Origin of the sequence: Bradyrhizobium iriomotense (assembly GCF_018129405.1) — a bacterium.
In the GTDB taxonomy this organism is placed as follows: Bacteria; Pseudomonadota; Alphaproteobacteria; order Rhizobiales; family Xanthobacteraceae; genus Bradyrhizobium; species Bradyrhizobium iriomotense_B.
The window spans coordinates 110,774-166,195 of the sequence record NZ_JAFCLP010000006.1 but is presented as its reverse complement, the minus strand read 5'-3'; the positions used below and the strand labels follow the sequence as shown (position 1 = coordinate 166,195).

The window sequence follows — 55,422 nt, the reverse complement described above, 5'->3', positions numbered from 1 at the left end:
GCCGATCTCATCAGGCGCGCAGTCGCGGATCAGGCGGCCTTCGGCGTCGAGTTGCACGATGCGCACGCGCGCGTAAGGCATGGGAAGGCCGACCGAACCGAGCCGGATCGGCCGCCCCGGATAGGCGAGCGTGTGCACGCTCGAGGTCTCGGTCATGCCGTAGACCTCGACCACCGGCAGCTTAAGCTTGTCCTGGATCGCCGAGCCCACGGCAACGGGGATCGCCGAACCGCCACCGGCGGCATATTTCAGGCTGGAAATGTCCGCATTGCCGGGCGGCACCGCGAGCGCAGCGGCCAGCACCGTCGGCACGCTCGACAGAGCTTCGGGCTTGAAGCGCTCGACCAATCCCCAGATGTTCTTCACTGAATTCGGATTGCGCCAGCCGCTCGGCGACAGCACGACCAGCGAGCCGCCGCTCGACAGCATCAGCAGCACCTGCGTCAGCGATCCCCCGACATGAAATAGCGGCATGCCGAACAGCAAATTAGAGCCGGGCTTCGACTTGAGCAGCAGACTGAGCGCCCAGGCCTGGTAGACCTGGTTGGCGTGGGTGTGCCGCACCAGTTTTGGCGTGCCGGTGGTGCCGCCGGTGTGGAAATAGGCGGCGATGTCGGCACCCGAAATCTTGCGCCCGCTGACGAGCCGATCCGACGGCTGCTGCTTGATCAGGTCGTTGAACGCAAAGATGCCCTTGTCCGGATCGCCGCCGCCGAACACCTGCACGATCGCCTTGAGGTGCTTCAGCTGCGGGCGGATCTGCTCGACCTTCTGCCAGATGTCGGTGCCGGGCATCGGCCCGAGCGCCACCAGGATCTTGGTGTTCGCAGCCTCCAGGATCTCCGCGATCTGGTGCGGCTCCAGCAGCGGATTGACGGGATTGGCGATGCCGGCGGCTTCCGCACCGAACAGCGTCACGAAGGCATCGGGCACCAGCGGCAGCATGAAGCTGATGACATCGCCCTTCTCCGCGCCGAGCGCGTGAAACATGTTGGCAGCTTGCGTGACGCGCGCGATGAAGTCGCGGTAGGTGACCACGACCGGCGTATCGGACGGATCGGCATTCTGCAGGAACTGGATCGCCGCGCCGTCGGGATTGCGCGCCGCCCCGAGCTTGATGGCGTCATAAGTGCTCTCGGCCGCGACGCGGTCCGCGTAAGGGACCTGCTCGAAGGCCCGGACCTCGTCGTCGGTCAAAAGGTCCGGATAGTCATTGCCGATCAGCCGATCGAGCGCATGGATGCCCGCCATGGAATTTCGTCCTCCCTCAGATGTCCCCGCCCCCTTGTCTTTTGACATTTTGGTTTGGCGAGACCCGACCGATGGCCGGCCGAGCGGGAACACAATGAGGGATGATTTGGCGTTCGTCCATTGCCGAAGGCGACGGACCGCTCGCGGCAGTGCGCCGTCGGAGCCGTTGACCCAAAGCGCGATGAGATTGCGACGAATCGTCATCGCGCTTAGGTTATTGTTTGAGCATGATCTTTTCAGAAAACCGCTTCACACTTTTCCGGATCATGCTCTAGGAGCGATCCGGCGCCCAGCCGACCGCGTTGAAATCGGCAGGCACAGGCATCACCTCTGGCTCCGCGGTGGCCTTGCGCATGACTGCGTCGGCACGATTTGCCGCCATGATCTCGATCGGCACGCCCGCCTTGCTCACGGCAAGTATGCCAGTCAATTCCGGCGGCGCGGCCATCACGTAGCTGTCCGCAGCATCGACCAGCCGAAGCACGTCATCGCGAATGAAGGTCGCCGACCATTCGGGCGGCAGCCCTTTCACCGCGACGAATTCGTCGGCCGGGATCGACAGCGCATGTCGGCGTATCTCGTCGATGGTTCGACGCGGGGAGAAGTTGGGCGGCTTGCCAGCCGCGGCCAGAACGAGGGGTCCCAGGGGACAATAGTCGCGGCCGATCGCGACGAGGTCGGCAATATCGCGTGCTTTCGAGCGACCGGCTGCGGCCAGCACCTTATTGACGGCGAGGTCCGCCTGATGGAGCCGGGCTCCCCAGTCTTCGTCCCTCACGAGTGGAAAGAACCGAAGCCGCGTCTCGGCGAACCACTGAATGATCGTCGTTTCGGCATCACGCGAGATCGTGGCATCGACGCAGCCATAGATGATGAAGTCGCGATGCGTCTTGAAGCCGGCACTATCGAGAACGGCGAGATCGGCCTTTGCGCTCTCGGTCACCTCTTCGTCCGTATCGTGGAAGATGTCGATGTCGTCGGATCGTCGCTCCCAGTCCTTGTTGAGCATCAGGCCGCCGGCAAGATAGCTGCTGTCCGAGCGATTCTTGGCGAGAAGTCTCAGAATGTCGCTCTGCAGTTTGCTGAGAGCCATCTCAGTTCTCCGTGGCGTTGACGCGGTCGAGTATCTTCCTGCCCATCGCAAAAGCTCGCGCATCGCCGCGCTCGATCATGGCGCGCGCCGCGACCGCGGCGCGAGACCGCAGATCGGGAAGACGATCGAGATCGACATTGTCGAGAATGCGCGGCCCGTAGAGACGGAGTGCATTGTCGAGCAGCGATTGCAGCTCTTTGGTCAGCCGGTGCTTCGCGCGCATGCGCGAGGCGAGCGCCAAGACTTCATTGCGTGCGGCCGGCGGAATCAGGACTTCGACGCGCACGAGGTCGGCCGCACCACCCTGGCTGCGATATTTCCTGACGCGCTTGTTCGCTGGGATCACCGGCCACCTCGCTCCGCGGACCATTTAGATATCATACGTATCCCGGTTACGCAAATTCGTATCCCGGTTACAGAAATAAGATATTGTTATATTTATATTTTCTCTGAGCATAATCGAAAGAAGTGAACCTCCTTGCGCGACAGGCGGACCAATTCGCAGCGGCTTCGCCGGACGCCATGCCGCAAGACGCGAGGACACCATGACCACGCCCCTGCGAGACCGCATCACGCCGCTGATCCGTGCGGTCGCCGTGACATCGGTGATTTTGGCATCGGCGACCGCCCTGCCCCGCGCCGCGCTCGCCGCGGACAGCCAGCTCGAGAAGATGCGCGCCAAGATCGCGGCCTTCATCGGCGACAAGATGGAGAAGCTGGGCGGATCGCGCATCGTCTACAAAGTGGACGCCGCTGGCTTGCGCGAGAGCGCCGTCACGGACCTCCGCGATGACGTCTACAAGACTCTGCGCGAGGGCAAGATCGCCTTCTCAGGCCTTGCGATCCGCGACGGTGGCGTCGAGGTGAAGGTTGCGGACGCCAAGGGGCGCGAGGAGCTGAAGCGCAAGCTCGCGGCGGCTGCAGAGGGAGTACCCGCGCATGCGCTCACCGTGACCGACGGCGGCGACGGGCTGGTCAGGCTCAAGCCGACTGACGCCGCATCCGCGGCAGGGCTGCACGACCTCGTCGAGGATTCGATCGCCATGATCGAGCAGCGCCTCAAGGATGCCGGCATCAAGCTCGCTAGCGCCCAGCCTGACGGCACCGACCGCATCCGCATCTTCATCCCGGGGATGATGGAGCCCGAGCGCGTCACCGCGATCTTCGCCACGAAGGTCAAGGTCAGCTTCCGCCTGATCGACATCTCGATGCCGGCGGAGCAGGCGCAGTCCGGCACACCGCCCGCGGGCACGGAAGTCCTGCTCGGCTTCAAGGACAAGCGCCCTTATCTCGTTGCCAGGGACAGCGTGCTCGACGGCAACGACATCAGCTATGCGGGCCCGGGGTTCGCGAGCAGCACGAACGAACCGATTGCCTCGTTCCGCTTCAACGGACGCGGCGCGCGGCGATTCGCCCACGTCACCGCCGAAAACGTCGGAAGGCCCTTCGCCATCGTGCTCGACGACAAGGTAGTTTCCGCCCCCGTGATCCGCGAGCCCATCACCGGCGGCTCCGGCCAGATCTCCGGCAATTTCACCCTGGAGGAAGCAAGCAGCGTCGCCATGTTGCTGCGCGCCGGGTCCCTGCCGGGACACCTTGGCCTGATCGAACAGCAGGTGATCCAGCCCGCCGCCAAGCCCTGAGGCGGTGACCGTCCCGTTTCCCTCATCAGGGCCGCCCAAATCCGTCCACGACGCCAAAGCTGCACCCCGCGCCCCCGAATCACGGGCGCTTCACGGGTCATACGCACAACCAACGGGCAATTGCCGAAACGCCCGATCAGGCTAAAATTTGCCTCTTGCGGCATGACGGCCGAAGGCTTCATTCAAGCGGTCGTCATTCGATTTCGGCTATACGAATACCGAGCAGGACTGAAGGCCTTACGCGGGGTTAGTACCATGCCGTCCGGCAGTGCAGACATTTCCTCGATCCTCGACCGCATTCTCGAGGCGGCCACGGACAACCTCAGGATCGCCAAGATCCTGGTCCAGATGGGCCTCGATCCCGACAACGTCACTTACGACGCGATCTTCAATCGGCTGCTGGAGATCTTTGTCCACAACATCACGTTCGCCAATTTGTTCGCCGCGGTCGGCGCCGGCTTCTTCGTCGCCACCCTCCTGATGCGGACGATGGTGCCCCTGCGGGTGGCCAACATGATCGGCTGCGCGTTCTTCGCCGCTTTCGGCGCACTCACCGCCAACGTCTCGACGTTCCTGCTCTATCTTCTGCTGCTTCCGATCAACGCCCTGCGCCTGCGGCAGATGCTCAAGCTGGTCAAGAAGGCGCGCCATGCCGCCGAGGGCGACATGTCGATCGAGTGGCTCAAGCCGTTCATGACCGAGCGCAAATATCGCCGCGGCGACACGCTGTTCAAGCTGGGCGACCCGGCCAAGGAGATGCTCCTGACGGTCACCGGCAAATTCCTGGTCAAGGAGATCAACGTCGAGATCCTGCCGGGCGCGCTGATGGGCGAGCTCGGCTTCCTGACGCCGGACAACCGCCGCACCGGAACGATCGAATGCATCGAGGACGGACAGGTGCTGACGATCACCTATGACCGGCTGCTCGAGATCTACTTCCAGGATCCGCAGTTCGGCTATTACTTCCTGGTGCTGACCAGCCAGCGCCTCCTGCAGAACATCGATCGCCTGCAGAAGCAGCTCAACGCGGCGCGGACGCCGACCACCAACAGGATCGCGTAAACCGGGCGGCCGAATGCGCTTCGGCCACCCGGCCATGGCTCAGAGCTTCGAGCCGCCGTCGACACGGATGGTGTCGCCAGCGATCCAGCGCGCGTCGGGAGAGGCGAGGAAGGCGATGGCATTCGCGATGTCGTCGGGCTCGGCAATCCGCTTCATGGCCTGCATGCCGAGCGTATAGTCCCGCCCCGCATCGGTCTTGGTGAAGGATGACATCTCGGTCCCCACCACGCCCGGCGCCACCGCGTTGACCCGCACGCCGCGCGCACCGAGCGCCGCCGCAAAATGCTTCACCAGCGTGTCGATCGCGCCCTTAGTCGCCGCATAGGCCGGCAGCGTTCCGACCACCGCATGGGCCGCGAGCGAAGAGACCAGCACGACGCTGCTGCCCTCATGCAGAATCGGCAGCAATTGCTGCACCAGGAAGAATGGTGCACGGACGTTGACGGCAAACAGCCGGTCGAAATCCTCAATCGTCGTCTCCTCGATCACGGCCGCCTTGGCGATGCCGGCATTGGCAACCAGGATGTCGAGCCGATCGCCGACGATGCCGCGCACGCGTGTCGCCAGTTGATGCGGGCCATCAGGCGCGCCGAGGTCGGCCCCGATGGCATCGGCCCGCCCGCCGTTCTTGCGGATCTCGGCGACGACGGCTTCCGCCTCCTTGGCGGCCTGGCCGTAATGCACCAGCACCTGCGCACCGCGCTTCGCGAGCGCCAGCGCCGAGGCGCGGCCGATGCCGCGCGAGGCACCGGTGACGAGCGCAGTCTTTCCCTTGAGATCGGTCATGGTCATTCTCCTTCGCCGGGCGAAGGCACCCCATTCCCTGCCAATCAGGTATGGTGTCGGCGCGGCGCCCTTTGCTGGAGTGCTATTTGGTGCAGGCTGGCGGCTTTGAAAAAGACTTTGTAAGCTCCGGGGCATACCCAGGAGGTATGCTTCATGGAGTTGCGCCATCTCCGCTATTTCATCGCCGTGGCCGAGGAAGGCAGCCTGACGGTCGCCGCCGAGAAGCGGCTGCACACCGCGCAGCCTTCGCTCAGCCGTCAGATCCGCGATCTCGAATACGAGGTCGGCGTCCCGCTCTTTGCACGCAGCGTGCACGGTGTCGAACTGACGACCGCGGGGAAGGCCTTCCTTGATCACGCGCGCCTTGCACTGACGCAGGCCGATGCAGCGATCGAAGCGGCGCGGCGCGCCGGCCGCCCCGAGAAATCACGCTTTGCGCTCGGCTTCCTCACCGGTCAGGAGATCGACTGGCTGCCGGAGGCGATGCGCGTGCTGCGCGACGAACTGCCGAACATCGACGTCACAGTGACGAGCGATTTTTCGCCGGTGCTGGCCGAGGGCCTGACACGCGGAAATCTCGACCTCGCCTTCATGCGGCGCGAGGCGAACTCCACGGATCTCGTCTACAAGACCGTGATCGAGGAGGCGCTGGTCGCAGTGCTCCCGAGCGACCATCGCCTTGCCAAGTTCGACTGCATCGACCTCGCCAAGCTGGAGGGAACGCCCTTCGTCAACGTCTCCAACACCGCTCCCGAGCTCCTCAAGATCATCAACGGCTATGTTCGCGCAAGCGGCCTGCCGATCGCGACGGCGCACGACGCCGACAACATCGCGATGGCGGTGTCGATGGTGGCCTCAACCCGCGGCTTCGCGCTGCTACCGGGTTACGTCAAGAACTTCCTGCCGTGGTCCGTCGTCAGCCGTCCGCTCAAGGGCAAGGCGCCGACGATCGATCTCGTCGTCGGCTATCACAAAACGAATGCCTCACCGATTCTCGCGAAATTCGTCTCGAGGCTGAGCGACTTGATCGAGCGCGCGACCAAACATATGGCGCACTGACCTCGCCATGGCGGCTCAGCTCAAGAGCAGCGCCATGCCGGGATCGCCCTTCTCCATCGCCCGGCGGTAGGCGGGACGCGCACCAATGCGCCCGAGATATTTGACCATGTTCGGACAGCGCTGGAGATCGTAAGGCTGGAAGTAGCGCATCGTGGTGAGCGAGAAGCCCATCATGATGTCGGCGGTGGTGAAGGCCTTCCCCGCGAGATACTCGGCATCGCGAACGCGCGCATCGACCAGATCGAAGGCGCGGTCGACGCGCGTCCTGATCGCCGCCAGCATCGGATTGTCCTCGGCGAGCTTGAGGCGGTTCAGGATCATCAGCCGGCCCATGCCGGCCTGCAGCGTGCCGTTGGCGAAGTGAAACCAGTACAGGAACTGCGCGAAATCAGGATCGTCCGGGCCGAGCACGAGACGGCCGTTGCCGTGCTTCGCCATGATGTAGTCGACGATGGCACCGGATTCGGCGAGCACGAGATCGCCATCGGTGATGACGGGCGCCGCCCCGATCGGGTGCAGCGCCTTGTAGTCGGGCGGCGCCAGCATGGTGACGGGATCGCGGGTATAGCGCCGCAGCGCGTAGGGGATTTCCAGCTCTTCGCACAGCCAGACGATGCGCTCGGACTGCGACTTGCCGAGATGATGGACGGTGAGCATGAGGCCTCCTGCGACCGCAAACTGGAGCACTGTGGCGCCGCGTCATACTTCGTGATGGCGGGCTTCCCGGAATTTTGCGGAGATGCCCCGGCACATTCAACCCCTCCAGATCGGCCCCAGGCAGCTCCGCCGCAAAATCGCCCTAAAAACCGAATGGTAACCATGGCGGGCTAGGGTAGTGACGTGACCAATTCCCCGACGATCCTGGTATTCGATTCCGGCCTTGGCGGGCTCACGGTGCTCCGTGAGGTCGTGGCCGCGCGCCCGGACGCGCACTACGTCTACGTCGCCGACGATGCCTTCTTCCCCTACGGCCATCACAGCGAGGACGAGATCATCGCCCGCGTCGTGCCGCTGATGGGTGAACTGATCGGCACCCATGATCCCGACCTCGCCGTCATCGCCTGCAACACGGCCTCCACCCTGGTCCTATCGCACCTGCGCGCCGCTTATTCCCTGCCCTTCGTCGGCACGGTGCCGGCGATCAAGCCGGCCTGCGCGCAGTCGAAGACCCGCCGCGTCTCGGTGCTCGGCACCAAGGGCACCGTGAAGCGCGAATACACCAAGGCGCTGATCCGCGATTTCGCACAGGGATGCGAGGTAACGCTGGTCGGCTCGCCCGAGCTTGCCTCGCTGGCCGAAGCCGAGCTCAGTGGCCATCCCATCAGTGACGACGCCATCCGCGCCGAGCTCGCGCCCTGCTTCGTCGGCGATGCCGGGGACGCGAGTGCCCGCACCGACACCGTGGTGCTGGCCTGCACGCATTACCCGCTGCTGCTCGACCGGTTGACCAAGCTCGCGCCCTGGCCGGTCGACTGGATCGACCCGGCACCGGCGATCGCCCGCCGCGTCTCGGACCTGCTGGGTGCGTCTACCTGCGCCATCGCGCAGTCCGGCGCCGAGATGATCTTCACCTCGAACCGCGCGCATGGCCTCAGCGCCACGCTGACGCCGTTCTTCGGCGGGCGCGCGCTGGCCTGACTTTCCGCATCGACGATGCGCTGCTAGGCTCCGCCGTCATCATCTCTGCGCAGGTCATCACATGTCGGTCCCCGCAAAGCCGTTCAATCGCCTCCGCCAATTGTGGAGCGAGGGCCGCCCCGCGTTCGGTGCGATCGCGACCATCCCGAGCGTGCAGCTGGTGCAGATCATGGCGCGCTCGCTGGACTGGATCATCGTCGATCTCGAGCACGGACCGATCGGGCTCACCGAAGCGCATGCGATGATCGCCGCGACGACGGGTACGCCGTGCACGCCCTTGGTGCGGATCGCGGCGAACGAGCCGTGGCTTGCGAAAGCGCCGATGGACATCGGCGCCTTCGGCATCAATTTTCCGATGATCACCAATCGCGCCGATGCCGAGAAGGCGGTACGCAGCGTGCGTTATCCGCCGCGCGGCGACCGTCTCTGGGGTCCATTCCACGCGCCGTTCCGCTGGGGCCAGTCGATGCCTGAATACATGGCCTCTGCCGACGACGAGATGATCTGCATGGTCACCATCGAGCATGTCGAGGCCGTCAACCGCATCGACGAGATCATGGCAACACCCGGCATCGACGTCGCGGTGATCGGCCCCGGCGATCTCGCAACGTCCATCAACAAGCGCGGCCAGATGGACGACCCGGAGCTATTGGCGCTGGTCGCGCGCGCCGAGGCGGGCATCCTCAAAAGCGGCGTGCCGATCGGCGGCGTGGCCCGTACCGCCGACCAGGCCAATGCCCTGATCGACCGCGGCTACCGCGCGATCGCGCTCGGCTTCGACTGGTCGCTGTTCCAGCGCGGCATCATGGCGGCGTTCGACGGGATCAGGCGCTGAGCAGCCGATTACCACCTTGCCGGGAACTGGCGCGCTGCTAGGGTCGGCGCGGCGCCCTGATGCGGCGAACCGACCGGCCCCAAGCGGGTTGGTTCGTGCTAGAGCAGGCAGCGAGCGGGAACCCGCTCGCTGCCCATATTTTCATCCGCGGGAACCGAAAAGAGCGATGCGCGGGACGCCCAAGACCATTTCGCTGCCGCGCCGCCTGATCTGCGACCTCATGCGCGCGTCGATGGACGTGCCGTTCGTCTCGCTCTCCCGTACGCTCGATATTCGCGCCCTGCTGGAGGCCCGCGCAGGTACGATGGCACCGGCCGGCTGGGCCGCGATGTTCGTCAAGGCTTTCGCCATCGTCGCCAGGGACGAGCCGGTCCTGCGCACTGTCTACGCCAAATGGCCCTGGCCCTCGCTCTATGAGCTGCCCATCAGCGTGGCGTCGGTGGCGATCGCCCGGGTCGAGGCCGGCGAGGAATGCGTGCTGCCGCAGCGAATCGCAGCCCCGGAGGCCCTGCCGCTGGTCCAGGTCGACGCCGAGATCCGCCGCGCCAAGACGGCCCCGATCGAGGACGTCCCGATGTTCCGCAAGATCATGCGAGCGACCCGCCTGCCGCTGCCGCTACGGCGGCTGTCCTGGGCCGTGGGGCTGAATTTCGGCCGGCAGCGCGGCAATTGGTTCGGCAGCTTTGCGGTGAGCTCGGTGGCCGCCTATGGCGGCGGCGAGCTCCACCCGATCACGCCGGGCCCCTTCATCATCAGCTATGGGCTGGTCGCCCCCGACCAGACCATCCATGTCGTAATCCGCTGGGATCACCGGGTCACCGACGCGGCCCCCATGGCCCGGGTCCTGACCCGGCTGGAACAGGTCCTGAACACTGAAATCGCTGCCGAATTGCGGGCGGCTGGGCCAAAGCCGATCCGGGCAGTCAGGACCTGATTCCGGGGCCATTCGCATTGACAGCGAACCCCAAACTCCCCTAAAAGCCGCCTGCTCGCGGGCCGATTTCGGCCCGCGAAGCGTTTCGCGACCCGTGGTCCTGTCCCTTAAGCTTTGGGGATCGGACCTGTCGGTGCCGGGCCTGCCCCGTCACACAGGAGGGCGCGTTTCCTCAAACCATGCAACCGAAGAGGACGCGATGACTAAGCGCAGTGAGGCGAAGTACAAGATCGATCGCCGTATGGGCCAGAACATCTGGGGCCGCCCGAAGAGCCCCGTGAACCGCCGCGAGTATGGCCCCGGCCAGCATGGCCAGCGCCGCAAAGGCAAGCTCTCCGACTTCGGCGTGCAGCTCCGCGCCAAGCAGAAGCTGAAGGGCTACTACGCCAACATTTCCGAGCGCCAGTTCCACGGCATCTATGTCGAGGCGAGCCGCCTCAAGGGTGACACCGGCGAGAACCTGATCGGCCTGCTGGAGCGCCGTCTCGACGCGGTCGTGTACCGCGCCAAGTTCGTCTCCACGATCTTCGCCGCGCGCCAGTTCATCAACCACGGCCACATCAAGGTGAACGGCCGCAAGGTCAACATCTCGAGCTATCAGCTCAAGGTCGGCGACGTGATCGAGGTCAAGGAAGCCTCCAAGCAACTCGCCCACGTGCTCGAAGCCAGCCAGCTTCCCGAGCGCGACACCCCCGACTATCTCGAAGTCGACCACGGCAAGATGACCGCGAAGTACACGCGCATCCCCGGCCTCTCCGACGTGCCGTTCCCGGTGCAGATGGAGCCGCATCTGGTCGTCGAATTCTATTCGCGCTGATAGGCTCGGCAGAACGACATTCAAAGGCCCCGGTTTCCGGGGCCTTTTTGTTTGAGCCGGCCATTCCCATGTGCCGATCCACTTGTGCTATGATCGCGCGGTGGAGCTGATCATGACGCGTCTTCTCGGCGAACCTCTGAACAAGGTGGATGATCGGCCTCCTCTCCAACTAACAACAACAGAAGAGGCCGAATTGGCAGAAGCAGAGGCTGAAATCGCCCGCGGCGAATTAGCCACTGCCGATGAAGTTCGCGCCATGTGGAAAAAGCACGGTCTGTGATGCTCTACACCCCTCCCCCGATCGATCCCAAGGCGCCGCCGGTGCGCATCAATCTGTTGTCGGACACGCAGACCAAGCCGACGTCTGGGATGCGCGAGGCGATGGCGCGGGCGGAGGTCGGTGACGAACAGGTCGGCGACGATCCGACCGTGAACGCGCTGTGCGAGCGCGTTGCGGATTTGCTCGGCAAGGAAGCTGCCGTCTACATGCCGTCGGGCACGATGTGCAATGTGACTGCGACGCTGGTGCATTGCCGTCCCGGCGACGAGATTTTGGCGCATGAGACCGCGCACATCATCGCCCGCGAAGGCGGCGCGCATGCCGCGATCGGCGGCTTCCAGGTCACGCAGCTGAAAGGGCCCGACGGCCAGTTCACGCCGGAGACGTTTCGGAAAGCCCTGCATCCGCGCACGCGCTACCAGCCGCCGCAGACCGTCGTCAGCGTCGAGCAGACCGCCAATATCGGCGGCGGCACGATCTGGAAGAAGGCGGCGCTCGACGAGATCGTCGCGATCGCGAAACAACACGGCCTCGTCACCCACATGGACGGCGCGCGCCTGCTCAACGCCACCGTCGCCAGCGGCATTTCTCCACGCGACATGACCGCGGGCTGGGATTCGGCCTGGATCGACTTCTCCAAGGGACTGGGCGCGCCGATCGGCGGCGTGCTCGCAGGCACGCGCGCCTTCATCGACGCGGTCTGGCAGTGGAAGCAGCGCCTCGGCGGCTCGATGCGGCAGGCCGGCATCTGTGCCGCCGCCTGCATCTATGCGCTCGACCATCACGTCGATCGCCTCGCCGACGACCACGCGAATGCACGCGCGCTCGCCCGCGGGCTGTCGCAGATCTCCGGCATCGAGGTGCAGGAGCCCGAGACCAATCTCGTGTTCTTCAAGCCCGACGGCGCCGGCATTCCCGGCGACAAGATGGTCGCTGCGCTGCGCCAGCGCGGCGTGACGCTGGCGATGATGGACGGCCGCATCCGCGCCTGCACCCATCTCGACGTCAATGCGGCCCAAGTCGAGGAGACGATCGGATACGTCCGCGAGATCGTGCGCGGGGCGTAAGATACGGTCTCGTAGCCCGGGTGAGCGCAGCGATACCCGGGACCTATCTCGCAAAGATCCCGGATGTCGCTTCGCTCATCCGGGCTACGAAGCGCGCCCGCGCTCACCGCCCCATCGCCTGATAGATCAGCGTCTTCAGCGCCAATTGAATCCGGCCGCGCTGCGAGGGGGTCTGCACCATGAAGATCCCGAACAAGTCATCTTCGGGATCGATGAAGAAGAACGTGCCGCCGACCCCGTCCCAGCGGTATTCGCCCAGCGGCCATGACGTCCCTGAAGGCACCGAGGTACGCACCGCGAAGCCGAGGCCGAAGCCGGAGTTGCCGCCCGGATAATAGTTCTGATCGCGCGCGATTCTGGTCTCCGGGCCGCAATGATCCGACGCCATCAGTGCGATGGTCTCGGGCTTGAGATAGCGCCGACCTTCATAGGTGCCGCCGTTGAGCAGCATCTGCACGAAGCGGGCGTAGTCGCCGATCGTGCCGACCATGCCGGCGCCGCCCGATTCCCATTTCACCGGACGTCTGATGTCGCGGACCGGCGTCGTTGGATTGATGTTGCGGTCGTCCGGCATCGGCTCGGCAATGCGCGGAAATTTGGCGGGATAGGTGACGTAGAACGCCGTCTCGCTCATGCCGAGCGGATCGAGCAGCCGCTCCCTTTCGAACTGGAGCAGCGTCTTGCCCGAGATCACTTCGATGACGCGACCGAGCACGTCGGTGGAGAAGCCGTAGTCCCACAGCGTGCCCGGCTGCTCGGCAAGCGGCAGCGTGGTGAGCTTCGCGACGAAGTCGGCGTTGGAAAGATCGCTGTTGAAGAGGTTGGCCGCTGCGTAGAGCTCGCGCACCGGCCCGCCGCCGGAAAAGCCGTAAGGCAGCCCGGAAGTGTGGCGCAGAAGATCCTCGATCGTGACCGGCCGCGCCTGCGGCGCCAGCGCAATCTTGCTGCCCCCAGCCTTCGCCTCGACGCCGACCTTCATGCCGGCAAAGGCCGGAATGAATTTTGCGACGGGATCGTCGAGCGAAAGCTTGCCCTCCTCGACCAGCATCATCACCATGACCGAGGTGACGGGCTTGGACATCGAATAGAGGCGGAAGATCGTGTCCGCACTCATCGGTATCCCGGTCGCGACGTCGCGAACGCCAAAATTTTCGTAATAGACCGACCTGCCGTGCTGCTGGAGCAGCAGGATGGCCCCGGGAATCTTGCCGGTCGCAACCTCGTTCCTGATGTAGTCGGAGACCTTCGCCAGTCCCTCCGGCGAGAAGCTCCGTGCGGGGCGTTCCTCCGCGCCTGCCTTCGCACCGATCGCGGCAAACAGAATAACGAGCGCCGCGATCAGCGCGCGGCGCCCGCCCATGTCAGTTCTCCATGGCTTCATAGACCAGCAGCTTCAGCGTCCGCTGCACGCGCTGGCGCTCGGTCGGGGTCTGCTCCAGCAGGACGAAGAACATGTCCTGCTTGGGGTCGATCACGAAATAGCAGCCGGAGGCGCCGTCCCATTTCAGTTCACCGAGATCGCCGGGCGGCGGCGGTTTTGCGTTGCCGGGGTCGGTGCGGACCGCAAGCCCGAGGCCGAAGCCGAAACCGTCGCCGGGGAAGTAGAAATAATCGCGGTCGACGCCGGAGCCCGGGCCGATCTGATCGGTCACCATCAGCTTGAACGTCTCGGGCTTGAGGATGGTCTTGCCGTCAAGACTGCCGCCATTGAGCAGCATCTGCGCAAAGCGCCTGTAGTCCGCCATGGTCGTGACCATGCCGCCGCTGGCGAACATGATCTTCTTGACCGCCGTCGGATCGTTGATGCGGCCGACGCGGAAATCGGCGTCATTCGGCACCGGCTGTGCCAGCAGCTTCTGCTTCTCGGGATCGGTGACGAAGAAGCCGGTGTCGACCATGCCGAGCGGAGTGAGCAGCTTCTCCTGCATGATATCAATCAGCGGCTTGCCAGCCGCGATCTCCATTACGCGCGCCAGGATGTCGGTGGAATGGCCGTATTGCCAGAGCGCGCCCGGCTGGTTGTGCAGGGGCAGCTTTGCGATGCGCTCGGCAAACTCGGCGAGGTCGAAATCGCCGGCATAAAGATTGGCCTCGCGATAGGCCTTGCGCACCAGGCTGTCGCCATAGAAGCCATAGGTGATGCCGGAGGTGTGACGCATCAGGTCGAGCACTGTGATCGGCCGCGTGGGCGGCACGAGCTCGAGCGACTTGGTGCCGTCCTCGGCCTTCTTCTCGACGCCGACCTTCACATTGGCGAAGGACGGAATGTATTTCGAGACGGGATCATCCAGCTTGATCTTGCCGTCCTCGATCAACTGCACCGCGACGACGGACGTGATCGCCTTGGTCATCGAGAACAGGCGGAAGATGGTCTTGTCCGTGATCGGCGCCTTGCTGACCACGTCCTGTACGCCGAAGGCTTCGTGGTAGACCGGCTTGCCGTGCTGCTGGATCAGCACGGTTGCGCCGGCGATCTTGCCGGTCGCGACCTCGTTCTTGAAGAAGTCACTGATCCTCAAGAGCTTGTCCTGGTTGAAATGCGCGCCGGCCGGAATCTCGTAGGTGCCCTCCGCCCGCGCCAGCGACATCACGCCGAGCGATAACAATGCGCCATAGACAAATGGGCGCAGTCCAAAATGAAAATTCATATCCCCTCCCCGGAACATGGTCCGGCGGAGTGTACTGACCGCGTCATCAGGCACAAGGGCTGCCGTACCGCGCCAGCGCCCCGGCATGGAGTTTGGCGCTAGGCTCGGCGAAGCAGCAGAACACCACGCGGGCAACGGACGGGGCGGCGGCGAGCCCTTCGATCGTCGTGCGCACCGCGATTTCGGCGGCCCGGTCGGCAGGAAAGCGATAAATGCCGGTGGAAATCGCTGGGAATGCCACCGAGGTCAGTTCGTGCTTGCCGCACAGCTCCATTGAACGGCGATAGCAGGAGGCAAGCAGATCGTCCTCGCCGAGGGTCCCGCCGTTCCAGACCGGCCCGGCGGTGTGGATCACATGGGCGGCCTTGAGCCGATAGCCCTTGGTGATCTTGGCATCGCCGGTCTTGCAGCCGTGGAGCATCTGGCATTCAGCGAGAAGCTCGGGCCCGGCCGCGCGATGGATCGCGCCATCCACGCCGCCCCCGCCAAGGAGCGACGTGTTGGCTGCGTTGACGATGGCGTCAACGCTCAGTGTGGTGATGTCGGCGACGAGGACGTCGAGCTCCGCGCCGCCAATCCGGCGCGACAGCACGGTCACGCCTTTAGGCCGCGACGACGACGCCCTTCTCGGAGAAGAGCTGCTGCAATTCGCCGGCCTGGAACATCTCGCGGACGATGTCGCAGCCGCCGATGAATTCGCCCTTTACATAGAGCTGCGGGATGGTCGGCCAGTTCGAGTATTCCTTGATGCCGTTACGCAGCTCGGCGGATTCGAGAACGTTGAGGCCCTTATAGCCGACACCGATATGGTCGAGGATCTGGACGACCTGGCCGGAGAAACCGCACTGCGGAAATTGCGGCGTCCCCTTCATGAACAGAACCACGTCGTTCGACTTCACTTCATTGTCGATGAATTCCGCGATGCTCATATCCGTGTCCTTCTGGGGCAGAGCCCTCACCAATTGCTTCGGGCCGGCTCAGCCGATTTAACCCGATACCTGCCTATATATGTAGCCCAAACCGTTGTGCATCCAAAGTAAAATGGCGGCGAACGGTCGCTGTCCCGGCCCTTGTCCCGGGCTTCTCCTGGCCTTCTCCTGGCCTCGGGCGGCCGGCCCCGGCAGCGCCGGTCCATTGCATGATGACACGAATATCATCGCCGGGGAGGACTTTCATACCGTAACGGAGCCCCTATCTAGGACGAACCTTGGTTTTGGAACCCGGCAACGCCAACAACGTTCTCTTGTCCTGTCTGGAGAAAAACGTGACGAAACCAGCCTCCGCTACGGCCGCCCCCGCGCTTTCGTCACCATCCTCCGACCAGGGCAGCCTCGCCCGGCGGCTGGAAGAGGCGTTTCTCGCGGTTCGCAACGAGACCGAAAACCGGGCCGCACCGCTGTCGCCCGAGGACCAGCAGATCCAATCCATGCCCGATGCGAGCCCTGCGAAATGGCACCGGGCCCACACCACCTGGTTCTGGGAGCAATTCTTGCTCGGCGAGCACGCTCCTGGCTACCGACCCTTTCACCCCGATTTCGCATTCCTGTTCAATTCCTATTACGTCAGTGCCGGCCCGCGTCATGCCCGCAACCATCGCGGCGACATCACCCGTCCCAGCGCGGACGAGGTCGGCGCCTATCGCAGACATGTCGATGCTGCCGTCGTCAAATTCTTTCGCGAAGCGAGCGATGACAAGCTCCTGGCCCTGGCGCCGCTGGTCGAGGTCGGGCTCAATCATGAGCAGCAGCATCAGGAATTGATGTTCACCGACATCCTGCACGCCTTCGCGCAGAATCCGGTCTATCCGGCCTACGATCCGGCCTGGCGCTTCCCGGCGGCGACGCGTACCGGCGACGACTGGCTGACGCTCAACGAAGGCATCCACACCGTCGGCCATGTCGATGACAGCTTCCATTTCGACAACGAGAAGCCCGCCCATCGCGCGCTCGTCGGCCCTGTCAAGGTCGCCCGCAATCTCGTCACCAATGGCGAATGGCTCGCCTTCATGCGCGACGGCGGTTACCGGACCGCAACGCTGTGGCTGATGGACGGCTTTGCCGCGGCCAGCAAGGAAGACTGGCAGGCCCCGGGTTATTGGCGCGAGGTCAACGGCGCATGGCAGGTGATGACGCTCGCGGGCCTCAAGCCGGTCGATCCCGACGCGCCGGTCTGCCATGTCAGCTATTACGAGGCGGATGCGTTCGCGCGCTGGGCCGGCAAGCATCTCCCGACCGAGATTGAATGGGAGGTCGCGGCCCGCACCAGGCAGCTCAATGACGCATTCGGCATCGTCTGGCAGTGGACCCGCAGCTCCTACTCGCCCTACCCCGGCTATCGCGCCATCGAAGGCGCGCTCGGCGAGTACAACGGCAAGTTCATGGTCAACCAATTGGTTCTGCGCGGCTCCTCGCTTGCAACTCCGGAGGACCACAGCCGTATCACTTATCGCAACTTCTTCTATCCGCACCACCGCTGGCAGTTCACGGGACTGCGGCTCGCCGACTACGACTAATTCTCATCCGACGACAAATGCGCGCCGGACAGCGCGTTCAGGAGAGTATCATGAATGTGCACGCCAGCGCTTTGGCCGAAGCCCATCTCCCCGACGAGCAGACCACCGCCTTCGCCCGTGAGGCCATCGAGGACCTCTCGCAGCAGCCGAAGAAGCTGTCGCCGAAATATTTCTACGATGCGACGGGATCGGAGCTGTTCGAGGCCATCACGCGCCTGCCGGAATATTACCCGACGCGCACCGAGCTATCGATCCTGAAGGAGCGCGGCAGCGAGATCGACAAGATCATTCCCGAACATGCGGCGCTGGTCGAGTTCGGGGCGGGCGCGACCACGAAGGTTCGCCTGCTGCTGGGCCACTGCAAGTTCGCGGCCTATGTACCCGTCGACATCTCCGGCGATTTCCTGGCGGCGCAGGCGAACGGCCTGAAGCGGGATTTCCCCTCGCTCGGCATCTATCCGGTCGCGGCCGATTTCACCACGCCGTTCGAACTGCCCAGGGCGGTCGCATCGATGCCCAAGGTCGGATTCTTCCCCGGCTCGACCATCGGCAATTTCGAGCCGCATGAGGCGCAGGCTTTCCTGAAGAGCGCCCGTGCGATTCTGGGCCGGGGTGCGCAGATGATCATCGGCGCCGACCTCGAGAAGGACGAGCGCGTGCTGCACGACGCCTATAACGATTCCGCCGGCGTCACTGCGCGCTTCAACCTCAATGTGCTGGTGCGGATCAACCGCGAGCTCGGCGGCAATTTCGACCTGTCCGCCTTCACCCATCGCGCGATCTACAATCGCGAGCGGCACCGCATCGAGATGCACCTGATCAGCAGGAAGAGCCAGACCGTGCGCCTGCTCGGCACCAGATTCTCGTTCAAGCCGGGCGAAAGCATCCATACCGAGAACAGCTACAAATACAGCATCGACCGCTTCGCCGCACTGGCGCAGGGCGCCGGCTGGCAGGTGCGTGAGAGCTGGACCGACGCGGCGAAGATGTTCTCGGTGCATGCGCTGGAGGTCGCGGAGTAATCCCCACCGCTTCCCGCTATTTGAGAGCATTTCCCTGCGGCGCATCCTTCGAGACGCCCGCTTTAGGCGGGCTCCTCAGGATGAGGGCGGAGCGTGCGGCAGCAGCGGTTTCAACGGGCACCAATGCCGATTAGCCTCATCCTGAGAAGACCGCGAAGCCGTCGTCTCGAAGGACGAGGCGTGCGCTCAGACCGCTCCAGAAGGCGATTTGCGATGCCGTTGGACCGGCGGCGGCTCAGCGCTCACCGGCCTCCTCGCTCTTCGATCCCAGCGACACCGACTCCCACACCGCCACCACGATCAAGATCACACTCGTCGCGACCGAGAGCCAGAGCGGCGAGAGGTCGGCCGCGAACCACCACAGCGCCAGCAACAGGATGATGCCGATGCCGTGCGAGAGCTGGAGGAAGCCGCGGATCGCATGCTTGAACAGGATGGTGCCGACCAGGAACACCAGGGGTCCGCCGATCGTGCTCACGATGGTGCGGAGATCGGAATGGCCGGTCGGATGCTTCAGCACCAGCTCGTCCGAGACCGCGGTCAGGATGATGCCGGCAACGATCGGCATGTGCAGATAGGTGTAGGCGAGCCGCGCCAGCCGGCCGGATTCGGTGGATTTCGAGATGCGCTCGGAGCCGGCCTCCGCGCCCTTGTGGAAATAGACCCACCACATCGCAATGCTGCCGACCAGCGCCGAGACGAAGGCCACGATATTCGCGGCCGTCCACTCCAGTTCGGCAAAGGTCGCGCCGTTGACCACGACGGCCTCGCCCAGCGCGATGATAACGAAGAGGGAGCACCGCTCGGCCATGTGGTTGCCTTCGACCGCCCAGGCCTCGACCGACGAGAAGCCCAGCTTCGGAATCCAGAAGCGCGCCGCCGGCGAGACATACTCCCAAGCGACCGCCGCGATCCACAGCCACAGCCGGGTCTCTCCCTCGGAAAGACCACCCGCGATCCACAACACCGCCGAGATCGAGAGCCACGTCAGGATGCGGATCGCGTTGTGCCGCACTGCCGTGCGATGGCGCGGGGTCGCGAACAGCCAGAACGCGGTGCGCCCGACCTGCATGGCTGCGTATGCGATGGCGAACCACAGGCCCCGCCCCTCGAAGGCGGTCGGGATGGTCGTCGACAGCACGAGGCCGCCGAGCATCATCAGGAAGATCAGGATGCGGACCGGCGTCAGATCCGGATTGAGCCAGTTGGTGACCCACGCGGTATAGACCCACACCCACCACACCGCGAGGAACAGCACCGTGACGTGCACTGCGCCAAGCGGCGTGAAATGGTGCAGCAGCGTGTGCGACACCTGCGTGACGGCAAAGACGAAGACGAGGTCGAAGAACAGCTCGGCGTTGGTGACGCGGCTGGGCTGGTTCGGCAGGATGACGCGAAACATCGCGCCGCGCGAATTCTCGGCAGCCATCGTCGTTCCCCGGCGCGTTCGGATCAGGCGCTCGTCAGGTCAGGTGCCCGGCACCCCGGTTTGCAGCGCCAGCGCATGCAGGACGCCGCCCATCTGGCCACGCAGGGACTGATAGACGATCTGGTGCTGCTGGACGCGGGACTTGCCGCGGAAGGATTCCGAGATCACGGTCGCGGCATAGTGATCGCCGTCGCCGGCGAGGTCACGGATGGTCACCTCGGCATCGGGGATCGCTGCCTTGATCATCGCCTCGATATCGTGGGCGTCCATGGGCATTCGGGTCTAGCTCCTTATCTCGGCTGCAAAGCAGCCTCGTCATCGAATCGCTCGCCGGGGTCCCCGGGGCCGGCGGGCCAAACTTAGCGTGAACAGCCTTCTACGTCACGCTTTCCGGCACTATATCCCTGATCGCATCGGGACAAAGGCACGACAAAGTGCCGCGCGCGGCAGATTGATCGGAAAGGCGTGAAATCATGAAGCTTCCAGGGCCGGACCACCCCATCACCATCACCAAAAACCCCCGGCGCGTCCGCGTCACGGCGGGCAACATCGTGATCGCCGAGACCAGCAAGGCGCTGACCCTGAAGGAGGCTAAATATCCGGCGGTGCAATATGTACCCCGCGATGACGCCAACATGGCGCTGCTGGAGCGCACCGACCGTATCACCCATTGCCCCTACAAGGGGGACGCGAGCTACTTCAGCGTCAAGGCCGACGGCGAGACGCTCGACAACGCGATCTGGACCTACGAGACGCCCTTCCCCGCCATGACCGAGATTACCGGCCATCTCGCCTTCTATCCGGACAAGGTGAAGATCGAGGAAGTGGGTTAGGTTCACGGCGTTCTGACGCCGGGGCGACCATCAGGTCGCCTCCCCTCACTCCCCACAGGGCACAAGATGCCGAAGGCCGCAAGACTGATCGGGGTCTCGTTGCTGGGACTGGCCGGCGTCGTCGTCGTGCTGGCCACAGCCGGGCTGGGTTTTCGCGCCTATCGCCAGCATCTTGCTGCCGAAACTCTCGCGATCCGCTCACCCAAGGGCGTGCAGGAGGGAGAGTTCGTCGACGTCGGCGGCATCAAGCAATGGATTCAAATCCGCGGCGAGGATCGGGATAACCCGGTCCTGCTGTTCGTCCACGGCGGGCCCGGAGGCTCTACCTTGGCGATCTCTTCGGGTTGGCGGCCTTGGGAAAAGCATTTCACCATCGTGCAATGGGACCAGCGCGGCGCCGGCCGGACCTATGGCGCCGCTGGAGACGCGCTCGCGCCAACCATGACACTCGAGCGGATGACGCAGGATGGCGTCGAGCTGGTCGAGTACCTGCGAACCCATCTGCACAAGGACAAGATTGTCCTGGTTGGGCATTCCTGGGGCTCGTTCCTGGGCATTCACATGGTGAAGCAGCGCCCGGATCTGTTTTATGCCTATGTCGGCACGGGACAAGTGGTCGGCAGGGTGACGTTCGAGAAGCAATTCGAGATCACGATCGCGCATCTGCAAGCGTTGGCGCAGTCCGCCGGTAACAGCGAGGCCCAGGCGGAATTGGGGCCAATCGTCGCGCGACCTCTGATCAATCCACAAAATCGACTGGTTGCGGACAAATGGAGCAGAGCGCTGGGGCTCCCCTCCATCGAGAGCGTCCAGTTGGCGGGTCCCATCCCGCCCCCGTTCATGCCGGATTTCTCGCTGCTGGACTGGTACAACTGGCGCAAAGGCATGGCCTTCTCAGCGAAATATCTACGCGGACGAGAGGGCCCCATGTTCAAGCGCGACGTCGCCTCGCTGGGGCTCGCGTTTCCGATCCCGGTAATCTTCATCGAGGGCGATGCGGACTACAACACACCGGCTGGGCCGGCCGAACAACTCTTCAATCAAATCACGGCCCCGCGTAAGGAATTTGTCTGGGTGCGCGGCGGGAGCCATTTCATTCCGTTCGATCGTCCCGACGAGTTCTTGGCGGCGCTGGTCACCCACGTGAGACCGCTCGCAGGCAATTGAGGGCCGGAGGCCCGCTACGCCCTGAAGATCGTCAGCCCCAGGATCAGCAGCACCAGGAAGATCACCACGAAGACGTAGAACAGGAAGCGGGCGATGTCGGCGGAGGCGGCCGAAATGCCGGTGAAGCCGAGCACGCCGGCCACGATCGAGACGAGTAGGAAAATCAGCGCCCATTTCAGGATCGTCATCACCGGCTCCGTCATTGGGCCGCTCCTCGCGGCCCTCGCGCCCTTTTTCGCGAACGCTAACCTCGATGAGCGGAACTGGTTCCTAACCGTGTCAGGCCTCAAGTAACGGTTGAAACGACCTTGCTGAATCCGGTTCCCGGGGGCACAGTCCAGCCGGGACAGGAGCGCGGGGCGACCATGACGACGATGTCACATACAGCGACGATCGGCCCGGAGGCGCATGCCGCGCCGAAGAGCAAGGCGCGCAATTTTGCGATTGATCGCGCCCGCACCTTCCTGACGCTGGTGGTGCTCCTGCATCACGCCGTCATTCCCTACACCTATTTCGGTCATACCGATCCGAAGTACTTCTTCGGCTTCGACATGATCGTGCTCGCCACCGACAGTTTCTTCATGGCGATGTTCTTTTTCCTGTCGGGCCTGTTCGCCTGGTCTGGTATCGCCCGGAAGGGGCCGCTGAACTATTTGCAGGATCGCCTGCTTCGGCTCGCGCTGCCCTTCGTGATCTGCGCGTTCACGGTCATTCCGCTCGCCTATTACGCCATCTCCCTGCGGCACCATCCCGAGATCGGCTTTTCAGAGTACTATTGGAATATGATCACAAAGGGCCCGTGGCCGAGCGGGCCGATCTGGTTTCTCTGGGTCTTGTTCGGCTTCGACCTGGTTGCCTGCCTGCTGCACCGGCTGTCGCCCAATCTGCTCGATCCGATCAACCGCCTCTCGCTGCACGGCCGCCGCCGGCCCGAGGTGTTCTTCGCGGTCATGCTCGCCGTCACGGCAGCGTTCTATGTTCCCGGGCTGATGCGTTATGGACCAAGCAACTGGTTCGAGTTCGGGCCGTTCTCGGTGCAGCACGGACGCGTGATGCTCTATGCGAGCTACTTCTTTTTCGGTGCCGGCATCGGCGTTGCGAACATGGATCGCGGATTGCTCGCGGCGGACGGCCGGATGGCCAAGGTCAGCTGGGACTGGATGGTCATGGCGATCGTTCCGTATTGCCTGTTGTGGACGCTGATCTTCATCAAGCGCGAAATACTGGGAAATCCGTCGCCGTTGCCGAACTGGTATGAGGGGCTCTATGCCCTCTGCTTCGCTGTCTTCAGCGTGGCCATCATGTTTCTGATCCTGGCCTTTTTCCAGAGGTTCAAGCAATCAGGTTCAGCCAAGCTACTCGATCCGATGCAGAGCGACGCGTACGGCATGTTCCTGGTGCACTATCCGATCGCACTTTGGCTGCAATACTGGCTGTTCGATTATGATCTGCCGGCGATCGTCAAGGCCACGATCGGGTTTGTACTGACAGTCGCGGCGAGCTGGGCGTTGACGCGAGCGTTGCGGCAGATCCCGGGCGCGACGAAGGTGCTTTGAGGAAGCGGCACCGGCCTCCACTCGTCATTGCGAGCGCAGCGAAGCAATCCAGCTCGCGTAGCCCGGATGAGCGTAGCGATATCCGGGACCCCTGCCCAACCAAGACCCGGATGTCGCTTCGCTCATCCGGGCTACGGGTCTGAGATTGCGGCGCGTCTTACGCCGCCTTCCCGCCCATATATTCCGGCAGCCAGCGCTCGAACGACTTGCGCAAGCTGTCGATCGTAACAGGTGCCTCGCCGGCGATCGCAATCGCATCGCCACCGGTGGTGCCGATCCGCACGCAGGGCACCTCGCAGCCGCGCATCTTGGCGAGCACGCGGCCGGCTTCGGTTTCCGGCACGGTGACGAGATAGCGCGCCTGATCCTCGCCGAACCAGTAGGCCTGCGAGACGAGCGACGTCGGCGCCGCCAGCAGCTTCGCGCCGATGCCGCTCGCGATCGCCATCTCGGCGAGCGCGATCAGCAGGCCGCCATCGGAGAGGTCGTGCACGGCGGTCGCGGTGCCCGCATGGATCATCCCGCGCACGCAATCGCCGTTGCGTTTCTCGGCCGCGAGATCGACCGGCGGCGGCGCGCCCTCCTCGCGGCCGCAGATGTCGCGAAGGTAGACGGACTGGCCGAGCCAGCCATGGGTCTCGCCGACCAGGAGGATCGCCTCGTCCTCGGCCTTGAAGGCGAGCGACGCCGACTTGGTGAAATCGTCGAGCAGGCCGACGCCGCCGATGGAGGGTGTGGGGAGGATCGCGCGGCCGTTGGTCTCGTTGTAGAGCGAGACGTTGCCTGAGACGACCGGGAAGTCGAGCGTGCGGCAGGCTTCCGAGATGCCGTTCAGGCAGCCGACGAACTGGCCCATGATCTCGGGACGCTCGGGGTTGCCGAAATTGAGATTGTCGGTGATCGCGAGCGGCTTGCCGCCGACCGCGGTGATGTTGCGCCAGGCTTCCGCCACCGCCTGCTTGCCGCCCTCGAACGGATCGGCCTCGCAATAGCGCGGCGTGACGTCGACGGTCAGCGCCAGGCCCTTCGGTCCGTCCTGCACGCGCACCACGGCGGCATCGCCGCCGGGACGCTGCATGGTGTTGCCGAGGATGACGTGGTCGTACTGCTCCCACACCCAGCGCTTAGAGCACATGTCGGGCGTGCCGATCAGCTTCTCCAGCGCAGCGCCGAGGCCCATCGGCGCGACCACGTCGCGCGCGTGCACAACCGGCAGCGCGGCGGACGGGACATGCGGGCGATCATACACAGGCGCCTCGTCGCCGAGCTCCTTGATCGGAAGGTCAGCCATCACGTCGCCGCCGTGCTTGACGACGAAGCGCTTGCTCGGCGTGGTGTAGCCGACAATCGCAAAATCGAGCCCCCACTTCGTGAAGATCTCCTCGGCTTCCTTTTCCTTCTCGGGCTTGAGCACCATGAGCATGCGCTCCTGGCTCTCCGAGAGCATCATCTCGTAGGCGCTCATGCCGGTCTCGCGGGTCGGCACCGCGTCGAGATCGAGGTCGACGCCGAGATCGCCCTTGGCGCCCATCTCGACCGCCGAGCAGGTCAGCCCCGCCGCGCCCATGTCCTGGATCGCGATGACGCAGCCCTTCTCCATGATCTCGAGGCAGGCTTCCAGCAGCAGCTTTTCGGCAAAGGGATCGCCGACCTGCACGGTCGGGCGCTTCTCCTCGGACTTGTCGTCGAATTCGGCCGAGGCCATCGAGGCGCCGTGGATGCCGTCGCGCCCGGTCTTGGAGCCGAGATAGACGATCGGCATGTTCACGCCGGAGGCGGCCGCATAGAAGATCTTGTCGGCGTCGGCGAGGCCCACGGCCATGGCGTTGACGAGGATGTTGCCGTCATAGCGGGTGTGGAAGCGCACCTGGCCGCCGACAGTCGGCACGCCGAAGGAATTGCCGTAGCCGCCGACGCCGGCGACGACGCCGGAGACGAGGTGCCGCGTCTTGGCATGCTCGGGCGCACCGAAGCTCAGCGCGTTCAGGCACGCGATCGGCCGGGCGCCCATGGTGAAGACGTCGCGCAAGATGCCGCCGACGCCGGTGGTCGCGCCCTGGTAGGGCTCGATGTAGCTCGGGTGGTTGTGGCTCTCCATCTTGAAGACCACGGCCTGGCCGTCGCCGATGTCGATCACGCCGGCATTCTCGCCGGGGCCCTGGATCACCCAGGGGGCCTTGGTCGGCAGGCCGCGCAGATGGATGCGCGAGGACTTGTACGAGCAATGCTCGTTCCACATCGCCGAGAAGATGCCGAGCTCGGTGAAGGTCGGCTCCCGCCCGATCAGCTTCAGGATGCGCTCATACTCGTCGGGCTTGAGCCCGTGGGCGGCAACCAGTTCGGGGGTGATCTTGGGTTCATTCTTCATGGATTCGGGGCTTTCGGCGGCGTTTGGCCGTTCTTAGGAACATCGGGGGCCTTGGAAAAGCCCTTTATGGCGCATTTTCCCGCTGTCCCACGTTTTGCGCCGGAGGCCCCGCGGGAACGGGAATTGCACGGCGCTGACGGATCGGATTTAAGGGCAAAGCACCCGTAATTGAAGGCCCATTTCCTTGCACGAATTGACCAAAATGGCCGCTTCCCCCCGCCCCGAGATGCATGTCGCCACCGAGGGCGAATTTGCGGGCTGGCAGACCTGGATCCGCGACAGCTTTGAGAACCATATCGGCCCCTTCTGGCACCGCCTGGAGGCGGATGGCAACGTCCGCTGCGCCTTCCGGGTCGAAAAGAAGCACCTGAACGGCTCGGGGAACGTCCATGGCGGCTGCTTCATGGCCTTCGCCGATTACAGCCTGTTCGCGATCGGCCGCCATGCCCTGAACGGCAAAGGCGTGACCGTCAATTTCGGCTGCGAATTCCTCGACGCGGGACATGAGGGCGAGCTGATCGAGTGCACCGGCGAGGTTACCCGCGCCGGCAAGTCGCTGATCTTCCTGCGCGGGCAGATGACCGCCGGTGAGCGCCTTCTGTTCACCTTCTCCGGGACGATCAAGCGGGCGAAGTGGAAGTCGCTCCCTCAGCCAAACGCATAGCTCGGCGCCTTCCCTTTTGCCGCCCTCTCGCCCAGACTTGCGGCAAGCGCGTTCGCGCCGGGGAGCAGAATCAAGGTGCCGCAGAGCACATCGCCAAGGAGCCGCACAGCGGCCTCCGTCGCATCGCCGCCACCATCCATGCCCGCCACCGGCGCGCGCAACTGGCGCGACTATGCGCTGCTGTTCGCCCTCGCCTGCTGCTGGAGCTCGACTTATCCGCTGGCCAAGCTGGCGCTGGACACGATCCCGCCCATCACCTTCATCTCGGCGCGCTCGCTGATCGCCGCCGCCTTCCTGTTCGCGATCCTGTGGATGCGCGGCACCAAAATTCCCACCGACGCGAAAGCCTGGAAGCTGTTCGCGACCCAGCAGCTGATCAACTCGACCTTCCCGTTCCTGATCATCACCTGGTCGCAGCAATATGTGCCGGCCTCGAACACGGTGGTGCTGGCCTCGACCACGCCGATCTTCGCCTTCCTCATCACCTCGCTGATCACCCGGCACGAGCCGGCGACGCTGCTGAAGCTCGCGGGAGCTATCCTCGGCCTTGCCGGCACCGTCGCCATCGTCGGCCTCGATGCGCTGCGCGGCTTCGAGAGCGAGATCGTGGCGGAGATCGCGATCCTGCTCGCCACCATCTCCTTTGCCTGCGCGACGATCTTCGGCCTCAGGTTGTCCGAGTACGACCCGATGGTCGTGGCGGCCGGCTCGCTGCTGTTCGGCGGTCTCGTCTTGCTGCCGCCCTCGCTGATCATCGACCAGCCCTGGACGCTGCATCCGACGCCGACGGCGATCGTCGCCACCATCGTCATGGGCATCGTCTCCAGTGCATTGGGCCTGATGCTGTTCTATGTCTGCCTCGGCCGGCTCGGCACGCTGACCACCAACGCGCAAGGGTACTTGCGCATCCCGATCGGCGTCGGCTTGTCGGTGCTGCTGCTCGGCGAAAGCGTGCCGTCGAATCTGGCGCTGGGTCTATTGCTGGTGATGGCTGGCGTCGCCGCGATGACGGTGCCGGCGGAGAAGCTGAAGCTGCGCTGACGCAGCGCAACGCTGCGATGGCGCGGCGGCTACTGCTTGGCGTCGTCCGCCAGCATCTTCCGGTATTTCTCGACGTCGCGCGTCACGAGCTGCTGCAGCAGCTCCGGCGTATGCTCGTTGTCATCGGGGGCGACGGTGGAGAGGTCGGCAAAACGCTTCTTCACCGCGTCGGTCTCGACCGCGGTGCGCGCCGCTGCGTTCAGCTTGGCGATCACGGCCGGCGGCGTGCCCTTCGGCGCGAACAGGCCGTTCCAGCCCTGCGCCTCGAACTCCGGCAGGCCGGCTTCAGCCGACGTCGGCAGCTCCGGCAGCGTCGCAAGCCGCACGGTCGAGCCGACCACGAGACCCCTCACCAGCTTCTCGTTGATCGACTGCGAGACGGAAGCGGCGGCATCGCAGACGCCGTCGATCTGGCTGCCGACGGCGTCGGTGAGCGCGGGGGCTGCGCCGCGATAGCCGACCAGCGTCGCATCGACCCCGGCGGCGGTGACGAAGCTCTTGCAGATCAGATAGTTCGACGAGCCGACGCCGGCATGGCCGAGATTGATCTTGCCCGGATTGGCCTTGGCATAGGCGATGAACTCTTTCAGGTCCTTGGCCGGAAAATCCTTGCGCACGGCGATGATGCCGAACGTCTTCGCCACCATCGCGATCGGCACGAAGGAATCAGGCGTGAACGGCAGTTTTGGATAGATCGTGTAGGTCGCGGCATTGGTGCCGGCATTGCCGATCGCAATGGTGTAGCCGTCAGGCTCGGCGCGGGAGGCGCGCGCCAGAGCGGTCGAGCCGCCGGCGCCCGCAACGTTCTCGATCACGATGGTCTGACCGAGCGCGATGCCCATCTGCTCGGCAACGGTGCGCGCGATCACGTCCGAGGTGCCGCCGGCCGCGAACGGCACGATCATGGTGATCGGACGCTTGGGATAGTCCTGCGCGAATGCGCCTGTTGCGAACGCCAGCGCCGCGATCGCGGCGAGAGCACGCTTCACCACGAACGGGATCACGCGGCGTTTTCCAGATGCTGGGCGAGGCCGGCGAACAGGCCGCGGCCGTCGGTGCAACCCATGATGTCTTCGACGTGGTTTTCCGGATGCGGCATCATGCCGAGCACGTTGCCCTTGTCGTTGACGATGCCGGCGATCGAATGCGCCGCGCCGTTGATGTTGGCGGCCTCGTCGACCACGCCCTCGGCGGAGCAGTAGCGATAGAGCACCCGCCCCTCGCCTTCGAGCCGCTTGATGGTTTCTTCGTCCGCCTCGTAATTGCCCTCGCCATGGGCGACCGGCACGCGGATCACCTGGCCGGCATTGTAACCGCGGGTGAACGGGGTATCGGAGCGCTCGACGCGCAGATGCACGTCGCGGCAGATGAATTTCAGCCGCGCATTGCGCATCAACACGCCCGGCAGGAGGCCGGATTCGCAGAGGATCTGAAAGCCGTTGCAGACGCCGAGCACGAGCCCGCCCTTGGCCGCATAATCGCGCACCGCATCCATCACCGGCGCTCGCGCGGCGATTGCGCCGCAACGAAGGTAATCGCCGTAGGAGAAGCCGCCGGGCACGACCACGAGATCGGTGCCTGACGGCAGCGACGTCTCGGCGTGCCAGACCATCGCCGGCTCGCTGCCGGAGATCAGCCTCAATGCGCGCGCCATGTCGCGCTCACGGTTGATTCCGGGAAAGACGAGGATGGCGGCTTTCATGGCAGAGGTTCCGACGGTGATGGGAATCGGGCTGGCCAAAGGGCCAATTCGTCAGGAGACATAGCCATTTGACGGGGATTTTACCAGTGCTAGCCTCGCCAGGCGGCCTTGTACACAGGCCATAGCCACGGCACTTTTGCCCTTCGATCCGGGATTGAAGCCATGAACGTCCCGTCGCGGCCCGCATCCCCCTCCGAGCCGGTATCCACCGAGGGCATCGTCGCTGCCGGCGCCTATGTCGACGGAAGGCGCGTCGCCAACATCGCCATCAGTGAAGCCTCGAGTTGGCGGGCCAAGCCCGGCCACGTGGTCTGGATCGGGCTGCATGAGCCGGACATGGCGCTGCTCGGCGCGGTGCAGAAGCAGTTCGACCTGCACGACCTCGCGATCGAGGATGCCAACCACGCCCATCAGCGGCCGAAGATCGAGCAATATGGCGAGGCCCTGTTCATCGTGGCGCGCACCGCGCAACTGGTCGAGAGCCGCATCGCCTTCGGCGAGACCCACATCTTCGTCGGCGACGGCTATCTGGTCTCGGTGCGCCACGGCGCCTCGACGTCCTACACGCCGGTGCGCGAACGCTGCGAAAGCTGCCCGCGGGCGCTCGCCCGCGGTGAGGACTACATCCTCTATGCCATCCTCGATTTCATCGTCGACAATTACTCGCCCGTGCTCGAGAGCATCCAACAGGAGGTCGAGGGCATCGAAGATGACGTGCTCGCCCACGCGATCACCAGGGCGCAGATCGAGCGGCTCTACATGCTGCGCCGTGACCTGCTGCGGCTCCGCAACGCGATCGGACCGCTGGTGGAAGTCTGCCGCCGGCTCGAGCACGACGAGCTGTCGATGGTGCGCGCGACGATGCAGCCGCTGTTCCGCGACGTCACCGATCACGTCAGGAACATCCAGGAGCGCATCGATTCCATGCGCGAAGTGCTGGCCTTCGCTTTTGAAGCGAGCCTCCTGGTCGGACAGGCGCAGGAGACGGCGGTCTCAAAGAAGCTCGCCTCGTGGCTGGCGATCATCGCCATCCCCACTGCGCTTGCCGGCATCTACGGCATGAACTTCAAGCACATGCCGGAGCTGGAGTGGGAGTACGGCTACTACATGCTGCTCGGCGTGATGCTGGCGGCGTGCGGCGCGCTTTACTGGCGTTTTCGGCGGGTGGGATGGTTGTGAGCGAGGTGCCTCGTAGCCCGGATGGAGCGCAGCGCAATCCGGGACAGTCTCTCCGCGGCGCGAGGCCCCGGATTTCGCTTCGCTCCATCCGGGCTACGGCTGCTGTTACGCCGGCCCGATGTCATTGAGCAGGCGCGCCGTTGAGTTCAAGCCTCCGCTCGATACGATCGAGCCTGCCCTCATGCCTCACCAGCGTGGCATGGACGCCGGCGATTTCCTGAAAAACACTCGTGACATCCTGGCGAGCCGCGTTTTGGGATGTCCGCAACGCCAGTATTTCCTGCTTCATTTCGTCGATTTTGCCATCGACCTGCGCTAGCCGCGCCTGGATCGACCTCGACACCTCGAACATTAGCTCGGGCGTCACATCGGACATTTCGCCTACCCTTATGCCTTCATCTCGATAGCATAATTCTCGATCACGGTGTTCGCCAGCAGCTTGTCGGCGGCGTCCTTCAGCGCCGCTTCCGCCTTGGCCTTGTCGGCGCCGGCGAGCTCGATGTCGAACACCTTGCCCTGGCGGACGCTGGCAACGCCGTCGACGCCGAGCGACTTCAGCGCGCCTTCAATGGCCTTTCCTTGCGGATCGAGGATGCCCGTCTTCAGGGTAACGGTGACACGTGCCTTCACGTCGATAATCCCTCTTAGCTCTTCACCAGCACCGGGCCGGAGCCCGCCGGACGCTCGTTCTCCATGAGGATGCCGAGGCGTTTTGCAACTTCGGTATAGGCCTCGAGCAGGCCGCCGAGGTCGCGGCGGAAACGGTCCTTGTCGAGCTTCTCGTTCGACTTGATGTCCCACAGACGGCAGCTATCGGGAGAGATCTCGTCGGCGACGATGATCCGCATCATCTCGTTCTCGAACAGGCGGCCGCATTCCATCTTGAAATCGACGAGACGGATGCCGATGCCGAGGAAGAGGCCGGTGAGGAAGTCGTTGACACGGATGGCGAGCGCCATGATGTCGTCGATCTCCTGCGGCGTCGCCCAGCCGAAGGCGGTGATGTGCTCTTCCGACACCATGGGGTCGTTGAGCTGGTCGTTCTTGTAATAGAATTCGATGATCGAGCGCGGCAGCTGCGTGCCCTCCTCGATGCCGAGACGCTGCGACAGCGAGCCGGCGGCGACATTCCGCACCACCACTTCCAGCGGCACGATCTCGACCTCGCGAATCAACTGCTCGCGCATGTTGAGGCGGCGGATGAAATGGGTCGGCACCCCGATGTCGTTGAGGTGCTGAAACAGGTACTCCGAGATCCGGTTGTTGAGGACGCCCTTGCCCTCGATCACCTGATGCTTTTTCGCATTGAACGCGGTGGCGTCGTCCTTGAAGTGCTGGATCAGGGTACCGGGCTCCGGGCCTTCGTAGAGAACCTTTGCCTTGCCTTCATAAATGCGACGCCGACGGCTCATTGGGATGTACCGTGTTTTGTTGAAATCCATGAATTTGGTGTGCTCCGGTTGACTAGGATTACGACCCACAGCGGAGCTGCCGTGAACGGCCCGGAACCCATCCATAACCCAAGGAAACACCATGGAAACAGAACGGGAACCAAGCCTTTAGGCAACCTATCCGATTGGCTGTCCGAGCACAATCGATCCGGCCGTCCGGCTCCAACTTATACCGTCTTGCCTGCGGCTTAACGGCTCGTTGTTTTGCCGATTCGTGCTCCTTATCTAGGCATGCGCCGGGGCTCCCGCAACGAGGGCCGCCGGGTCCAGTCAGCAGGGAATTGGAAAAGGCATGAACGAGATCAACAAGCGCGAGGAAGGCTTCGAGAAGAAATTCGCCCTCGACGAGGAGCAGAAATTCAAGGCGGAGGCCCGCCGCAACCGTCTGCTCGGGCTGTGGGCGGCCGAAAAGCTCGGCATATCGGGCGATGCCGCCACCGCCTACGCCAAGGAGGTCGTCGCGGCCGATTTCGAGGAAGCCGGCGATGCCGACGTCCTGCGCAAGGTCATGGCCGATTTCGCCGCCAAGAGCGTCGCGGTTACCGAACAGGCGATTCGCGCCAAGATGAGCGAGCTGCTCGCGGTCGCGGCCGCCGAGGTGAAGGCAGGGAAATAATACGTTCAGCCCCGACGCCGGCGCGCAACGACCTTGCGCGTCGGCGGTCTTTTTCGGGCGCCCCGGCTGGTCGAGACGTCGCGCGTGGCGTAGTCGCGGCGGATGGTTTCCAGCAGGCGCTGAGCGGCGGCACTCAGGAAGCCGCCGCGACGACTGACCAGCACGATGTGCTGGTCCGCGGCGAGATCGCCGACGGCGATCGTCGAGATCGCTCCCGCATGCAGCTCCTCCGCCACGTGGCTCTGCGCCAATAGCGCGAGGCCGAAGCCCGCCTCCACGAGCCGCTTCTGTGCGGTGAGGCTGTCCACCGCCGTCCACTCCACGTCCCCGAGGCCTTGCGTCAGGAACAGCGCGAACACGTGAGCCGCTGCGATCTCGCGGCGGCCGCGCGTTTCCGGGAACGCGATCCAGCGCTCGCCGCGAAGCTCGGCAAGCTGCTTCACGCGCTTGCCGGCGAGCGGATGATCGGACGCGCAGACCACCTGCAACGGCTCGCTCAGCACCAGCTCACAGGCGAGATCGCCGGCGCGATCGGTATTGTAGCGCAGGCCGATCGTCGCCTCGCCGCGCCGGATGAGATCGCTGACCTCCGCGCTGGTCGCGGTCCGCAAGCCGAGCGCGACGGCGGGATTTTCCGCGGCAAATCGCTTCATGATGCCCGACAGGCGGCCGTCGGCGAGCGTGCCGGTCACGGCCAGCGAAACCGGCCCCGAATTCTGCTTGGTCAGCGCGCGTATCGCCTGTTCGGCGTCCTGCGCCGCCGCGACGGCGCGCTCGGCATAGGGGATCAGCACGCGCCCGGCATCGCTGAGCCGCGTGCGGCCCGCGATCCTCTCGAACAGAGGCACGCCGAGCTCCTGCTCCAGCAGCGCAATGCGGCGCGAAATCGCCGGCTGCGAGCGATGCAGGAATTTCGCGGCGTTCGAGATGCCGCCGCGCCGGTGCACCACCAGGAACGTGTTCAGCGCGTCGCTGTCCATGCCGGACCTCATGCAAAAAGCTGATGATATAGAGAAAAATAACAAATTTGTCTGATGGGCGAAACCATCCTATCGCTGCTGCGCGACAAGAGACCGACAGGAGCCCCCATGCGCACCCAGGCCGACAAGGCAGCACGATTTCGCGAACTGCATCAGCGCCCCGGCGCCTTCATCATCCCGAACCCCTGGGATGCCGGCACCGCAAAACTGCTGGCGTCGATGGGGTTCGAAGCGCTGGCGACGACGAGCCTTGGCCTTGCCAACACCCTCGGCAGCACGACGGTCAGCCTCGATGCCATCCTTGAAAACTGCCGGATCATCGCCGAGGCGACCGATCTTCCCGTCAATGCCGACCTCGAAAACTGTGGCGCCGACGATCCGAAGACCGCGGCAAGGGCCATCACGCGCGCGGCGGAGGCCGGCTGCGTCGGCGGCTCGATCGAGGATTTTACCGGCGATCCGCGCAAGCCGATCTACGATTTCCAGCTCGCGGTCGAACGCGTGCAGGCCGCGGTCGAGGCGGCACGCGCGCTCCCCTTCCCATTCACGCTGACGGCCCGCGCCGAGAACCTGCTGAAGGGCACCAACGATCTCGACGACACGATCCGGCGGTTGCAGGCCTTCGAGGCCGCCGGCGCCGACGTACTGTATTCGCCGGGGGTCCACGACATCGAGACCATCCGCACCGTGGCCTCGTCGGTCAAAAACCCCTTCAACCTGGTGATGGGCTTTGCCGATCCGACGCTGACTATCGAGCAGATTGCCGCCGCCGGCGTCAAGCGCATCAGCGTGGGCGGAGCCATGGCCCGCGTTGCGCTGGCTGCTTTCCTGAAGAGCGCGCGCGAGATGAAGGAGAACGGCTCCTTCACCTATGTTCGCGAGATGGCACCGATCAAGGAGCTGCGCGACGCCTTCGCGTCGGTCAGCCTTCCTTGAAGCCGTATTCCGGCACGTTGCCGCTGGCGCCGTAATATTTGTACGGCAGGAACTTGCCGCTCATGGTGATCTTGACGCGGTCGCCCTTCGGGTTGGCGACCCGCTCGATCCCCATGTCGAAGTCGATCGCCGACATGATGCCGTCGCCGAACTCTTCCTCGATCAGCGCCTTCCAGGCCGGGCCGTTCACCATCACCATCTCGTAGAAGCGGTAGATCAAGGGATCGGTCGGCGGCATCGGCGTGCCGGTGCCGCGCATCGGCACCTCGTTGAGCATCGCCGTCTCGGCCTTCGAGAGGCCGAACAGCTCGCCGGCGTTGGCGGCCTGCGGTTTCGTCAGCTTCATCTGGCCCATGATCGCGCCGACGATCAAGACCTCGGAATAGCCGCCGATCTTCTCGCAGATATGTTTCCAGCTCCAGCCCTTCTCGCGCTTGATATCGAGCAGCTTCTCGGTGAGGTCTTCGCGTTTCATGTCAGGGTCTCCTCGCTAGGCGGTCAATCCGGGATTTGTCCCGGGTGTCCAGGTCTGTCGTTGCTCTTCGCCGCTGGACGCGATGGTCAGTCCGGGCTTGCCGATGCGCACCACCGGTACGTTGCGCGGATCGTGATCCGGCTTTTCAGTGGCGAAAGTCTTGCTGCGCGTCACCAGAAAATCGATGATGTGGTTGCGCAGCGCGTAATAGAGCGGATGGCGGTGCAGGTCGGTACGGCCGCGATCCCTGGGCAGCGGATTCTCGACGACCTCGGCCAGCACCGCGCCGGGACCGTTGGTCATCAGGAAAATCTTGTCGGCGAGATAGATCGCCTCGTCGACGTCGTGCGTGATCATGAACGCGGTCTGCCCGGTCTCCAGGCAAATGCGCCGCACCTCATCTTGCAGCGTGCCGCGCGTCAGCGCGTCCAGCGCCGAGAACGGCTCGTCCATCAGCATCATCTTCGGCGTGATCGACAGCGCGCGCGCAATGCCGACGCGCTGCTTCATGCCGCCCGACAATTCTGACGGCCGCTTGTGCTCGGAGCCCGTGAGCCCGACGAGATCGATGAATTTCTGCGCGTGCGCCTTGACCTTGGCGCGGTCCCAATTGCGCCATTTCGAGCTCACGGCATAGGCGACGTTGCCGAGCACGGTGCGCCAGGGCAAGAGCGCATGGCTCTGGAAGATCACGGCGCGGTCGAGGCTGGTGCCCGAGATCGCCTGCCCGTCGACGATGACCGCGCCCTCGCTCGGCGCATCGAGGCCGGCGAGGATATTGAGCACCGTGGTCTTGCCGCAGCCGGAATGGCCGATCACGCAACAAAACTCGCCGCGCGCCATCGAGAGCCAGAGGTTCTCGAAGATGGTGGTCGTCGCGCCGCTTCCACCCGGATAGCGCTTGGCGATGCCTTCGATGGAGATGAATTTATCGGTCATCGTCCCTACTCCGGAAAGGTGACCATGCGCGTGAAGCGCGCGAGGATCTGGTCGAGCAGCATGCCGACGATCCCGATCAAGAGGATCGCGATGATCACGTTGGTGATCGAGAGGTTGTTCCACTCGTTCCAAACGAAGTAGCCGATACCGGTACCGCCGACGAGCATCTCGGCCGCGACGATCACGAGCCAGGCGATCCCGATCGAGATGCGCATGCCGGTCAGGATCGTCGGCGCCGCTGCGGGGAGGATCACGGTGAAGGCACGCCTGATGGTGCCGACCTCCAGCGTGCGCGCGACGTTGATCCATTCCTTGCGCACGCTCGCGACGCCAAACACGGTGTTGAGCAGCATCGGCCAGATCGAGCAGATGAAGATGACGAAGATGGCGGAGACCGAAGAGTCCTTGATGGTGTAGAGTGCCAGCGGCATCCAGGCCAGCGGCGAGATCGGCTTCAAGACCTGGATGAACGGATCGAGCGCCTTGCTCAGCAGCGGCGACATGCCGATGAGAAAGCCGAGCGGGATCGCGACAAGCACGGCGAGCAGATAGCCGGTGCCGACGCGTCCGATGGAATAGGCGAGCTGGATGCCGAGCCCCTTGTCATTGGGCCCGTTGTCGTAGAACGGCCGCTTGAGGTGCTCCCACAGCTTGGCGCCGACATCGAGCGGCCCGGGCATGGCGGATTTGCCCTGCGTGGCGGTGAGACCCATCAGCTTGGCGTATTCCGGACTCATCGTCGCCACCGGCGCGGTGGAGCGCGTGGCGAGATGCCAGATGCCGAGGAAGGCGGCGAGCAAGGCGATGGAGACGAGGCCGGCGCGGAGGCGAAGGGAGGCATTCATCGCGAAAACCCTCTCCCCACGTCGTCCCGGCGAAGGCCGGGACCCATAACCACAGGGAGAAGTTTGGCGAAGACTCGTCGTTCGGTACCGCTACCTTCCGCAGCCGATAGATCACGCGGTATGGGTCCCGGCGTCCGCCGGGACGACAATGGAGAGAGAGACTTGCTCACGACTGCTTCCTGATCTTGAAGCTCGCGACGTAATCCTCCGGCTTGGTCGGATCAAACGTCTTCCCCATCACCGCGAACGATTTGTAGCTGCTCGCCGGCGGCGACAGGCCCATCTCGGTCATCAGCTTCTTGGTGTCGGTCGCCAGATAGACCTGCTCGGCCACCGCCTTGTAGTCGACATCGCCCTTGATCTGGCCCCAGCGTTTCATCTGGGTCAGCATCCACACCGCGAAGGACTGCCAGGGGAACGGATCGAAATCGACGCGCTTGGCATCGGTCTTCACACCGCCGAGGCCGTCGGCATAGGTGCCGGTGAGGACCTGCTCCAGCACCGTCACCGGCGCGTTGATGTAGTTGGCAGGCGCGATCGCTTCCGCGATCTGCTTGCGGTTCTCCGCCTTCGACGCATAGGCGGTCGCATCGACGATGGCGCGCGTCAGCGCGGCAAAGCTGTTCGGCGCGGTCGTGATGAACTCGCGGCTCGCGGCGAAGCTGCAGCAGGGATGGCCGTCCCAGATCTCCTTGGAGAGCAGATGCATGAAGCCGACGCCGTCATAGATCGCGCGCTGGCAGATATTGTCCGGCGCGAGGAAGCCGTCGATGTTGTCGGCGCGCAAGTTCGCGACCATCTCCGGCGGCGGCACCGAGCGCAGCTGCACGTCGGTGTCGGGGTCGAGGCCGTGCTCCGCCAGATAGTAGCGCAGCAGGTAATTGTGCATGGAATAATCGAACGGGATCGCGAACTTCAGGCCCTTCCAGTCCTTCGGATCGCGCTTGTCCTTGTGCTTGGTCGCGAGCACGATGCCCTGCCCGTTGATGTTCTCGATTGCGGGCACCGCGAAGGGGATGGCGTTGGCACCGAGGCCGAGCGAGATCGCGATCGGCATCGGCGCCAGCATGTGCGCGGCGTCGTATTCCTTGTTGATGGTCTTGTCGCGGATCACCGCCCAGCCGGCGGTCTTCACCACTTCGACGTTGAGGCCGTGCTTGGCATAGAAGCCCATCGGCGCCGCCATGATGATGGGCGTCGCGCAGGTGATCGGGATGAAGCCGACCTTGAGATCCTTCTTCTCGGGCGCACCGGTTTGCGCAAACACTTCGGTCGCCGTCTTGAGCGGGAAGAATTGCGAGAGTGCCGCGAGCGCAGTCGATGCGCCGACCGATTTCAGGAAGGCGCGCCGCGCCACATCCTGCGGAAACATCGCGCGCATCACCGCGGAGGCGACAACGCCCTCGTAGCGCTTCTCCTCGCTCTCGGCGGGCTCGCAGCGCAGCGCCGTGGCCTGCTCATGCTCGGCCGCGGATTGGTGCTGGCCACAGGCACAGCCGGCTCGAAGGTTGCGATCGGGATCAAACGGATTGTCGAACGTGGACATCGGCCCTCCTGCGCGTCATTACGAGGAGGAATTACGCAAGGAGCATGCCACGGCCTTCAGACCAGCCAGTGCCTTGATGACGCAGCACTTTCGCCCGCGCTTGGCCACTACGAAAACTCGTGATAAACGAGATTTCGTAGTTCAATTACGAGATTTCGCAATGGCAACGACGCCAATGCCCGTCGACGATGACGTGGCCCCCGCCATCGACCCGCGCATCGCGGCGTTCGAATCCTCGGTCGAGGCGACACTGCTGGTCGATCCCTTCAGCGACCAGATCGTCGATGCCAATCCCGCCGCCTGCGCCCTGCTCGGATACGACCGTGCCCTGCTGCGGCAGACCCGGGCCAGCACGCTCCACGCCGGCGAGCTTCCGGCCCTCACCGTCTTCACCCAGGCGGTGCTGCACAAGGGCGCCTACTGGACCACGGCCCTCACGCCCCGCCATGCGACAGGGCAAAATCTCCAGCTCGAATATGCCGGCTGCCTGCTGCCGCATGACGGCCGCTCGCTGCTGCTGCTCACGCTGACCGATCTCGAAGCGCGCCGCCGCCGCAATGTCGATGCCGCCGCCGAGGACCACATGCGCGGCGGCATCTCGACCTGGCAGCGGGTCGAGCGCGTGTTCCAGGACATCGAGCGCGAGAACCAGCTGATCCTGCGCGCCGCCGGTGAAGGCATCTATGGTGTCAACGCGGAAGGAAAGACCACCTTCGTCAATCCCGCGGCCGAGCGCATGCTCGGCTGGACCGCCGAGGAGCTGGTCGGCAAGGAGATCCACCCGATCGTCCACCACACCCATCACGACGGCCGGCACTATCACAACCACGACTGCCCGATCTATGCGGCGTTCCGCGACGGCGCCGTGCACCAGGTCGACGGCGAGGTGTTTTGGCGCAAGGACGGCTCGCCGGCCTGGGTCGAATACACCTCCACGCCCATCCGCGATCGCGGCGTTGTGGTCGGCGCGGTCGTCGTGTTTCGCGACGTCAGCCAGCGCCGCGAGGCCGACGAGAAGCTGCATGCCGCGCTCGCCGAGGTCGACCGCCTGCGCGAGCGGCTGGAGCTCGAGAACGCCTATCTCCAGGAGGAAATCCGCATCGAGACCAACCCGCGCGGCATCATCGGTGGAAGCGAGGCGATCCAGAAGACGCTGCGCCAGGTCAAGCTGGTGGCACCGACCACCGCGGCGGTGATGATCACCGGCGAGTCCGGCACCGGCAAGGAGCTGATCGCGCGCGCCATCCACGAGGATTCCACCCGCAGCGACCGGCCGCTGATCCGCGTCAACTGCGCCGCGATCCCGCGCGAATTGTTCGAGAGCGAATTCTTCGGCCATGTCCGCGGCGCCTTCACCGGCGCAACGCGCGACCGCATCGGCCGCTTCGAGCTCGCCGACGGCGGCACGCTGTTCCTCGACGAGGTCGGCGAGATCCCGCTCGAGCTGCAAGGCAAGCTGCTGCGCGTGCTGCAGGAGGGACATTTCGAGCGCGTCGGCCAGGAGCGCACCCGCGCGGTCGACGTCCGCGTCATCGCCGCGACCAACCGCGACCTCAAGCAGGAGGTGCAGCGCGGCCGCTTTCGCGAGGACCTCTATTTCCGCCTCAACGTATTCCCGATCGAGACCGTCCCCTTGCGCGAGCGGCGCGAGGACATCCCCCTGCTCGCCCAGCATTTTTTGACGCGCGAGGGCAAGGCGCTGAAATCGAATTTGCGCCTGTCGGAGGGCGATGCGCGGCGGCTCGCGCGCTACGACTGGCCCGGCAACGTCCGCGAATTGCAGAACGTGATCGAGCGCGCGGCGATCCTGTCGCAGAACGGCCGCTTGCGCATCGACCTGCCCGACACGTCCGGCGTGCAAGCGCCTAGCGGCACCGCGCGCCAGAAGATGGATGCACGCCCCGCCGTCATGACGTCGTCCGAAATGCGCGACCACGAGCGCGCCAACATCCTGGCCGCGCTCGAGGCCTGCGCCGGAAAAGTCTTCGGCCCCGGCGGCGCGGCCGAGATGCTCGATATCAAGCCGACCACGCTGGCCTCGCGGATCAAGGCGCTGGGAATCGCGCCTCGTCCGCGGGCCATGTGATCGCGCGCGCTCACGCCGCCTTGGTCGTCACATCAGACGCAATCGGCAGGCCCTGCTCGATCGGCAGCGAGGGATCGCGCGACCACTCGTTCCAGGAGCCGAAATACATCCGCACGTCCTTCACGCCGGCGTTCTTCAGCGCCAGGAACGTGTTCGAGGCACGCGCGCCCTTGAAGCAGTAGAGATAGACCGGCGTCGTCTGCGAGATGCCGACGGTGGCGCACTCGGCCAAAATCTCGTCCTTGGATTTGAAGCGCGGGCCTTCTGCGGTCGGCTTCATCATGCGGTACCATTCCAGCCAGACCGCGCCGGGGATGCGGCCTTTGCGCGGGCAGAAATCCTTCCCATACGGAGAGGAGCTGTCGCCGATCCACTCGTCGACGTCGCGCACGTCGAGGATCGCGATGCCGGGCTTGCCGACGGCGCCGAGCATCGTTTTCGCATCGATCAGGATCTCGCCGGCTTCCGGCACGATCGCGAACGAGGCCTTGGCCGGCGTCGGCACCTCCTTGGTCACCGGGAAGCCCGCGGCCGACCAGGCATCGAAGCCGCCATGCAGCACCTTCACCTTGGGATAGCCGAGCATGGTGAGCAGGTAATAGCCGCGGCAGGACTGGCCGAATCCGGAGTTCATCGACTGCTCGTAGATCACGGCCGTTTCCTTGCCCGAAAGGCCTGCGCCGCCGAACGCGTCGGCGAATTTTGTCTTCAGCTCGGCCATGCCTTCCGGCGTCGAGGTCGCGAGGAAGGTGAAGATCTCATGCACGTTGACGGCATTGGGCAGGTGCCCGGCGGCGTAGGCATCGGGATTGCGGGTGTCGATGACGACACATGGCTCGGTCTTCAAGAGATCGGCGAGTTCGACGGCAGTGATCAGAACGTCAGTCATGGCAGCCTCTCCGTTGAGGTTGGGGGTCTTCAGGTGGACTCGTAGAATTCAGAAATCGGCGAGCATCTTGCGCAGCTGCTTGGTGGCTGGCGTGACGATCGCGACGAAATAGGCCTCGCGCAGGCGCCGCTGCGCGCGGTGGCTTTTGAGGTAGCCGCGGGCGCCACAATGCAGCATCGCCGCATGCGCCGCCGCGACGCTGGCCTCGCCCGCGCGAAGCCGGAGCGCGATCACCTTGCGCCAGTAAGTCTCCTCCTCGTTGTAGGGATCGCGCGCCAGCGCCATGGTCTCGGCCTCGAGCTCGGCGGCGAGCTCGCGAAAGTGCACCGGCTGCTGCGGCAGATAGCGGTTGATGTGGCCGAGCGGGCTATCCACCTCGTCCATGATGTTGATGCAGTCGCGGATGACGCCGAGCGCCATGCCGGCCTGCAGCAGGATGAAGCCGGCGCGGATCTTCTTGACGAAGGGCGCGGCGGGATCGGCGAGGATCAGCTCGTCCGGTACGAAGACGTCGCGGAACTGCACGCCATAGGTGCCGGTACCGTCCATGGCGAGGAACGGCTTGCACGGCGTCAGCGTGATCGCGGGGTCGGAGCAGTCGGCGAGGAACATGACAGTGCCCTGATCGTCCTCGCGCTCGAAGATGGTGCCGAAGAAATGATCCGGGCCGAGATTGGAGACCCAGGGCAGCGCGCCGCGCACGATGTAGCCACCCTCGACCTTCCGCCCCTTCAGCTTGAGCTTCTCGATGCCGAAAAAGCTCTTCATCGGGTTGGACAGGCCGGTGCCGCCGAGCACGCGCCCGGTCGAGAAGGCGTCGCCAAAACGCCTTGCCAGCTTCAGATTGGTCGAGTTGGCGGCGTACCAGACCAGCGTGTTCTGGCACCAGGCCATGAACGCGGTGGCACCGCAGACCTCGCCGATCACAGCCATCGACTCGATCGCGCAGCGCAAGTCCGCGGGACCTTCCAGGGGCATGTGACTACCCCAGGCGCCGACCGCGCCGAACGCGCGCAGCACCTCGGCCGGATAGACCGAGCCGTCGTCGATGCCGGCTGCGAGCGGCGCGAGCTGCTCCCGCGCGATCCGCGCCACCTCGCCTGCTATGGACGGTGCGGGCTGATCCAGAACTTCGACCCGCGATAAAGCCAGTGAACCCATGATCGTCTCCCGCACCTTGTCCTGTTGCTATTGCTAGATGCCGACCTCGAGATTGACCGGGCGGGTGAAGGTGTTGGCGACCGGCGACCATTTCTTGACATGGGCGACCAGCGCGTTGATCTCGTCCGGCGAGATGCCCTCGCACTCCATGTCGACCTTGACGCGCACATCGGTGAAGCCGACCGGCTTGTCCGACATGTCGCCGGTGCCCCAGACCGCGGTGATGTTGAGGTCGCCTTCGAGCTCGAGCTCGAGCTTGTTGACGATCCAGCCGCGATGCACGGCATTGGCGTGCAGGCCGACCGCAAGGCAGGAGCCGAGCGCGGCGAGCGAGGCCTCCGACGGATTGGGCGCGGTGTCGTCGCCCAGAAGCCCCGGCGGCTCGTCTACGATGTAGGGCGGCAGGTTGCGGATGTAGTTGGCGTGGCGGAATTTTCCCTCCGCTACCGTCTTGCACTTCAAGGTCTTGATGACCTTCGGATTCGCCTTGCCGTTGGCGATCAGTTGCTCGAGGCCATTCTTGTCGATGGGTGCGAGGCAACCCGTCAGCACTGTCTTTTGAACGACGGCAGTCATCAATCTTCTCCCTGGCAGAAGTGGAAATCGGCAGGATACCGAACGGTCTGTTTCCCTGCATGGAGCGTGCCAGAGCCGGCCGAAATCAAAAGGCGAAGCTTTGGAGCCGCTTAAGCCTCGCTGCCTGCGGATTGATCAGCCAGTCCTTGCTCAAAGGCGATGCAGATGGGCTGCCGCATGCGAATCTTTTCAGCGCGGAACAGATGCGGCTTGCTGATGCGGCACGGCTGCGGGTAAGTTTGTCACTATGGCAAAGACGTCATCGAAAAAGAATTCGCCGCACGCCGCCGCAGGCGAGGACGAATCCGCGCGCGGGCGCCTCCTAAGCGCCGCGACGCATCTGTTCTGCAAGAACGGCATCAACGCCACCGGCATCGACGCGATCATCGAGGAAGCCGGCACGGCAAAGACGACGCTCTACAAGCTGTTCGGCTCCAAGACCAATCTCGTCAACGCGGTGCTGGAGAGCGAAGGCAGGCAGTGGCGCGAATGGTTCATCGGCGCCATGGAAGCGGGCGGCGGCGACGCGCAAGCAAAACTGACGCGCATCTTCCCGGCGCTGAAGAGCTGGTTCGCGGAGGAACGCTTCTACGGCTGCCCCTTCATCAACGCCGTCGGCGAGCACGACAAGGACGCAAAACAGTTCCGCAACATCGCGCTGAAGCACAAGAAGATCGTGCTCGGCCATATCGAGAAGCTCGCCGGCGAGCTCGGATCAACCGAGCCCGCGGTGCTGGCGCATCAGCTCGGCCTCATCATCGACGGCGCCATCGTCGCCGCGATGATCTCGCGCGACCCGGGCGTGGCCGATACGGCCGCGCTGACGGCCGGCCCGCTGCTCGGGCAATCCAGGGCAAAAAAGAAGCGCGCGGCGGATCAGCTGGAGGCGGTGTGAGCGCTCCCATCTTGTAGCCCGCATGAGCGAAGCGACATGCGGGGCCTTTCCCCCCGGATATCGCTTCGCTCATCCGGGCTACGACGCTACTCCAACCCGCCTCCCCCACGCCGCACCTGCACCAATCCGCACCTTCCTGCACGGCCACAGTCCCGGCAGCGCCCATTTACCTCGCGTCAAGCACGGCCGGCACAATCGGCTCCTGCCTTAAAAGGCTGTTAGGAGCCGTCGTCGTTGTTGGCCCCCGGGATACGGGGACACTCTGCAATGCAATCGAACGAGGGACTCTACAGCGCGCCGCGATGGCGTCTGGCGCGCTGGCTGGCCGAGCCAGGGCCTGGGGTGCCCGAGGACATCCGGGCCGCGCTCATTGCGCAGCTCCACGGATCGCTGCCGGTCTTTGCCGCCGGCGCCGTCAACACCATTGCGGTCGCCGCCGTGATCGCCGCGCGCAAGCAGACCGCACCCTTCATCGTCTGGCTGGTCATGGAGATCGCGATCTGCCTCGCCCGTCTCCTCGTGCTCGCCAGCGCGCATCGCAGGGCGCGTGAGCACCGCCCCACTCCGACCGACCTTCATCTCCTGCTCGCGGTCGCCTGGAGCGCCAGCGTCGGGTTCGGTGCCATTGCCAGCCTCGCCAGCGGCGACTGGGTCGTCGCCATGCTGGCATCGCTGTCGGCGGCGGCGATGGTCGGCGGCATCTGCTTCCGCAATTTCGGCGCGCCGCGCCTGGCGGGGACCATGATCCTCTTGAGCCTCGGCCCCATCATTCCCGGCGCCGCACTCGCCGGCGAGCCGCTGTTCTACATCGTGTATCTGCAGGTGCCGATGTATCTGGCCGCGATGACGGCCGCCGCCTTTCGCCTCAACCGGATGCTGGTCACCACCATGCGCGCCGAGCGCGAGAACAGCCACCGCGCCCATCACGACGCGCTCACGGGACTGCTCAATCGCGCCGGCTTCATCGAGGCGCTGGGCACGAGGCTTGCCGCGCGCGCCGAACGCCAGTTCGCGGTGATGTTCTTCGATCTCGACAATTTCAAGCCGATCAACGACACGTTCGGACATGCGGCAGGCGACGAAGTGCTGAAAGCGGTGGCCGCGCGCGTGCGCCGGGTGTTGCCTGACGGCACGGTGGTTGCGCGAATGGGCGGCGACGAATTCGTCGTGCTCCTCGACGGCGTCACTCCCGAGATGGCGCAGGAGATGGGACACCGGCTCATCGCCGAGGTTGCCGCCTGCTATGAGCTGGGCGGCGAGATGCGCGCCAGCGTTGGCGCCAGCGTCGGCATTGCGATGTCACCGGATCACGGCGCCGAAGTCGCCGAATTGCTCGCCGTCGCCGATGCCGCGCTCTACGAGGCGAAGTCGGGCGGCAAATCGCGCTGCTGCCTCGCATCGGTCGAGACCAACCTCGCGGCATTGCGCCGGCTGCAACAGAGCAGCCCGAAAGGCCCGATCGCAGGCGCGGCTTGAGCGGGCCGAACCGTGCTCCATCCCCACGGCGAAGCCCGCATGAGCGCCGCGACATGCGGGACCTTTCCCCGGATATCGCGGAGCCTGTCATCGGGCGGCGCTTTGCGCCGACCCGTTGGCTCATCCGGGCTACGACACTGCGCCGTTTTGGTCCAAGCGAGACCCGCAGCTCGTAGGGTGGGTTACGCCCGCAGATGCGCAAAGCGCATCTGCGGGCGTAACCCACCTCTTTGATTTCCTCAGAGACAGAAGAGGTGGGTTACGCCGAGCGGACTGCGCTTTCGCGCAGCCGCATGGCTAACCCACCCTTCGAACCCTACGCGCTCTGCTCGAGCATCCCCTGGAGCCGCACCAGCTCCGCCTCGAGATCACGCTCCACGTCCGCGGCGCGGATCTCCAGCACCCGATAATCCCGCGCCTCCAGCCACGCCCGCCGCGACGCGCGGTCGGCGGCGATGGCTTCCCCCTCGCCCGGGTTGACCAGCTCGATCGCGATCCGGTGCGGGAACGAGACGAAGTCCGGGATGTGCCGCCCCACAGGCGTCTGGCGCTTGAATTGACCGGCGAAGCGGCGGTCGCGGGTCAGGGCCTGCCAGAGCAGGCGCTCGGCGTCGGTCGGGTTGCGGCGGAGCAGCCGGGCGAGCCCGCGCACGGTCGAGCCGCTGTCGGGCGCGCCGCCGCCCTGGCCGTGCTCGGCCAGTAGCGCGCGCAGGCGCGTGGCCTGCTCGCCGTCGAGCACGCCGCCCTTGGCCGGGCCCTTGCGCCCCTCCGCGATCGCCATGACGACGCCATGGAGGGTGTGCATGTCCTGCTTGGTCGGCTCCATCCGGCTGAAGATGTTGCGCAGGTTGACCAGCATGGTGTCGCGCTTCTCGGCGGGCCGCAGGAACTCCACCTTGTCGAGCTCGCGCACGAGATTGTCGAAGAAGGCCTGCATCTGGTGCTGCGAGGCGCGCTCGGACCGTTCAGGCATGGCGTGCGGCAGTTCGCCTGATGTCGCCAGCTTGAACCATTCATAGCCGATCAGCAGCACGGCCTGGGCGAGGTTGAGCGAGGCAAAGCCCGGATTGACCGGGAAGGTGATGATGCGGTTGGAGAGCCCGACCTCCTCGTTGGTCAGGCCCCATCGCTCGCGGCCGAACAGGATACCGGCCTTGCCGCCGGTCGCGACGTGCCCAGCAATCTCGCTGGCTGCGGCCTCCGGCCCGACCACGGGCTTGGCCTGGTCGTGGGGGCGAGCCGTGGTGGCGAACAAGAGGTCGAGGTCGGCGACCGCCTCCTCGACCGTGCCAAACAATTCGACCTTTTCCAGAATGTGGTCGGCGCCGGCCGCGGCGCGTTGGGCGGCGATATTGGGCCAGCCGTCCCTGGGGTTGACGATGCGCAAGGCGCCAAGCGCGAAATTGCCCATGGCGCGCGCGGCCATGCCGATGTTTTCCCCCAGTTGCGGCTCGACCAGGATGACGATGGGACCGTCGAGGGAAAGGCCCGTCTTGCTCTTGTCAGTCCCCGACATCTCGCTTCGCTTTCACTCTTCGTCTCAAGGCCTTGGCAAGGCCGCCTCAGGAATTGATTCAAAGCCGGCCGCTGGCCGGCCCGCCCTTGTCCGTCTGTCGTTTGCCTGTCCTGACAAAATTCTCAAGGGAAATAACGGGTTGGATTCGACTTTTGAATCTCGCTTGAAACCTCACCCCCGCCCCGCCCCCCGCTCCCCATCTGGGGAAGCTGGATGAGCTAAAAGTGCATAATCACTTGGCTTTCGCCCGCTGCTATCAGGTGCTAAGAGGCGGCGGATATTCACGTTGGCGCCGTCCGGCGCCGTTCCCAAGAGGGCTTCCCCGATCATGGCAAAAATCAAGGTATCCAATCCCGTCGTCGAACTCGATGGCGACGAGATGACCCGGATCATCTGGCAGTACATCAAGGACAAGCTGATCAACCCGTTCCTGGATGTCGAGCTGCTCTATTTCGACCTGGGCATGGAATACCGCGACCACACCAACGATCAGGTGACCATCGACGCCGCCGAGGCGATCAAGAAGGTCGGCGTCGGCGTCAAGTGCGCCACCATCACCCCGGACGAGGCCCGGGTGAAGGAGTTCAACCTCAAGCAGATGTGGAAGTCGCCGAACGGCACCATCCGCAACATCCTCGGCGGCTGCATCTTCCGCGAGCCGATCATCTGCAAGAACGTGCCGCGCCTCGTTCCCGGCTGGACCAAGCCCATCATCATCGGCCGCCATGCCTATGGCGACCAGTACCGTGCCACCGACATCAAGTTCCCGGGCAAGGGCACCCTCTCGCTGAAGTTCGTCGGCGAGGACGGCACCGTGATCGAGAAGGAAGTGTTCAAGGCTCCGGGCGCCGGCGTCGCCATGGAGATGTACAATCTCGACGACTCCATCATCGACTTCGCCCGCGCCTCGCTCAATTACGGCCTGCTGCGCAACTACCCGGTCTATCTCTCGACCAAGAACACGATTCTGAAAGTCTATGACGGCCGCTTCAAGGACATCTTCCAGGACATCTACGACCGCGAGTTCAAGAAGGAGTTCGAGGCCAAGGGCCTGACCTACGAGCACCGCCTGATCGACGACATGGTGGCCTCGGCGCTGAAATGGTCCGGCGGCTATGTCTGGGCCTGTAAGAACTACGACGGCGACGTGCAGTCCGACACGGTCGCGCAGGGCTACGGCTCGCTCGGCCTGATGACCTCGGTGCTGCTCACCCCCGACGGCAAGACCGTCGAGGCCGAAGCCGCCCACGGCACGGTGACCCGCCACTACCGCGAGCACCAGAAGGGCAAGGAGACCTCGACCAACTCGATCGCGTCGATCTTCGCCTGGACCCGTGGCCTGTCGCACCGCGCCAAGCTCGACAACAATGCCGAGCTCGCCAAGTTCGCCTTGACCCTGGAGAAGGTCTGCGTCGACACCGTCGAGGCTGGCTACATGACCAAGGACCTCGCGCTCCTGGTCGGCGCCGACCAGCGCTGGCTCTCGACCACCGGCTTCCTCGACAAGGTCGCCGAGAACCTCGTCAAGGCGATGGCGGCGTAAGCCGACCGCAATTTCGCCCGACTGGGCCAGACATCATCACGGGCCGCGCGACAAGCGCGGCCCGTTTTTTTGAGAGCTTTTGCGGAGATGCGACCATGTTCATCAAGCTTGCCGCCCCCAGCCTGTTCCTGCTCGCCGCAATGGCCGGGCCGGCTGTCGCCGCGGACCCACTTCCCGACGCGATCGCCGCACCTGGCGAGAGCGTGGTGGTGAGCCTCCACGCCGAGGGCGCGCAGGTCTATGAGTGCAAGGCGGGCACGGACGGCAAGCTCGCCTGGGCCTTCCGCGAGCCGGTCGCCACCCTGCTCTCCGAGGGCAAGACCATCGGCCGTCACTATGCCGGGCCGACCTGGGAGCTTGCCGACAGCAGCGCCGTCGTCGGCAAGGCCATCGGCAACGCGCCGGGCGCCACGGCGGCCGATATCCCCTGGCTGAAGCTGGAGGTCGCCTCCCGCCGCGGCAGCGGCACCCTCACTCCGGTCACCACCGTCCAGCGTATCAACACCCACGGCGGCAAGCTCGACGGCGCGTGTGACAAGGCCGGTGAGTTCAAGAGTGCGCCCTACTCGGCCGATTACATTTTCCTGAAGAAGGGCTGAGAGCGATGCTCTTCATGGTGATCGAACGCTTTAGGGATCGCGATCCCATCCCGGTCTACCGGCGCGTGCGCGACGAGGGCGTCAAGTTTCCGGAAGGGCTGAAGTATCACGGCAGCTGGATCGAGCCGAATTTCGACCGCTGCTTCCAGCTGATGGAATGCGACGACGCCCGCCTGCTGCAGGAATGGGTGTTGAACTGCCAGGGCAATGGCATGACCTTCGAGATCGTGCCTGTCGTGCCCAGCAAGGAGACGCGCGAGGTCGTCGCGCCCTTCCTCGACGGCGCGTAACGGCTACGCAGGCGGGCCATCTTCCTGTTGGGCCTGCGCCAGCTCTGCCGCCGCGAGATCGCCGCTGTCGGCGAGCCGCGCCTTGGCGGTGGTATGGACGTGCTCGGCCAGCGTCGGCATGCGCTCGATCAAAGCGTGAAAATCCTGGGCGTCGAGCACGAGCAGCCGCGTCTTGCGCGTCGCCGTGACCGTGCCGCTGCGTTTGGTCTTGTGCAGCAGCGCGATCTCGCCGAAGAAGGTGCCGTCGGCAAGCCGCACCTGCTGGCTCGGCAGCGTGATCTCGACCTCACCCGCGGTGATGAAATACATCGACGATGCGGCATCGCCTCGCCGCACCAGGATCTCGCCCTGCTCGATGGTGCGCGCGCGCAGGAGCCGCATGATGTCGGCGATCTCGGACGCGGAGAGATGCGAGAACAGCGGCACCCGCGCCAGCATACCCCAGGTCACCACGAAGTCGCGCCGCTTCACCTCTTCGGCGAACGCGGAGGAGATGATCGCCACCGGCAGCGCGATCATCGCGAAGCCGCTGATGATCGCGAAGGTCGAGATGAACTTGCCGAGCGGCGTCACCGGCACGACGTCGCCATAGCCGACGGTGCCGAGCGTCACGATCGCCCACCACATCGCCTGCGGGATGGTGCCGAGCTTGTCCGGCTGCACGTCGCGCTCGATGGCGTAGAGCAGCGAGGCGAAGGTCAAGACCGCGCCGATCAAGATGACGATGCAGCCGATCAGCGCGCGCCGCTCGGCATGCACGGCGGCGAGCAGCGAGCGCATCGCCGGCGAATAGCGGATCAGCTTGAAGAACGGCAGCACGCCGAGCCCGGCCAGCGTCGCGTGCCGGCCGGTGGCGAGCACGATCGCCGCCGGCAGGAACGCCATGAGGTCGATGATGCCGAGCGCGGAGAAGGCATAGGACAGCCGGTCGGACAGCGCTGAGCCTGTGCGCTGGGTGTGCCCCGCCACCGTCCACAGCCGCGCCAGATATTCCAGCGCGAACACGATGACGGCGAGGACGGCGATCGCGCTGAACAGCATGTCGAACCGCGCGTCGAGCTCCGGCACCGAGGCGAGGATCATCGCGGCCACATTGAGCACGATGACGGCGATGATGAGCTGGATGAAGCGCGATCCGACCGAATAGGCCAAGGGATCGTGCTCCAGCAATTCGTAGAGGCGATCCCGTAAGTCGGGATCGCCAAGTCCACGTCCTCGCGGAACGAGGCGCATGGCGATTTACGCGCCTGCCATCGCTTTTTCGATCGCCGCGAGCGCCGCGGTCGCGTTGGCGCCGTCGGGGCCGCCGGCCTGCGCCATGTCGGGCCGGCCGCCGCCGCCCTTGCCGCCGAGCGCCTCGGAGGCGACGCGCACGAGGTTCACGGCGTTGAAGCGCGCGGTGAGGTCCGGCGTGACGCCGACCACGACGCCGGCCTTGCCGTCCTCGGTGACGCCGACGATCGCGACGACGCCGGAGCCGATCTGCTTCTTGCCGTCGTCGGCAAGGCCCTTGAGATCCTTCATCTCGATGCCCTCGACCGCGCGCGCCATCAGCTTGACGTCGCCGACCTCGCGCACGCCGCTCGCTGCGCCGTTGCCGCTGGATGCGCCGCCGCCCATCGCGAGCTTCTTGCGGGCGTCGGACAGCTCGCGCTCGAGCTTCTTGCGCTCCTCCATCAGCGCGGTGATGCGCGCCGGCACGTCGTCGATCGAGGTGCGCAGCTCGTTCGCCGCGGTCTTCGCCAGCGCCATGGTCTCGTTGGCGTGTTTTCGCGCGTAGTTGCCCGTTAACGCCTCGATGCGGCGCACGCCGGAGGCGACCGCGCTCTCGCTCGTGAGCGTGATCAGGCCGATATCGCCGGTGCGCTTGACATGCGTGCCGCCGCAGAGCTCGACCGACCAGCCGAGCGTGTTGGCGCCGCGCTCGCGCGCGGTTCTGCCCATGGAGACGACGCGGACCTCGTCGCCATATTTCTCGCCGAACAGGGCGCGCGCCCCTGCTTCCCGAGCCTCATCCACGCCCATGACTCGCGTGGTGACCTCGTCATTCTCCAGCACCACGTCGTTGGCGATGTCCTCGACGCGGGCAAGCTCCTCCGCCGTGATCGGCTTCGGATGCACGAAATCGAAGCGCAGGCGGTCCGGCGCGACCATCGAGCCGCGCTGGGCGATGTGGTCGCCGAGCACCTGGCGCAGCGCCTCGTGGATCAGATGCGTCGCCGAATGATGCGCGCGGATCGACGAACGCCTGGAATGATCGACCTCGAGCTGCAGCGCAGTGCCGAGCTTGAGCTCGCCGCTCTCCACCGTGCCGACGTGGACAAAGAAATCGCCGAGCTTCTTCTGCGTGTCGGTGACACGGAACTTGATGCCGCCTTCGCCGGTGAGCACGCCGGTGTCGCCGACCTGGCCGCCGGACTCCGCATAGAACGGCGTCTGGTTCAGCACGAGCGCACCGGTCTCGCCGGCCTTGAGGCTGGCGACTTCCTGGCCGTCCTTGACCAGCGCGGACACCACGCCCTCGGCGCTCTCGGTCTCATAGCCCAGGAACTCGGTGGCGCCGAGCTTTTCGCGCAGCGGGAACCAGATTGCTTCGGAAGCAGCTTCGCCCGAGCCTTTCCAGGACTCGCGCGCCTTGGCCTTCTGGCGCTCCATCGCGTCGGTGAAGGCGGACTGGTCGACGCCGATGCCGCGCGACTTCAGCGCGTCCTGGGTCAGGTCGAGCGGGAAGCCGTAGGTGTCGTACAGCGTGAAGGCGACGTCGCCGTCGAACATGTCGCCCTTCTTCAGGGAGGCGCTCTTCTCGTCGAGGATGGCAAGGCCGCGCGCGAGCGTCTTGCGGAAGCGGGTCTCTTCCAGCCGCAGCGTTTCCTCGATCAGCTTCTCCGCGCGCATCAGGTCGGGATAGGCCTGGCCCATCTCGCGCACCAGCGCCGGCACCAGGCGATGCATCAAGGGATCCTTGGCGCCCAAGAGCTGCGCATGGCGCATCGCGCGGCGCATGATCCGGCGCAGCACATAGCCGCGCCCCTCGTTCGAGGGCAGCACGCCGTCGGTGACGAGGAAGGCTGAGGAACGCAGATGGTCGGCGATGACGCGGAACGAGGCGACCGTCTGCTCCTTGGGCCCGCTGCCGAGCGCGGACGACGTCGCGTCGATCAGGTGACGGAACAGGTCGGTCTCGAACACGCTGTCGACGCCCTGGAGGACGCAGGCCATGCGCTCCAGGCCCATGCCGGTGTCGATCGAGGGACGCGGCAGATCCACGCGCTCCTCCTTCGTCACCTGCTCGTATTGCATGAACACGAGATTCCAGAACTCGAGGAAGCGGTCGCCGTCCTCCTCCGGCGAGCCGGGAGGCCCGCCCCAGATGTGCTCGCCGCGATCGATGAAGATCTCCGAGCATGGGCCGCACGGCCCCGTGTCGCCCATCGCCCAGAAATTGTCCGAGGTCGGAATGCGGATGATGCGGTCGTCGGAGAAGCCGGCGATCTTCTTCCAGAGGCCCGCCGCCTCGTCGTCGGTGTGATAGACCGTGACGAGCAGCTTGTCCTTCTTCAGCCCGTACTCCTTGGTGATCAGCTTCCAGGCGAGCTCGATCGCGCGCTCCTTGAAGTAATCGCCGAACGAGAAATTGCCGAGCATCTCGAAGAAGGTGAGATGGCGCGCGGTGTAGCCGACATTGTCGAGGTCGTTGTGCTTGCCGCCGGCGCGCACGCATTTCTGCGACGTGGTCGCGCGCTGGTAAGGCCGCTTCTCGACGCCGGTAAAAACGTTCTTGAACTGCACCATGCCGGCATTGGTGAACATCAACGTCGGGTCGTTGCGCGGCACCAATGGCGAGGACGGCACGATCTCGTGGCCGTTCTCGGCAAAGAAGTTCAGAAAGGTCGACCTGATCTCGTTGACGCCGCTCATGTTCATCCAATCGGGTGTGCTTGGACCCGCTGCCGCCGTCCAAACCGGAAATTAAGGCTGATATCTGCGGGCCAAAGCGCTTTTAGACAAGGCCAGCTTCGCTGTCCAGAAACTGTGCAAGGAGATCAGAGGGTTGCCGCAGGCGCTCAATCCGGTTGAAAGGCGCTGAAGGCGCGTTGACAGGCTTGGCTACCCTGTGGTCTCTACCCATCTGTATCGTACGGCCACGTCGGGAGAGACCGGCTTTAGGCAGCCGGCGCCGAAGGAGCAACCGCCCCGGAAACTCTCAGGCAAAAGGACCGCGTGGCTTTGACAGCATCTGGAAAGAGGCGCCGACGGGCTTAAGACCCGGACTGCGTCCGCCGACGGGATAATACTCTCAGGCACAGCGACAGATGGGGCTTCGACTGGTGTCCATCGGGGAATCGTCCCCGGGGAACCGCCGAGGGCCCCTTAAGATGCTAGCGCACAACCAAGACTCCCTGAAACGAACGCCCCTCCACAGCCTTCATGTCTCCCTGGGCGGCAAGATGGTGCCGTTCGCGGGCTATGACATGCCCGTGCAGTACCCCGCGGGCGTGCTGAAGGAGCATCTTCATACCCGCACCCAAGCCGGCCTGTTCGACGTCTCCCACATGGGCCAGATCGCGCTCCGGCCGAAATCCGGGAGGATCGAGGACGCCGCCCGCGCGCTGGAACGGCTGGTGCCGCAGGACATCGTGGCGATCGCCGAGGGGCGGCAGCGCTACGCCCAGTTCACCAATGCCGAGGGCGGCATTCTGGACGATCTGATGGTCGCCAATTTCGGCGATCACCTGTTCCTGGTGGTCAACGCCGCCTGCAAGGACGCGGACGAGGCGCATCTGCGTGCGAATCTGTCCGACGACTGCATCATCGATTCGCTGGCCGACCGCGCGCTGGTCGCGCTGCAGGGCCCGAAGGCCGAAGCGGTGCTGGCGAAATTCTGTACAGAGGCCCCGGCCATGAAGTTCATGGATGCTGGCCCGCATGAGGTCGCCGGCATCAAGTGCTTCGTCTCGCGTTCCGGCTACACCGGCGAGGACGGCTTTGAGATCTCGGTTCCCGCCAGCGATGCCGAACGCCTCGCCAAGATGCTGCTGGACAATCCGGACGTGCTGCCGATTGGCCTCGGGGCCCGCGACAGCCTGCGGCTGGAAGCCGGGCTCTGCCTCTACGGTCATGACATCGACACAGAGACCACGCCGGTCGAGGCGGCGCTGGAATGGTCGGTGCAGAAGAGCCGCCGCAGCGGCGGCGCCCGTGCCGGCGGCTTTCCCGGCGCCGCGAAGATCCTTGCTCACTTCGATGGCGGCGCATCCCGCCGCCGCGTCGGCCTGCGGGCCGAGGGCCGCGCGCCGGTGCGCGAGGGCGCGCTGCTGTTTGCCGACAGCGCGGGCGGCGAGCCGATCGGAAAGGTCACCTCGGGCGGATTCGGCCCGAGCCTGAGCGCGCCGGTCGCGATGGGCTACGTGCCCGTGAGCCTGAGCGCGCTCGGCACAAAACTCTTCGCCGAAGTGCGCGGCCAGCGACTGCCGCTCGCAGTCGCCGCCATGCCCTTCGTGAAAAACACCTACAAACGCTGAGGACTCCACAATGACCACGACGCTGTACACTTCCGACCATGAATGGCTCGCCATCGACGGCGACACCGCCACGGTCGGCATCACCGACTACGCGCAGCAGCAGCTCGGCGACGTCGTCTTCGTCGAATTGCCCAAGGTCGGCCGCAGCTTGAAGAAGGCCGAAGCCGCAGCGGTGGTCGAGTCCGTGAAGGCGGCCTCCGACGTCTACGCCCCGATCTCTGGCGAAGTGGTCGAGACCAACGAGGCGCTGGCCGCCGAGCCGGCGCTGGTGAACTCGGATGCGCAAGGCGCGGCCTGGTTCTTCAAGATCAAGATTGCCGACAGAAGCGAGCTCGGTGGCCTCATGGATGAAGCCGCCTACAAGGCGCATACGGCGTGAGATGACGAGAACTCTGACCTCACATTCGGTGTCATCGCCCGCGCAGGCGGGCGATCCAGTACGCCGCAGCTTCTCGGTTCAAGCCGTGACGCCTGCGTGTACTGGATGCCCCGCCT

General features: G+C 64.8%; 56 protein-coding genes and 1 riboswitch (1 of these 57 running past the window's edge). Of the genes, 27 read left to right on the top strand and 29 right to left on the bottom strand.

What is annotated here, in order from left to right; translation table 11 throughout:
- From JQ592_RS15945 to JQ592_RS15935, 3 genes are all read right to left on the bottom strand, one after another.
- A protein-coding gene (locus JQ592_RS15945) for an acyl-CoA synthetase (protein ID WP_211403777.1) crosses the window boundary here: on the bottom strand, positions 1–1,251 show its 5' portion. It extends 657 nt beyond the left edge of the window; 1,251 of the gene's 1,908 nt are visible here — the first part of the coding sequence; its start codon is at positions 1,249–1,251; its stop codon lies beyond the left edge, outside the window.
- Positions 1,252–1,522: 271 nt separating this feature from the next.
- The gene (locus tag JQ592_RS15940; RefSeq protein WP_211403776.1) at positions 1,523–2,344 is read right to left on the bottom strand and encodes a hypothetical protein; all 822 of its coding nucleotides are present in this window, start codon (positions 2,342–2,344) and stop codon (positions 1,523–1,525) included.
- Position 2,345: 1 nt separating this feature from the next.
- Positions 2,346–2,690, bottom strand: a complete 345-nt coding sequence (locus JQ592_RS15935; RefSeq protein WP_246820432.1) for a hypothetical protein — start codon at positions 2,688–2,690, stop codon at positions 2,346–2,348.
- 199 nt (positions 2,691–2,889) lie between these two features.
- Here JQ592_RS15935 and JQ592_RS15930 point away from each other — a divergent pair, with 199 nt between their 5' ends.
- Positions 2,890–3,987 (top strand): SecDF P1 head subdomain-containing protein, encoded by a 1,098-nt coding sequence (locus JQ592_RS15930; RefSeq protein WP_211403775.1) that lies wholly within the window; start codon positions 2,890–2,892, stop codon positions 3,985–3,987.
- Positions 3,988–4,242: 255 nt separating this feature from the next.
- Complete coding sequence (locus tag JQ592_RS15925; RefSeq protein WP_211403774.1) at positions 4,243–5,049, top strand: Crp/Fnr family transcriptional regulator; 807 nt, start codon at positions 4,243–4,245, stop codon at positions 5,047–5,049.
- A gap of 39 nt (positions 5,050–5,088) precedes the next feature.
- On the opposite strand, the gene JQ592_RS15920 is transcribed toward JQ592_RS15925, so the two are convergent.
- Positions 5,089–5,835 (bottom strand): SDR family NAD(P)-dependent oxidoreductase, encoded by a 747-nt coding sequence (locus JQ592_RS15920; protein ID WP_211403773.1) that lies wholly within the window; start codon positions 5,833–5,835, stop codon positions 5,089–5,091.
- 153 nt (positions 5,836–5,988) lie between these two features.
- Between JQ592_RS15920 and JQ592_RS15915 the strand changes: the two genes are divergently transcribed.
- Positions 5,989–6,894, top strand: coding sequence for a LysR family transcriptional regulator (locus JQ592_RS15915; protein WP_211403772.1), 906 nt, complete (start codon positions 5,989–5,991; stop codon positions 6,892–6,894).
- 15 nt (positions 6,895–6,909) lie between these two features.
- Here JQ592_RS15915 and JQ592_RS15910 read toward each other — a convergent pair whose 3' ends face one another.
- Positions 6,910–7,551, bottom strand: a complete 642-nt coding sequence (locus tag JQ592_RS15910; protein ID WP_211403771.1) for a glutathione S-transferase family protein — start codon at positions 7,549–7,551, stop codon at positions 6,910–6,912.
- A gap of 183 nt (positions 7,552–7,734) precedes the next feature.
- Here JQ592_RS15910 and murI point away from each other — a divergent pair, with 183 nt between their 5' ends.
- The 6 genes from murI to JQ592_RS15880 all read left to right on the top strand — a co-directional run bounded on the left by murI (position 7,735) and on the right by JQ592_RS15880 (position 12,465).
- A complete protein-coding gene (gene murI, locus JQ592_RS15905) occupies positions 7,735–8,532 on the top strand; it encodes a glutamate racemase (protein WP_211403770.1) in 798 nt (265 codons plus the stop codon).
- A 61-nt stretch (positions 8,533–8,593) separates the two neighbouring features.
- A complete protein-coding gene (locus tag JQ592_RS15900) occupies positions 8,594–9,367 on the top strand; it encodes an HpcH/HpaI aldolase family protein (protein WP_211403769.1) in 774 nt (257 codons plus the stop codon).
- A 166-nt stretch (positions 9,368–9,533) separates the two neighbouring features.
- Positions 9,534–10,301, top strand: coding sequence for an acyltransferase (locus JQ592_RS15895; protein WP_211403768.1), 768 nt, complete (start codon positions 9,534–9,536; stop codon positions 10,299–10,301).
- Between the two features lie 199 nt (positions 10,302–10,500).
- The gene (rpsD, locus tag JQ592_RS15890) at positions 10,501–11,118 is read left to right on the top strand and encodes a 30S ribosomal protein S4 (protein ID WP_080140385.1); all 618 of its coding nucleotides are present in this window, start codon (positions 10,501–10,503) and stop codon (positions 11,116–11,118) included.
- 112 nt (positions 11,119–11,230) lie between these two features.
- On the top strand, positions 11,231–11,398 hold the full coding sequence (locus JQ592_RS15885) for a hypothetical protein (RefSeq protein WP_211403767.1): 168 nt from the start codon (positions 11,231–11,233) through the stop codon (positions 11,396–11,398).
- The gene (locus tag JQ592_RS15880) at positions 11,398–12,465 is read left to right on the top strand and encodes a threonine aldolase family protein (protein WP_211403766.1); all 1,068 of its coding nucleotides are present in this window, start codon (positions 11,398–11,400) and stop codon (positions 12,463–12,465) included. Before JQ592_RS15885 ends, JQ592_RS15880 begins: the two co-directional genes overlap by 1 nt.
- Positions 12,466–12,568: 103 nt before the next feature.
- Here the strand turns inward: JQ592_RS15880 and JQ592_RS15875 are convergent, their stop codons facing one another.
- Genes JQ592_RS15875 through grxD form a run of 4 tightly spaced genes read right to left on the bottom strand, consistent with a single transcriptional unit; the run spans position 12,569 to position 16,042 of the window.
- Positions 12,569–13,825 carry a serine hydrolase domain-containing protein gene (locus JQ592_RS15875; RefSeq protein ID WP_211403765.1) on the bottom strand — a complete coding sequence of 419 codons (1,257 nt, stop codon included), beginning with the start codon at positions 13,823–13,825 and terminating at the stop codon, positions 12,569–12,571.
- Between the two features lies 1 nt (position 13,826).
- Positions 13,827–15,113 carry a serine hydrolase domain-containing protein gene (locus JQ592_RS15870; protein ID WP_211403764.1) on the bottom strand — a complete coding sequence of 429 codons (1,287 nt, stop codon included), beginning with the start codon at positions 15,111–15,113 and terminating at the stop codon, positions 13,827–13,829.
- A gap of 46 nt (positions 15,114–15,159) precedes the next feature.
- On the bottom strand, positions 15,160–15,711 hold the full coding sequence (locus JQ592_RS15865; RefSeq protein ID WP_211403763.1) for an O-acetyl-ADP-ribose deacetylase: 552 nt from the start codon (positions 15,709–15,711) through the stop codon (positions 15,160–15,162).
- Positions 15,712–15,715: 4 nt separating this feature from the next.
- Entirely contained in the window at positions 15,716–16,042 is a 327-nt protein-coding gene (gene grxD, locus JQ592_RS15860; protein ID WP_018647423.1) for a Grx4 family monothiol glutaredoxin, read from the bottom strand.
- A 284-nt stretch (positions 16,043–16,326) separates the two neighbouring features.
- Here grxD and egtB point away from each other — a divergent pair, with 284 nt between their 5' ends.
- Positions 16,327–17,625, top strand: coding sequence for an ergothioneine biosynthesis protein EgtB (gene egtB / locus JQ592_RS15855; protein WP_211403928.1), 1,299 nt, complete (start codon positions 16,327–16,329; stop codon positions 17,623–17,625).
- A gap of 50 nt (positions 17,626–17,675) precedes the next feature.
- Entirely contained in the window at positions 17,676–18,647 is a 972-nt protein-coding gene (egtD, locus tag JQ592_RS15850) for an L-histidine N(alpha)-methyltransferase (protein WP_211403762.1), read from the top strand.
- A gap of 235 nt (positions 18,648–18,882) precedes the next feature.
- Here egtD and JQ592_RS15845 read toward each other — a convergent pair whose 3' ends face one another.
- Positions 18,883–20,076 carry a low temperature requirement protein A gene (locus JQ592_RS15845; protein WP_211403761.1) on the bottom strand — a complete coding sequence of 398 codons (1,194 nt, stop codon included), beginning with the start codon at positions 20,074–20,076 and terminating at the stop codon, positions 18,883–18,885.
- Between the two features lie 39 nt (positions 20,077–20,115).
- A complete protein-coding gene (locus JQ592_RS15840; protein ID WP_011088461.1) occupies positions 20,116–20,352 on the bottom strand; it encodes a BolA family protein in 237 nt (78 codons plus the stop codon).
- A gap of 197 nt (positions 20,353–20,549) precedes the next feature.
- Here JQ592_RS15840 and JQ592_RS15835 point away from each other — a divergent pair, with 197 nt between their 5' ends.
- Positions 20,550–20,909, top strand: a complete 360-nt coding sequence (locus JQ592_RS15835) for a DUF427 domain-containing protein (RefSeq protein WP_211403760.1) — start codon at positions 20,550–20,552, stop codon at positions 20,907–20,909.
- 66 nt (positions 20,910–20,975) lie between these two features.
- On the top strand, positions 20,976–22,076 hold the full coding sequence (locus JQ592_RS15830; RefSeq protein WP_246820431.1) for an alpha/beta fold hydrolase: 1,101 nt from the start codon (positions 20,976–20,978) through the stop codon (positions 22,074–22,076).
- 14 nt (positions 22,077–22,090) lie between these two features.
- On the opposite strand, the gene JQ592_RS15825 is transcribed toward JQ592_RS15830, so the two are convergent.
- Positions 22,091–22,264, bottom strand: a complete 174-nt coding sequence (locus JQ592_RS15825) for a DUF1328 domain-containing protein (RefSeq protein WP_007612121.1) — start codon at positions 22,262–22,264, stop codon at positions 22,091–22,093.
- 177 nt (positions 22,265–22,441) lie between these two features.
- On the opposite strand from JQ592_RS15825, the gene JQ592_RS15820 reads away from it, so the two are divergent.
- Positions 22,442–23,632, top strand: a complete 1,191-nt coding sequence (locus JQ592_RS15820; RefSeq protein ID WP_211403759.1) for an acyltransferase family protein — start codon at positions 22,442–22,444, stop codon at positions 23,630–23,632.
- Between the two features lie 157 nt (positions 23,633–23,789).
- Here the strand turns inward: JQ592_RS15820 and purL are convergent, their stop codons facing one another.
- Entirely contained in the window at positions 23,790–26,000 is a 2,211-nt protein-coding gene (purL, locus tag JQ592_RS15815) for a phosphoribosylformylglycinamidine synthase subunit PurL (RefSeq protein WP_211403758.1), read from the bottom strand.
- Positions 26,001–26,184: 184 nt separating this feature from the next.
- Here purL and JQ592_RS15810 point away from each other — a divergent pair, with 184 nt between their 5' ends.
- Both JQ592_RS15810 and JQ592_RS15805 read left to right on the top strand, forming a co-directional pair.
- Positions 26,185–26,664, top strand: a complete 480-nt coding sequence (locus tag JQ592_RS15810) for a PaaI family thioesterase (protein ID WP_211403757.1) — start codon at positions 26,185–26,187, stop codon at positions 26,662–26,664.
- Between the two features lie 75 nt (positions 26,665–26,739).
- The gene (locus JQ592_RS15805) at positions 26,740–27,705 is read left to right on the top strand and encodes a DMT family transporter (protein WP_211403756.1); all 966 of its coding nucleotides are present in this window, start codon (positions 26,740–26,742) and stop codon (positions 27,703–27,705) included.
- Positions 27,706–27,734: 29 nt separating this feature from the next.
- Here the strand turns inward: JQ592_RS15805 and JQ592_RS15800 are convergent, their stop codons facing one another.
- Both JQ592_RS15800 and purQ read right to left on the bottom strand, forming a co-directional pair.
- The gene (locus JQ592_RS15800; protein ID WP_211403755.1) at positions 27,735–28,709 is read right to left on the bottom strand and encodes a tripartite tricarboxylate transporter substrate binding protein BugD; all 975 of its coding nucleotides are present in this window, start codon (positions 28,707–28,709) and stop codon (positions 27,735–27,737) included.
- On the bottom strand, positions 28,706–29,407 hold the full coding sequence (gene purQ / locus JQ592_RS15795; protein ID WP_211403754.1) for a phosphoribosylformylglycinamidine synthase subunit PurQ: 702 nt from the start codon (positions 29,405–29,407) through the stop codon (positions 28,706–28,708). Before purQ ends, JQ592_RS15800 begins: the two co-directional genes overlap by 4 nt.
- Before the next feature lie 162 nt (positions 29,408–29,569).
- Between purQ and JQ592_RS15790 the strand changes: the two genes are divergently transcribed.
- On the top strand, positions 29,570–30,586 hold the full coding sequence (locus JQ592_RS15790; protein WP_211403753.1) for a magnesium and cobalt transport protein CorA: 1,017 nt from the start codon (positions 29,570–29,572) through the stop codon (positions 30,584–30,586).
- 121 nt (positions 30,587–30,707) lie between these two features.
- Here JQ592_RS15790 and JQ592_RS15785 read toward each other — a convergent pair whose 3' ends face one another.
- The 3 genes from JQ592_RS15785 to purC are packed head-to-tail and all read right to left on the bottom strand — an operon-like array spanning position 30,708 to position 31,998.
- Complete coding sequence (locus JQ592_RS15785) at positions 30,708–30,962, bottom strand: hypothetical protein (RefSeq protein WP_211403752.1); 255 nt, start codon at positions 30,960–30,962, stop codon at positions 30,708–30,710.
- Between the two features lie 11 nt (positions 30,963–30,973).
- A complete protein-coding gene (gene purS, locus JQ592_RS15780) occupies positions 30,974–31,216 on the bottom strand; it encodes a phosphoribosylformylglycinamidine synthase subunit PurS (protein ID WP_128950927.1) in 243 nt (80 codons plus the stop codon).
- Positions 31,217–31,230: 14 nt separating this feature from the next.
- On the bottom strand, positions 31,231–31,998 hold the full coding sequence (gene purC / locus JQ592_RS15775) for a phosphoribosylaminoimidazolesuccinocarboxamide synthase (RefSeq protein WP_008974302.1): 768 nt from the start codon (positions 31,996–31,998) through the stop codon (positions 31,231–31,233).
- 331 nt (positions 31,999–32,329) lie between these two features.
- Between purC and JQ592_RS15770 the strand changes: the two genes are divergently transcribed.
- Positions 32,330–32,653, top strand: a complete 324-nt coding sequence (locus JQ592_RS15770; RefSeq protein ID WP_211403751.1) for a DUF1476 domain-containing protein — start codon at positions 32,330–32,332, stop codon at positions 32,651–32,653.
- A 5-nt stretch (positions 32,654–32,658) separates the two neighbouring features.
- Here the strand turns inward: JQ592_RS15770 and JQ592_RS15765 are convergent, their stop codons facing one another.
- Positions 32,659–33,633, bottom strand: a complete 975-nt coding sequence (locus tag JQ592_RS15765; RefSeq protein WP_211403750.1) for a LysR family transcriptional regulator — start codon at positions 33,631–33,633, stop codon at positions 32,659–32,661.
- Between the two features lie 108 nt (positions 33,634–33,741).
- Here JQ592_RS15765 and JQ592_RS15760 point away from each other — a divergent pair, with 108 nt between their 5' ends.
- Positions 33,742–34,569: an isocitrate lyase/PEP mutase family protein gene (locus JQ592_RS15760; protein WP_211403749.1), complete on the top strand. Its 828-nt coding sequence runs from the start codon at positions 33,742–33,744 to the stop codon at positions 34,567–34,569.
- Here the strand turns inward: JQ592_RS15760 and cynS are convergent.
- The 4 genes from cynS to JQ592_RS15740 all read right to left on the bottom strand — a co-directional run bounded on the left by cynS (position 34,556) and on the right by JQ592_RS15740 (position 38,374).
- Positions 34,556–35,044: a cyanase gene (gene cynS / locus JQ592_RS15755; protein WP_211403748.1), complete on the bottom strand. Its 489-nt coding sequence runs from the start codon at positions 35,042–35,044 to the stop codon at positions 34,556–34,558. The genes JQ592_RS15760 and cynS overlap by 14 nt on opposite strands.
- A gap of 15 nt (positions 35,045–35,059) precedes the next feature.
- Positions 35,060–35,983, bottom strand: a complete 924-nt coding sequence (locus tag JQ592_RS15750; protein ID WP_211403747.1) for an ABC transporter ATP-binding protein — start codon at positions 35,981–35,983, stop codon at positions 35,060–35,062.
- Between the two features lie 5 nt (positions 35,984–35,988).
- Positions 35,989–36,828 (bottom strand): nitrate ABC transporter permease, encoded by an 840-nt coding sequence (gene ntrB / locus JQ592_RS15745; RefSeq protein ID WP_211403746.1) that lies wholly within the window; start codon positions 36,826–36,828, stop codon positions 35,989–35,991.
- 166 nt (positions 36,829–36,994) lie between these two features.
- On the bottom strand, positions 36,995–38,374 hold the full coding sequence (locus tag JQ592_RS15740) for a CmpA/NrtA family ABC transporter substrate-binding protein (RefSeq protein ID WP_211403745.1): 1,380 nt from the start codon (positions 38,372–38,374) through the stop codon (positions 36,995–36,997).
- 160 nt (positions 38,375–38,534) lie between these two features.
- On the opposite strand from JQ592_RS15740, the gene JQ592_RS15735 reads away from it, so the two are divergent.
- Positions 38,535–40,460 carry a sigma 54-interacting transcriptional regulator gene (locus tag JQ592_RS15735; RefSeq protein ID WP_211403744.1) on the top strand — a complete coding sequence of 642 codons (1,926 nt, stop codon included), beginning with the start codon at positions 38,535–38,537 and terminating at the stop codon, positions 40,458–40,460.
- A 10-nt stretch (positions 40,461–40,470) separates the two neighbouring features.
- Here the strand turns inward: JQ592_RS15735 and JQ592_RS15730 are convergent, their stop codons facing one another.
- From JQ592_RS15730 to JQ592_RS15720, 3 genes are read right to left on the bottom strand one after another with little or no spacing between them, the layout of a single operon-like run.
- Positions 40,471–41,349, bottom strand: a complete 879-nt coding sequence (locus JQ592_RS15730) for a sulfurtransferase (RefSeq protein ID WP_211403743.1) — start codon at positions 41,347–41,349, stop codon at positions 40,471–40,473.
- A 48-nt stretch (positions 41,350–41,397) separates the two neighbouring features.
- Positions 41,398–42,510 carry an acyl-CoA dehydrogenase family protein gene (locus tag JQ592_RS15725; RefSeq protein ID WP_211403742.1) on the bottom strand — a complete coding sequence of 371 codons (1,113 nt, stop codon included), beginning with the start codon at positions 42,508–42,510 and terminating at the stop codon, positions 41,398–41,400.
- Between the two features lie 33 nt (positions 42,511–42,543).
- Entirely contained in the window at positions 42,544–43,086 is a 543-nt protein-coding gene (locus JQ592_RS15720; RefSeq protein WP_063682428.1) for an OsmC family protein, read from the bottom strand.
- Positions 43,087–43,333: 247 nt separating this feature from the next.
- Between JQ592_RS15720 and JQ592_RS15715 the strand changes: the two genes are divergently transcribed.
- The gene (locus JQ592_RS15715) at positions 43,334–43,981 is read left to right on the top strand and encodes a TetR/AcrR family transcriptional regulator (protein ID WP_211403741.1); all 648 of its coding nucleotides are present in this window, start codon (positions 43,334–43,336) and stop codon (positions 43,979–43,981) included.
- 267 nt (positions 43,982–44,248) lie between these two features.
- Entirely contained in the window at positions 44,249–45,457 is a 1,209-nt protein-coding gene (locus JQ592_RS15710; RefSeq protein ID WP_211403740.1) for a GGDEF domain-containing protein, read from the top strand.
- 316 nt (positions 45,458–45,773) lie between these two features.
- On the opposite strand, the gene JQ592_RS15705 is transcribed toward JQ592_RS15710, so the two are convergent.
- Positions 45,774–46,973, bottom strand: a complete 1,200-nt coding sequence (locus JQ592_RS15705; protein WP_211403739.1) for a TrmJ/YjtD family RNA methyltransferase — start codon at positions 46,971–46,973, stop codon at positions 45,774–45,776.
- Positions 46,974–47,301: 328 nt separating this feature from the next.
- Here JQ592_RS15705 and JQ592_RS15700 point away from each other — a divergent pair, with 328 nt between their 5' ends.
- From JQ592_RS15700 to JQ592_RS15690, 3 genes are all read left to right on the top strand, one after another.
- Positions 47,302–48,516: an NADP-dependent isocitrate dehydrogenase gene (locus tag JQ592_RS15700; RefSeq protein WP_211403738.1), complete on the top strand. Its 1,215-nt coding sequence runs from the start codon at positions 47,302–47,304 to the stop codon at positions 48,514–48,516.
- Between the two features lie 95 nt (positions 48,517–48,611).
- Entirely contained in the window at positions 48,612–49,115 is a 504-nt protein-coding gene (locus JQ592_RS15695) for a DUF3455 domain-containing protein (protein ID WP_211403737.1), read from the top strand.
- A 5-nt stretch (positions 49,116–49,120) separates the two neighbouring features.
- Positions 49,121–49,405 (top strand): DUF3303 domain-containing protein, encoded by a 285-nt coding sequence (locus JQ592_RS15690; RefSeq protein ID WP_211403736.1) that lies wholly within the window; start codon positions 49,121–49,123, stop codon positions 49,403–49,405.
- Positions 49,406–49,408: 3 nt separating this feature from the next.
- Here JQ592_RS15690 and JQ592_RS15685 read toward each other — a convergent pair whose 3' ends face one another.
- Both JQ592_RS15685 and alaS read right to left on the bottom strand, forming a co-directional pair.
- The gene (locus JQ592_RS15685; protein ID WP_211403735.1) at positions 49,409–50,638 is read right to left on the bottom strand and encodes a cyclic nucleotide-gated ion channel; all 1,230 of its coding nucleotides are present in this window, start codon (positions 50,636–50,638) and stop codon (positions 49,409–49,411) included.
- A 6-nt stretch (positions 50,639–50,644) separates the two neighbouring features.
- Complete coding sequence (gene alaS, locus JQ592_RS15680; RefSeq protein WP_211403734.1) at positions 50,645–53,323, bottom strand: alanine--tRNA ligase; 2,679 nt, start codon at positions 53,321–53,323, stop codon at positions 50,645–50,647.
- A gap of 220 nt (positions 53,324–53,543) precedes the next feature.
- Positions 53,544–53,634: riboswitch (glycine riboswitch) on the top strand.
- A gap of 147 nt (positions 53,635–53,781) precedes the next feature.
- Between alaS and gcvT the strand changes: the two genes are divergently transcribed.
- Positions 53,782–54,927 carry a glycine cleavage system aminomethyltransferase GcvT gene (gene gcvT / locus JQ592_RS15675; protein ID WP_211403733.1) on the top strand — a complete coding sequence of 382 codons (1,146 nt, stop codon included), beginning with the start codon at positions 53,782–53,784 and terminating at the stop codon, positions 54,925–54,927.
- A gap of 10 nt (positions 54,928–54,937) precedes the next feature.
- Positions 54,938–55,306: a glycine cleavage system protein GcvH gene (gcvH, locus tag JQ592_RS15670; RefSeq protein ID WP_211403732.1), complete on the top strand. Its 369-nt coding sequence runs from the start codon at positions 54,938–54,940 to the stop codon at positions 55,304–55,306.
- Positions 55,307–55,422 lie beyond the last annotated feature (116 nt).

Coding starts and splice junctions, on each gene's coding strand:
- JQ592_RS15695 (WP_211403737.1), top strand. CDS start 48,612: ATGTTCATCAAGCTTGCCGCCCCCAGCCTGTTCCTGCTCGCCGCAATG.
- JQ592_RS15885 (WP_211403767.1), top strand. CDS start 11,231: ATGACGCGTCTTCTCGGCGAACCTCTGAACAAGGTGGATGATCGGCCT.
- JQ592_RS15735 (WP_211403744.1), top strand. CDS start 38,535: ATGGCAACGACGCCAATGCCCGTCGACGATGACGTGGCCCCCGCCATC.
- JQ592_RS15940 (WP_211403776.1), bottom strand. CDS start 2,344: ATGGCTCTCAGCAAACTGCAGAGCGACATTCTGAGACTTCTCGCCAAG.
- JQ592_RS15875 (WP_211403765.1), bottom strand. CDS start 13,825: ATGGGCGGGCGCCGCGCGCTGATCGCGGCGCTCGTTATTCTGTTTGCC.
- JQ592_RS15705 (WP_211403739.1), bottom strand. CDS start 46,973: ATGTCGGGGACTGACAAGAGCAAGACGGGCCTTTCCCTCGACGGTCCC.
- egtD (WP_211403762.1), top strand. CDS start 17,676: ATGAATGTGCACGCCAGCGCTTTGGCCGAAGCCCATCTCCCCGACGAG.
- JQ592_RS15900 (WP_211403769.1), top strand. CDS start 8,594: ATGTCGGTCCCCGCAAAGCCGTTCAATCGCCTCCGCCAATTGTGGAGC.
- JQ592_RS15790 (WP_211403753.1), top strand. CDS start 29,570: ATGAACGTCCCGTCGCGGCCCGCATCCCCCTCCGAGCCGGTATCCACC.
- JQ592_RS15840 (WP_011088461.1), bottom strand. CDS start 20,352: ATGCCCATGGACGCCCACGATATCGAGGCGATGATCAAGGCAGCGATC.
- JQ592_RS15760 (WP_211403749.1), top strand. CDS start 33,742: ATGCGCACCCAGGCCGACAAGGCAGCACGATTTCGCGAACTGCATCAG.
- JQ592_RS15710 (WP_211403740.1), top strand. CDS start 44,249: ATGCAATCGAACGAGGGACTCTACAGCGCGCCGCGATGGCGTCTGGCG.
- JQ592_RS15925 (WP_211403774.1), top strand. CDS start 4,243: ATGCCGTCCGGCAGTGCAGACATTTCCTCGATCCTCGACCGCATTCTC.
- JQ592_RS15880 (WP_211403766.1), top strand. CDS start 11,398: ATGCTCTACACCCCTCCCCCGATCGATCCCAAGGCGCCGCCGGTGCGC.
- JQ592_RS15825 (WP_007612121.1), bottom strand. CDS start 22,264: ATGACGATCCTGAAATGGGCGCTGATTTTCCTACTCGTCTCGATCGTG.
- JQ592_RS15820 (WP_211403759.1), top strand. CDS start 22,442: ATGACGACGATGTCACATACAGCGACGATCGGCCCGGAGGCGCATGCC.
- JQ592_RS15740 (WP_211403745.1), bottom strand. CDS start 38,374: ATGTCCACGTTCGACAATCCGTTTGATCCCGATCGCAACCTTCGAGCC.
- JQ592_RS15700 (WP_211403738.1), top strand. CDS start 47,302: ATGGCAAAAATCAAGGTATCCAATCCCGTCGTCGAACTCGATGGCGAC.
- JQ592_RS15870 (WP_211403764.1), bottom strand. CDS start 15,113: ATGAATTTTCATTTTGGACTGCGCCCATTTGTCTATGGCGCATTGTTA.
- cynS (WP_211403748.1), bottom strand. CDS start 35,044: ATGAAACGCGAAGACCTCACCGAGAAGCTGCTCGATATCAAGCGCGAG.
- ntrB (WP_211403746.1), bottom strand. CDS start 36,828: ATGAATGCCTCCCTTCGCCTCCGCGCCGGCCTCGTCTCCATCGCCTTG.
- JQ592_RS15715 (WP_211403741.1), top strand. CDS start 43,334: ATGGCAAAGACGTCATCGAAAAAGAATTCGCCGCACGCCGCCGCAGGC.
- gcvT (WP_211403733.1), top strand. CDS start 53,782: ATGCTAGCGCACAACCAAGACTCCCTGAAACGAACGCCCCTCCACAGC.
- JQ592_RS15785 (WP_211403752.1), bottom strand. CDS start 30,962: ATGTCCGATGTGACGCCCGAGCTAATGTTCGAGGTGTCGAGGTCGATC.
- JQ592_RS15730 (WP_211403743.1), bottom strand. CDS start 41,349: ATGACTGACGTTCTGATCACTGCCGTCGAACTCGCCGATCTCTTGAAG.
- grxD (WP_018647423.1), bottom strand. CDS start 16,042: ATGAGCATCGCGGAATTCATCGACAATGAAGTGAAGTCGAACGACGTG.
- JQ592_RS15910 (WP_211403771.1), bottom strand. CDS start 7,551: ATGCTCACCGTCCATCATCTCGGCAAGTCGCAGTCCGAGCGCATCGTC.
- purC (WP_008974302.1), bottom strand. CDS start 31,998: ATGAGCCGTCGGCGTCGCATTTATGAAGGCAAGGCAAAGGTTCTCTAC.
- rpsD (WP_080140385.1), top strand. CDS start 10,501: ATGACTAAGCGCAGTGAGGCGAAGTACAAGATCGATCGCCGTATGGGC.
- JQ592_RS15725 (WP_211403742.1), bottom strand. CDS start 42,510: ATGGGTTCACTGGCTTTATCGCGGGTCGAAGTTCTGGATCAGCCCGCA.
- JQ592_RS15765 (WP_211403750.1), bottom strand. CDS start 33,633: ATGGACAGCGACGCGCTGAACACGTTCCTGGTGGTGCACCGGCGCGGC.
- JQ592_RS15685 (WP_211403735.1), bottom strand. CDS start 50,638: ATGCGCCTCGTTCCGCGAGGACGTGGACTTGGCGATCCCGACTTACGG.
- JQ592_RS15915 (WP_211403772.1), top strand. CDS start 5,989: ATGGAGTTGCGCCATCTCCGCTATTTCATCGCCGTGGCCGAGGAAGGC.
- JQ592_RS15830 (WP_246820431.1), top strand. CDS start 20,976: ATGCCGAAGGCCGCAAGACTGATCGGGGTCTCGTTGCTGGGACTGGCC.
- JQ592_RS15920 (WP_211403773.1), bottom strand. CDS start 5,835: ATGACCGATCTCAAGGGAAAGACTGCGCTCGTCACCGGTGCCTCGCGC.
- JQ592_RS15895 (WP_211403768.1), top strand. CDS start 9,534: ATGCGCGGGACGCCCAAGACCATTTCGCTGCCGCGCCGCCTGATCTGC.
- JQ592_RS15845 (WP_211403761.1), bottom strand. CDS start 20,076: ATGGCTGCCGAGAATTCGCGCGGCGCGATGTTTCGCGTCATCCTGCCG.
- JQ592_RS15750 (WP_211403747.1), bottom strand. CDS start 35,983: ATGACCGATAAATTCATCTCCATCGAAGGCATCGCCAAGCGCTATCCG.
- alaS (WP_211403734.1), bottom strand. CDS start 53,323: ATGAGCGGCGTCAACGAGATCAGGTCGACCTTTCTGAACTTCTTTGCC.
- gcvH (WP_211403732.1), top strand. CDS start 54,938: ATGACCACGACGCTGTACACTTCCGACCATGAATGGCTCGCCATCGAC.
- purL (WP_211403758.1), bottom strand. CDS start 26,000: ATGAAGAATGAACCCAAGATCACCCCCGAACTGGTTGCCGCCCACGGG.
- JQ592_RS15720 (WP_063682428.1), bottom strand. CDS start 43,086: ATGACTGCCGTCGTTCAAAAGACAGTGCTGACGGGTTGCCTCGCACCC.
- purQ (WP_211403754.1), bottom strand. CDS start 29,407: ATGAAAGCCGCCATCCTCGTCTTTCCCGGAATCAACCGTGAGCGCGAC.
- JQ592_RS15770 (WP_211403751.1), top strand. CDS start 32,330: ATGAACGAGATCAACAAGCGCGAGGAAGGCTTCGAGAAGAAATTCGCC.
- JQ592_RS15930 (WP_211403775.1), top strand. CDS start 2,890: ATGACCACGCCCCTGCGAGACCGCATCACGCCGCTGATCCGTGCGGTC.
- JQ592_RS15690 (WP_211403736.1), top strand. CDS start 49,121: ATGCTCTTCATGGTGATCGAACGCTTTAGGGATCGCGATCCCATCCCG.
- JQ592_RS15835 (WP_211403760.1), top strand. CDS start 20,550: ATGAAGCTTCCAGGGCCGGACCACCCCATCACCATCACCAAAAACCCC.